Genomic DNA, 57,671 nt, shown 5'->3' with positions numbered 1-57,671 from the left:
CCGTGCACCTCGGGCAGGCCGGGGCCGCCGGTCATCTGCAGTTCGACGGTTCGATCCGGTGCGATCGCTCGGGCCGCCTGCACCGAATCCGCCGCAACTGCAAGCAGATCTACCGGCTTGTTCTCGAGCGGTCGCTGTTCGTCGAGTCTGGCCAGCATGAGTAGGTCCTCGACCAGAAGTCCCATCCTCGACGCCTCGCCCTCGATTCGGTTCATCAGCGTTGCCGTATCCGTCATCGCCCCTTGGCGATACAACTCGGCGAATCCACGGATAGTCGTCAAGGGTGTGCGCAACTCGTGGCTGGCGTCGCCGACAAATCTGCGCATCTTCTCCTCGGAACGCCGTGCTGATTCCTCCGAAGCCTCGGTCGCGGCAAATGCGTGTTGAATTTGCGCGAGCATTCCGTTGAGGGCCACGGACAATCGGCCGACTTCGGTGCGGTCGTCACGCTCCGGAACGCGTCGATGAAGGTCGCCGGCGGCAATGGCAGCGGCGGTTTCCTCCACCTCGACGAGAGGACGCAGGCTCCGACGAACGACGAAATACGCTCCGCCGCCGAGGATCAGCAGAACAACCAGACCGATGCCGAGTTGCAGCCCGACCAAGTCGTCGACGGTCTGCTCGTTATCCGTCAGTCGCACACCGATAGTCGTGGTCGTGCCTTCGCGAACCGTCGTGAGCACTCGCCAGTTCACGTCCGAACCATCGCTCGATCCGACGGTGATCGGACCGTTGGTGGAATCTTTGGACAGGTCGGGTTCGGTGGTCGTCGACTTGTCGTTCAGGACGATCACCCGACCGTCCGGGGTCACTGTCCGAACGAAGAAGGGGCTGGGTGGGCGGGTGCCCGGGCCGACGTCACTGGGCGGCTGCAGATCTCTTGTGTGCGGCTTTGCCCAACCGTCGACCGCCTCGTACAGCGTTTTGTCGGTTCGCTGGGTCAGCGAATTCTCGAGCGCCGAAGTGACCGCCACGCCCGACGCCAACAACCCCAACGCCGCCAACACCAGCAAGGCCGCAACCAGGGTGAAGCGCAGCGGCAGTGAATGGAGACGGAAACGACCCCGCTTCGGAAGCTGATCGTTTTCCGCGGCGGCGATCATTGCCGCGGTTCACGCATCACGTAGCCGACCCCACGCAACGTGTGGATCAGCGGCGTCTCCCCCGTATCCACCTTGCGACGCAGGTAGGACACGTAGGACTCGACAACTCCGACCTCCCCGCCGAAGTCGTAGTTCCAGACATGGTCGAGAATCCGAGGCTTGCTGAGAACCGTCCCGGCGTTGACCATGAAGTATCGGAGCAATGTGAACTCGGTGGGTGAGAGTGCAACCAGTTCGCCCTTCTTCCAGACCTCGCGGGTGTCGTCGTCGAGTTCGATGTCGGCGAACTTCACCCGCGGCGACTGCTCCGGCGCGACACCGCGGCCGGCGCGGCGCAGGATGACCCGCAACCTCGTCACGACCTCTTCGAGGCTGAACGGCTTGGTCACGTAGTCATCCGCGCCGAGGGTCAGGCCGCTGATCTTGTCGTCGAGCGAATCCTTCGCGGTCAGAAACAGGACGGGCGCGTCCACACCGTCGGCGCGGAGGCGTCGGAGCAGACCGAATCCGTCCATGCCGGGCATCATGACGTCGAGAACGATCGCGTCAGGACGGAAGGTCCGTGCGACGTCCAGGCCTTGGGCACCGCTCGATGCAGTTGCCACCTCGAAGCCCTGGAACCGGAGGCTCACGGAGAGCAACTCCACGATGGTGGGTTCGTCGTCGACGACGAGGATGCGGGCTTCAGGGGTCTTGTCGGTCACGAGAACTATCTTCTCCCCTGCCACTGGATTCTCGCTGTATGTTCCCTGGGAGCTTCCTGTGAACGGCTGGGTGCAGGTGAATGGCCGGGTGCAGGTGAAATGCTGGGGTGCAGGCCCACGAACCGGAAGGATGCGGCATGTCACGACCTCCACTGTGGAACATGGAATGCTTGACCTGGCGTATTCCTCTGTTCACCAACAACTCCGATCCCGGCGAGGATCCCGGCTTCGCGGCGCCGGAGTCTTGGGCACAAGCCCTCGCGGCTGTTGCCCAAGATCTGCGTTGCCTGCGATTCGGACCTGAAGTTGTTGTCGATCGTCTGATCTGGGAATTTTCGATCAACAGCGACTACAACGTCACGATCGGCTGGCAAGGCGCACGTGACATCAGCGGATTCAGCTACTTCAACGCACTGTCGATGGATACTGCATTCGCGGACGCTGCGGTGTGGGTCGCCGATATCGTTCAGACCAAATTGGCCGGATACGACTTCGTTCAGTGGCCGAGCCGAGGGCGCCATCTGCTTCTTCCTCGACTTCGAGACGGGGAACCGGTGTGGATGGATCCGCACGGCGATGTGACGATCAGTCGTATCGGCGAGTTGTGCGAAAATTCGACGAATTATGCAGCAACGTAGCCCAGTTCAAATCGCTCAGCTCTGCGGTTCGGTGGCGTCCGCGCTGGTCGGCGGTATGGTGGCCGCGTACGCAGTGGCCGAGTCCCGAGTCGACGACTTCACTTTTTCCGACGACGGCCTCACCTCGGTGGTGATCACGCCGCAGTGGGCGGGAGCAACTGCCGCTGTGGCTGCGGCCGTCGGAGTTGCACTACTACAGCGCTGGGCTCTACTGCGCTGGGCTCGCGGCGGTCTCGCGACCGTCTTCGCTGCAGCCGGCGCCCTCGCCATCGCGCTACCTGCATTCGTCCCCGTCTCCGCCCAGATTTCGGTGACTCTGAACGCAATCGGAGCCGGCGCTTTCCTCGCAGCAGCGGCATATCCGACGAAGAGTCACCGCGCAGCACAAATTGCTCTCGCACTCGGGGTGACCGCGACGACCCTGTACTTCGGCGCCGCAGACTTGTGGCGCGATCGCGTCGCCAGGTGGTCGCTCACACTTCCGGGCGACACCCACCCCGTGCCGTCCACGGTTCCCGTCTGGATACTGCTCGCTGCAACTCTTCTCGTCGGCGTAGTCGCCGCGGTCGCACGACCGAATCAGAAGCCGGGCGACATCGACACACGCCTGGTGACTTTGGGAGTTGTTCTGCCCCTGGCATTCACGGCTCTCTATGTGTCGTTGGGCTCGACGTCGACATCACCTGAGTCCTGGGTGACTGCAGTGGCGATCGCGGTCGCCGTAACGGTGGCGCTGGCTTGGCGCTTGTCGCCACACGACGGCCGTTTCATACTCGTCGGACTGGCAGTCAGCGCGGTTTCGGTCAGCACGACCCACTTTTCGTCCGACTGGACTTGGGCGATGCCCGCGGGCGCTGCTGCCCTGGCACTCGGCGTCGTCGTCGGCTGGAAAAGACCGATGCCCCAACTCGGGCTGGGACTCCTTGGCGTGACCGCACTCTCGGGATTGTCGGACAACCCCTTGACCACGGTTTCGTACGTCGTTGTCCTGCCGCTCGCATTGGGATTGGCCGTCACGTCTTGCCTGACTGTTGCCGTCGGGGCAGTCTCGAGCGGGGCGGTACTGCCCGTCACTCTTACGCTGTTCTCGGTTTCAGCGACCTTCTTGGAGGCGGCCGCGCAAGAATTCGGGTGGTCGAACGGTCCGCTCGTCGAACACGGCCCGGTCTCGGTGAACACGCCGATTCCTCTGGCTGTTCTCGCTGCAACGGCGACCATCGTGGTGGGCATGGTGACCATCCATATGAAGCGGGTTCGACCGGCGGTGGTGACCTAAATCGCCACCTGATCAGGTCGTAGCGCAGAATTCTGTTGCTATGGTTGGTTGGTCAACGACGACATCCGGACGAGCGCACCGTACCCGGCCAGCGAAAAGACGGTGCCTTGGGAGTTGTTCACCATGGCATGGATCGTGCTCGTCATTTCCGGACTATTCGAAGCTGTCTGGGCTACCGCACTCGGCAAGTCCGACGGATTCAGCAAAATGTCCCCCACCGTCGTCTTCATCCTCGGCCTGATCGTCAGTATGGCGGGCCTCGCGTATGCAATGCGCACCCTTCCCATCGGGACTGCGTACGCGGTCTGGGTCGGCATCGGCGCCGCCCTGACCGTCGGATATGCGATGGTCACCGGCGCGGAGTCCACGTCGATCGTCAAGATTCTGCTGATCCTGGGAATCGTCGGTTGTGTCGTCGGCCTGAAGGTCCTTCACTGACCGGCGATCCAGGTGAGTGTTTGTGTGTTACCGGTTACAGTTAACGCATGAAACTGCTGGAGATGCTCACGCTTCCCCTACGTGCGGGCATTGCAGCCGCAGAGATCAGTTTGGGGATCGCCGAGCTGACGGTGACGACAGTTCGCATCGCCGTCAGTAATACCGGTGCCGTGACGGCGGGCGCTGCCACCCTGGCAAGCCCCCGCGGACCCATGCAGATGATCCAGCAGTTGTCTTCGCTTACTGCAGACGATCGGCCCATCGGGCAGGCCTTGGCCCCCGGTGGGCCGCTCGACCGGCTGCTCTCACCTGGCGGTCCGGTCGACAAACTGACTGCACCCGACGGCACACTCGAACGACTACTCGCTCCCGGCGGACCACTCGAAAGACTTCTGGCCCCGGGCGGACCGTTGGATCGAGTGCTCGCCGAGAACGGCGCTTTGGAGCGGTTGCTCGCCCCGGACGGACTCCTCGACCGAATGATGGCCGAGGACGGCCCACTGGAACGCCTGACAGCACAGGACGGTGCCGTCGAACGCCTGACTGCCAAGGACGGCGTCATCGATCGCGCACTTGCCGAGAACGGCATCCTCGAAACACTCTTGGCGGAGAACGGTGCCTTCGAACGGCTCATCGCCGAAGGCGGCCCGCTTGACCAGATCGTTGCACTGTCCGACACCTTGACTTCGCTTGCTCCCAACCTCGAGCGTATGAGCGCGAGCATCGAGGTACTTCAGGAAACAGTCGGAATCCTCAGTGCTGCAGTCGGTCCACTCGGAGAACTGGCCGGCAAGCTTCCCAATCGATGGCTCAAGAGCCGAAGCGATCGCCCAGGGCCGGACCTTCCGATCGAATCGGCATAACAAACGGTTACTCGCCGATTACGCGGTCAGTTGTTGATCACGATATTGAGATTGATGATGATTCCACCGAAAGTCAGGATCGTGTTGGCCAAGCCGACCGTCATTCCACTGTTCAGAGCCGCGATCAGTCCGTTCATCGTCGTATCCCCTTCACTGTCTACGGGTTACGCGTACAAGATTGTGCGCTGGCGCTGACAATAGGCCAAGTTCGCGACCTGCGCGCCATTGCGGAGAAAACTTGTACTTCGGTCGCAGTTTTCACGTTAACTGTTGCAGGACAACATAATTCCGAAGTTGGCGCACTACCCGCTAATGGCCGAATCAAACATCACGATTGGGCATACGTGGCGCGCCCCGCATAACCGTCCGGCCCATCAGACACTTGTCCACCGAAACAGAGTGCACAACAGTTAGTCCGGTGCAACAATGAGACGAATCGGACATGCCTGCGACGTGATGGGGAAGGGTGGTTGAGACAATGACGGCGCCGCGCATTGCCAGGGAACACCGCACCCCTGCCGGGGGCCGAAATTCCGCTGCGCAGGACAGCTTGGACGCCGCCTCGGACGCCTTGCAATCGCTCTACGCACACCTCGATCCGCATGCCCAGGCAGAGCAATTCCTCGAACAGGTCTGCAAACATGCCGTCGACCTCATCGCCGACGCAGATATGGCCGGCATTGCCATCGGGGGTTCGGATTCGACGTTTCGAACCGTCGCTGCCACCCACCAACTTGTTCGTACCGTCGACTCGATCCAATTCCGACTGGATTACGGACCGAGTGTGACGTCGTCACGCACTGGCACGGTTGTACGCGCACATGCCAGCGAAGCCCACAGCCGGTGGCCTCAATTCGCAAGTGCGGCAAAGGCAGTCGGCGCGGTCAGCTTCTTGTCGATGCCACTACCTGGCCGGGAACGCCCGCTCGGAACCCTCAATCTCTACAGCCACGACATCCGAGGTTTCACCGGAGCCGACGCGGCATTGCTCCAACTCTTCGCGGTCACCTCGGCCTACGCGCTGCACAGCTCGCAGCGCCTCGACATCGCCAGAAAGCACGCGATGGACCTCGAGCGTGCACTCGAATCGAGAGGCGTCATCGAACAGGCCAAAGGCATCATCATGGGCACCCACCGCGTCGACGCCGACCGAGCATTCCGCATCCTCATCCAGGACTCGCAGCGAAGCAACGTCAAACTGCGAGTGATTGCCCAGCAGTACATCGACGGCGCGATCGACCCGCGCCAGGCTTCGAACAAGCCCGAGACCAACTGAACCTGGCAGGCAGCCGAGAGACCTGGCAAACACAGCGTCTCGGCAAACACAGCACCTGAGCAAACACAGAGGCACCCACCACATTCTCGGTGAGTGCCTCTGAGTTCGGAGCCTCCTGTCGGGATTGAACCGACGACCTTTCGCTTACAAGGCGAGTGCTCTACCACTGAGCTAAGGAGGCGAAGACCGACGCGTTGCCGCGACTGACTTTGCGGAGCCATCATATCCAAGCCGTCACGGTGGCCGCGCCCGGGTCACGTTAGATAGCGTGGGCCCCATGCGCAACTCCCACTCCGCCCCCTGATGGCGAAATTCACCGAAGTACTCACACGCCTGACGGGAAACCGGCAAGCCACCGTCGACACGGTCACGTCGGCTCCCGCGCCGCTTCAACCGATCGACCTGACAGACGACGCCGTCGTCGCGGAGGTCCTGGACCTCGCGGTTCGAGTCGGCGAAGTCCTCCTCGCATCCGGAACCGCGGCCATGGACACCGCTGAGCAGGTGCAGTTCATCGCCGCCACGTACGGCCTTGCCCAGTGTGACGTCGACGTCACTTACAACTCGATTGTGCTCTCCGCCTATCGCGGCCCGACGCGACCGCCGGCGAGCACGATGCGCATCGTCCACTACCGGTCGATGGACTTCACACGACTGGCGGCCGTCGATCGTCTGACGCGTCGTATCCGCCGTGAGGCGATCACCCCGGACCAAGCGCATGACGCTCTCACAGCCATCACGACGGCGCCGCACCCGTACAACCGGTGGACCGCGACCATGGCCTGGGCGGCGATGGCGGCTTCGGTCTCCGTCCTGCTCGGGGGCGGGTTCCTCGTTGCCACAGTCGCGTTCTTGACGACGATGGTGATCGACCGCGTCAACCGTGTGCTGAACCGGTTCGGGCTGCCGTTCTTCTTCCAGCAGGTTGTCGGTGGTCTCATCGCGGCTGCACCCGCCGCCACGCTCTATACATTTCAGGACCAGCTGGGGATCAGTATCCGGCCCTCACTGGTCATCGCGGCCGGAGTTGTCGTCCTACTGTCCGGGCTGTCGTTGGTGGGCTCGGTCCAGGACGCGATCATGGGTGCACCCATTACAGCTGTCGCGCGGTTCTTCGAAGTGGTGATGATGACGGGCGGCATCATCGCGGGTGTCGCAATCTCACTGCGGATGACCGGGATGCTGGGTTCGACGCTTCCACCGATCAACGTCGAAGTATCGACCATCACCCAGTTGCCGATCCTCATGCTCTCCGGCGCTTGTGCGTCGGTCTTCTATGCACTCGCCTGCTACGCCGAGCGTCGTGCACTCACCGCCGCGTTCCTGGGCGGTGCGGCAGGCAGTGGTGTGTCGATCTTCGTGCAGACACTCGACGTCGGCCCCGTGATCGCGGCCGCGATCGCAGCGACCGTCGTCGGCCTTGCCGGTGGTCTGATGGCTCGCCGCGCCCTGACGCCTCCGCTGGTTGTCGCGGTCGCAGGCATCACTCCGCTGCTCCCCGGTCTTTCGCTGTACCGAGGCCTGTACGCGCTGCTCAACGACCAGGTACTGATCGGGTTGACCGCCTTGCTGTCGGCCTTCGGTATCGGCTGCGCCCTGGCCGCGGGCGTGACGCTCGGCGAATGGGGAGCGCGGACGCTGCGTCGTCCACGAATCCTGATGCGCGTGGACTCGTTACGTCGACCGATGGTCCGCAAGCGAAGGCGTCGAGTTCCCGTCACCGAGAAGTAAGCGTCGTTCAAGCAGAAAGAGCTGGGCACCTGACGGTGCCCAGCTCTTTTCTGTTCACTCGGGGGTTTCCGAGCGGTGAGAGAATCAGCTCTCGACTGCGTGCTTTCCGCCGGCAGCCTGATCGGCTTCCATGGCTTCGCGCAGGCTCTTCGGACGCATGTCGGTCCAGTTCGCCTCGACGTATTCGAGGCACGCCTTGCGGCTGTCTTCACCGAACACCACGCGCCAGCCGGCGGGGACCTCGGAAAACGTGGGCCACAGCGAGTGCTGGTCCTCGTCATTCACCAGCACGTAGAAGCGGCCGTCTTCGTCATCGAAAGGGTTAGTGCTCATCTCGCCTCACTCGTTACGTACGTGTCTTGTGCGCCCAGACTAGCAAGCGCACCAGTTCGGTTCTGGTGGCTCAGTACCGACGCCAGAATCTCCCCCGCCCGCACTGCCACGTTCGACAGCAGCGACGACGTCAATCCGTGAGTCTGTTCTGTCCCACCCTGCAGATAGATACCGCCTGTCACGTCCTCCGTTACAGCCAGTCGATAATCCCGACTGACGTTACGCGGAACGGACGAATCCGGCACGAGTTCACCCAACAAATTGTCCAGCGGTGCCGGGGTGAAACCCGTGGCCAGAATGAGTGCGTCGCACGAGAGCGTGTCGGTCAAGCCGTCGAGATTGCTACGAACAGCCAGTTCGATGCCGGATTCGGTCTCCACGGCACTCGTGATCTCCGAGGCCCGACGCATGAACAGCCGCCGCGGCCCACGAACCATCTCCTGGTACTCGGTGGCATAGAGCTTGTTGATCAGTTCGATGTCGACGACCGAGTAATTGGTACTGCGGTGCAAATCGAGAAGTCGACGTCGTTCCGCGGCGTCGGCACCGTGCAGTTGATCGACGGCTTCGGGATCGAAGATGCGATTTGCGTAGGGGCTGTCGTCTGCCGGGCTGTAGCCGTAGCGGGCAAAAACACTGTGGACTTCGGCGTTCGGGTAGTTCGCGTGCAGGTAGTCGACGATCTCCGCGGCACTCTGACCGGCGCCGAGAACGACGAACCTGTTGTGCACGGGCTCGGGCATTGCTTCGAGGTGGAAGAGGAACTGGTGATTGTGGAAGCACCGGGACGACGGCGTTGCCCACTCCGGGATCCGCTCTTTCAGTCCGGCGCCGACGACGATGTTGCGCGCGATCACCGTTTCACCGTCGGCCGTGCGAACCGCAAAGCGATCGATCACGCCGTCGGAGTTCCTGATGCCCTCGACCCCGTCGACGGTCGTACCGAACTGCACGTCCGCGTCGACTCGTCGAGCTGCCCAGCACAGGTAGTCGTTGAACTCGTGGCGCGTGGGAAAGAAGGTCTGGTGGTTGACGAAGTCGACCAGACGCCCCTGCTCGAACAGATACGAGAAGAAGCTGTATCCACTCTGCGGGTTGCGGAACGTCACCAGGTCTTTCGGAAACGCGATCTGCATCGTGGCACCGTCGAGCAGCATCCCGGGATGCCACGCGAACTGAGACTGCTTTTCGAAGAACCGCGCGTTCACCCGATCAACGGCTGCACAATTTGCATTGTGTTCTTCGACAGCGATGGCCAGCGCAAGGTTGGCCGGACCGAACCCGACGCCGACGATGTCGACCACGGCGGGTTCGGCGCTGGAGTCTCTCGGTGATTCACTCATTACAGGTAGTCCATCCCCGACGGGACGACCTGGTACGGCCGCCAATCGATGTCCCGAAGTAAGTAGCAAAGGCTACCCTTAATGAGGTGAGGGTATCAACACTGCGAGCCCCCGTATAGCGGTCGACCCCGCGGAGCGATGCGACGTATGTCATAGTTTCGCCCCCTCGCTCACGTCATCGCCTTCGACGAGCGCCGCAGCCTCGATCACGTCGACCAGCTGACCTGCCCATTCACGGACCGCGCCCGCATCGACGAGGTCGGCACGGAACCCGAGAGTTGCAAAAACAGGCCCTTCGCCGACCGGCTCGTAAAAACTCAACGTCAGATCCGCATCGGGCACTCCCACCGGAATCGGTACGAGAGAACCGAAGTCGCCGAGCCCGTCCAAATCGGCCTGTTGGTGATGGATCACCATCACCTGAGGTCTCATGGACGCCGGATTACCCAGTGCCTGCTCGACATACACATATGAGACGTCCTGATTGCTCAGCGCTTCCAGATTGCTTTCCCGGATGCGAGCCAGCAATTCTGCAAACGTCGGACTACCGGACGTATCCGTGCGCAGGAGAACAACATTGAAGAACGATCCGATCATCGGTTCGAGACGGGGATCCGACCTGCCCGCAACCAATGAACCGATGGGAAGATCGGTACCCGCGCCGGCCTTCGTGAGAACGCTGGCCAGTGCGGCCTGCAGGACCATGAACATACTCGTGCCGGTGCGCGCAGCCAGGGCGTCGATTCCAGCGTGCAGATCCGCGTCGATGTCGACAGCGACCACGTCACCTCGCGGCTCCGAGTCACCTTCCGGCAACGGAAGATTCACACTGGTCGGTATTCCGTCGAGCGCATCCTGCCAGTACGCAAGTTGCTTCGACGCACGACTGGTGCCATCAGAGGGGTCACCCAACAGCTCGTCGGACCACACGGTGTAGTCGGCGTACGTCAACGCCAACTCGTCCCAGATCGGTTGATCTCCCTGCGACCTGGCCGCATAGGCCGAGACCAGATCTCCCAGCAAGGGCACAACGGACCACTCGTCGACGGCGATGTAGTGCATGACGAGAAGCAGTGTCCGAGAGCCGTCTTCGCCGAGCACCAGATGAACCCGCAACGGCGATTGCTCACGCAGATCCATCGGAAGTTGAGCCAGTTCGAACACCACTCGACCCACATCGCCGGCGCCGACATCGACCACATCGACAGTCGGTCGCACCGATTCTCTTGCCACGACGATGCCGTCGACCTCGACGAAGGTTGTCCGCAGTGGTTCGTGCCGCGACGTCACATCGTCCAAGGCGTGCCCGAGAATCTCCGGATCGATCTTCGATTTCAGGGTCAGCGCCAGAGCGTGGCTTGCTTGCGGGTGCTCGCCGGCCGAGCGGAACAACTCCCACTGACGACGTTGCGGCGCAGACAGACCCATCGTCTCCGGACGTTTCACCGCCGGCGCCAGGATCGGACGCCCACCTTCCGAACGCGCAACGACGGCGGCCAACTCCGCAACACTCGGCGCGTCGAATACGTCTCGAATACTGACGTCCACGCCGAACGCTTCGCGAATGCGACCGACCAGTTTCATCGATGCCATCGAATGCCCACCGAGTTCGAAGAAACTGTCGTGGACTCCGACGCTCGGGAGTTGCAGTATCTCCGCGAAGGCAGCCGCGACCGTGGACTCCACCGCCGTGCGAGGAGCAACATCACCCGCCAGCTCCGACCAGTCCGGGGCGGGCAGCGCCTTGCGGTCGAGCTTTCCGTTGGGTGTCAACGGCAGCGGACCGTCAAGGGCCACAACCAAGGTCGGAACCATGTAGTCAGGCAACGACACTGCCGCGAGGTTCCGCACTGCCGTCGTGTCGACGACAACACCGGGTTCGGGTGACACGTACCCGACCAGGCGCGTGATTTCGCCCTGTCGATCCGCGACGACCGTCGCCTGCTTCACCGACGGATGGGCACTGAGTGCGCCTATGATTTCACCCAATTCGATTCGGAAACCACGGATCTTGACCTGATCGTCCACGCGGCCGAGGAAGTCGATGTTCCCGTCCGAGCGCCACCGCGCGCGGTCCCCGGTGCGGTACATGCGATCGCCCGCGCCGACGGGATCTGCGATGAATCTCTGTGCCGTCAGATCGAATCGGCCCAAGTACCCTCTGGCCAGGCCGCGGCCTGCGATGTACAGCTCACCGGATACCCCCGGCGGAACCGGACGCAGTTGATCGTCGAGCACGTACGCCTGTTCGTTGGGATCGGGGATTCCGATGGGCACAGCGCCGTTCCAACCGGGCTCCGCCTGCCACAGTGTGTTGTTCACCGTGGCTTCGGTGAGTCCGTACGCGGCAAGCAAATTCAGCCGTTCCGCCCATCGACCGATCAGCTCCGGCGGCACCGTTTCGGTTCCGACCAACACCGTGCAACCCTGCGGTACTTCGCATCCTGCCGGCAGGGCGGCCAGCAACGAGGGAGGGATGATCGCGTGGGTCACGCGATTGCTCGTCATGAAATCCGTGAGCGCCGGACCGGCAACCCGGGCGTTCTGCGGCACGATCACCAGGGTGCTGCTCGTGCACAGAGCCATGGCCAACTCGAATACCGCAACGTCGAAGCCGACCGAAGCAAACTGCATCACCACCGAACCCGGTACCAGTCGCATCCGAACCTCGGCTGTGGCAACAAGGCTCGGGATACCGTCATGGGAGAGGACAGCTCCCTTCGGCTTGCCGGTCGATCCCGAGGTGTAGATGACGTACGCCGCGTGGCTGACGCCAACTGGTGGCCTGGGGGTCTCGACGATCACTGCCTCGTCCAGTTCCCTCCGGATCAACGGATCGTCCAGGAGGATTCGCTCGACACCGACCACATCGTCGATTCGAGAACTCTCCTCGGAGGTGGACAGCAGTATCGAGGCGCGGGAATCGGTGAGCATGTACGTGATGCGTTCGCTCGGGTGACTCAAGTCCAGGGGAAGATACGCTGCCCCCAGCTTGAGCACGGCGAGGACCGACGCGACCATCTCCACCGAGCGCGGGACGGCAAGTCCCACCACGTCTTCGACCGACACTCCGTGCCGATACAGCAGACCGGCTATCCGATCACACTGCTCGGAAAGCTCGCGGTAGGTGACTTGCCCCGCCTCGTCGCGCACGGCGATCGCCTCGGGTGTAGCAACGACCCCACGCGCAAAAGCGTCGTAGAACGTCTCTTCCGGCACGTCGACGGCGGTGTCGTTGAACGAGGTGACAACCTGTTCGAGTTCGCCTGGCAAGAAGATGTCGATGTCACCGATCTCGATGTCGGCCGATTCCACGACTGCCGCGATCACCGATTCCAATCGGTGCGAAATTCGCTGTGCGGTCTCGCGATCGAAGAGGTCGCTGCCGTATTCGAGCCGGACGTCGATGCAGCCTTCGTCGCCGAGATACTCGGTGAAGTTGAACACCAGATCGAACTTGGCCGTGTACTCCTCGAGTTCGAACGGATTCCCGCCCATCTCCTCGCGGCTGTGATAGCCGACCATGACCTGGAACAGCGGGTTGCGTGCCAAAGTACGCGACGGGTTGAGACGCTCCACCACAGTTTCGAACGGAACGTCGGCGTTGGCGAAGGCCTCGAGATCTCCCTCGCGAACGCGATCCACCAACTGCCGGAACGTCGGGTTACCCGACGTATCCGTGCGAAGCACAATGGTATTGACGAAGAAGCCGACGAGTTCGTCGAGCCCCTGTTCACTGCGCCCGGCCACGGGAGCCCCGAGCGGAAGGTCTTCACCCGCACCGAGCGCGGTCAGCAACGCCGCCGACGCCGCGTGCAGGACCATGAACATCGAACTCTGGCTCTCGCGCGCCAGATCTCGCAGTGCAGCGGTGGTGTCTACGTCTAACCGTGTCACCACTGCACCACCGGAGAAACTCGGTCTTGCCGGTCGGCTCCGGTCGGCGGGGAGCAGCAGTTCTTCCGGGGCTCCGTCCAAACTTTTCGCCCAGAAGGCCAACTGCGTACTCAGGACGCTCGCCGGATCGTCGGCGCTGCCCAGCAATTCCCGTTGCCACAGGGTGTAATCCGCGTACTGAACGGGAAGCGGTTCGAAAGCTGGTTCTTCGCCCTGAATTCGAGAGGAGTAGGCAGACATCAGATCCCGAAGGAAGGGGCGATCGGACCATTCGTCGGTAGTGATGTGATGCAGGACGATCACGACCACTACGGCGTCGTCTACCCGGATCAGGCGTGCGCGGATCGGAATCTCGTTCGACAGGTCGAACGGACGACCCACTGCCACTGCAACTTCGCCGGCGACGTCGGATTCCGCTGAAGGAACTGTCTCGATATGAACTGTCTCGACCGGAACCGTCGCCGATTGGAGAATGATCTGTTCCGGTGTTCCGTCCACCAACCGGAACACCGTGCGCAACGATTCGTGTCGTTCCACGACGTCATCCAGCGCCGCCGCGAACACATCCGCGTCCAGAGCACCGTCCAGGCGGAGCACGATCGGGAAGTTGTAGGCCGCGGAGTTCTCCTCCATCTGTCCGATCAGCCACAATCGCTGTTGAGCGGCAGAAAGAGGAAGGTGATCCGGTCGAGGCTTCGCCACCAGTACCGGTCGCGTCGATCCCTGCTCGGCCACAATACGTTCCGCGAGTTCCGCGACAGTCGGCGCTTCGAAGAGATCACGCATGGTCAGACTGTTGGGAATGGCGATCCGCGTGCGACTGATCAGTTTGGTGGCCAGAAGCGAGTGCCCACCGAGGTCGAAGAAGTTGTCGTCGACACCGATACCCTCCACGTCCAGCACGTCCGAGAAGAGTTCGCACAGGACCTCTTCCGTGTGGTTCCGGGGCGCGATCGCTGTCCCACTCCGCTCCCCCAGCACCGAATCGGCCGTGGGCAGCGCCTTGACGTCGAGCTTTCCGTTGACGGTCATCGGTAGTGCCTCCACTTCGATCACCACAGCCGGAACCATGTAGTCGGGTAGGAGAACTCGTGCTCGCGCACGGTAATCGTGCGCGACGCCCAGGCGCACCGGTGTCACGTAACCGACGAGCCTCTTGACTCCACCTGCCCCGACGTCGACCACCACCGCTGCTTGACGCACGTGTTCGTCGGATTCGAGAACGGAGACGATTTCGCTCGGCTCGATCCGATGACCTCGGATCTTCACCTGGTCGTCGGTGCGGCCGAGGAAGTCCAGGTTGCCGTCACCGCGTCGACGCACCAGATCGCCCGTGCGGTACATGCGTTCTCCGGTCCCGGCAGGATCGGCGACGAAGCGCTCGCACGTCAGCGCGAAGCGTCCGAGGTAGCCGCGAGCCAAACCGGCTCCGGCAATGTACAGTTCGCCGGCAACTCCGTCGGGAACCGGACGCAGCCAGCCGTCGAGAATGTGCGCAGTCGTGTTCCAGATCGGCTTGCCGACGGTCGGGGAGTCGCTGTCGGACGTTCCGCCGCCGAGGGTGTTGATCGTGTATTCCGTCGGTCCGTAGAGGTTGTAACCCACGGTTCCTTCGGTGTCGCGCAGCTTGTTCCACACCGAATCCGGAACGGCTTCACCCCCGAGCAGGACAAGCGGCGGGCGGTGTTGTCCCACACCGTCGTCGAGAAGTCCGCTCTCGATCAGGTGCGTCGCGTAGGTCGGCGTCACGTTGACGACGTCGATGTCCTGTGCGTCGCAGTACGCAACCAACGCCTCGGCGTCACGACGCAGATCCTCGTCGCAGATGTGCACCTCGTGGCCTTCCACGAGCCACAGCAGTTCCTCCCACGACATGTCGAAGGCGAAGGACACGGTGTGCGCGATCCGCAGGCGTCGGCCCGCCGCGGCGATCACCGGTTCGAAGATCGCCTCGCGGTGGTTGAACTGCATGTTCGTCAGGCCGCGGTAACCGGTGACCACGCCCTTGGGCTTGCCGGTCGAACCCGAGGTGTAGATGACGTACGCGGGGTGGTCGAGTCGATGCGGTGTCCCCGGGGCGAATGCTCCGAGTTCCGACACGGAGAGCGACCGCGCCGAGATCGTCAGTCTCCTTGCCGCTGTGTCCGGCTCGTCGATCACGATAGTGCGGACGTCCGCTCCTTCGAACTTCGATGCGGCGGCAACGGTCGTCAGCAACACGACAGGATGCGCGTCGTCGATCATCACGGCCAACCGCTCGGCGGGGTGGTCGAGTTCGAGGGGCAGGTAGGCGGCACCGGTCCGCAACACGGCGAAGAGGGCGACGACCATGTCCACCGACCGTGGTAGACCGAGAGCCACGATCTTTTCCGGGCCGGCACCGCAGTTGATCAGCAACCGCGCCATCCGGTTGATCTCGCCGTCGAGATCGGCGTAGGTCATCCGGCGCTTCCCGAACACGAGTGCAGTGTCGTTCGGTTGCGCCGACGCCACCTCTTCGAACAGGTCGGCAATGGTGCGCTCCGGCAACTCTCGGCTCTGCGTCTGTTGCGCCACTGCGGGAACCGGTGTCGCAACGACCGAACCTGTCATGTCCTGCGACCAACTCTGCAACAGTTCGACGAAGTGACCCAGTAGGTCCTCGGCTCGACGCGCGGTCACCAGATGCGGATGGAACTCGAACTTGACGTTGACGGTGGTGCCCGGTGTGACCACGACGGTCAGCGGATAGTGCGTGTGATCGATGCTGTCGCTGCCACTGACGTCGTGGGCGGCATTGAGGGCGTCTACTTGCTTCTCGTCCACGAAGTTCTGCAGGACTATCAGCACGTCGAACAACTGACGATGCTCGGAGACACGTTGGATCGATGCCAAGCCGAGGTAGTCGTACGGCATCAGCGAGAGACGATCCGCCTGCGTGCGGCGCAACAGTCCCTCGACGCTCTCGTTCGGATTCAATTGCAGCCGAACGGGAACCGTGTTGAGGAACATTCCCACCACGGTGTCGATTCCCGGCACCTCGGGAGGCCTTCCGGCAACGGTGGAGCCGAAGACGACGTCCTGTCGACCGGTGGCCGACGCCAGCACCAGGGCCAGCGCTGCGTTCAGTACCGTGTTGAACGTGACGCCGGACGCGGCAGCGCGCTCACGCAACGCACGCGAAAGCGATTCCGACAGAACCACATCACGGCGATCCGGAAGCTGACGTTCGGCGTCCGGCGCCGGCTCGGCAACCAGCGTCGGCTCTTCGAGTCCCGCCAGCGCTCCGCGCCACGCCTCGTCGGCGGCCGCTCCGTCGCGGCCGGCCAACCAGGCGAGGTAGGTCTCGAACGACCCCTCGGGCTCGCCGAAGGTGCTGTCGTCGCCGCCGGTATCGTAAAGCGCCAGAAGCTGGCTGACGACAAGGCCGTTGGACCAGCCGTCCCACAGCAGGAACTGCCTGTTGATCACCAGGCGATCGTGTCCGCCAGGCAAATGCAGCACGCTCATACGCCACAGCGGCGGCGCGGTCAGGTCGAATGGAGTCACTCTGTCTTGGGCAGCAATGCCGTCGGCGCGCTCACGCGCAGTCGAGTCGTCCAGTTCACGGAGATCGTGGACGGCAACCGGAACGTCGAGTCCCGCGCTGAAGAACTGCACCGGCTCGTTCAGGCCTTCGCTCACGAATCCCGCACGCAGGGTGGGATTTCGTCGTTGAAGTGTCCGGGCGGCCGCAGCCAACCTGTCTACGTCGAGCGTGTGCCCGAAGTCCATCGAGAACTGCGCCGTGTAGATGTCCCCGCCAGCGCTGTCACCGTTGTCTGAGTATCCGGCCTGGAAGTACAGGCCTTCCTGCAAGGGTGAGAGTGGGAGGATGCTGCTGACACCTGTCGGGCTCGCGTCGGCTATCGCGTCGATCTCGGCCTGACTCAGGTCGAGCAACCCCACATCGGACGGAGTCAGGATGGGAGGCCCGTCGTGCTCCGCAGCCGCGACCGACAGATCACCGAGCGCGGAAACCCAACCGTCGGACAGTGCCCGCGCGTCCTCCTCGGACAAATCTTCACTTGCCCAGGCGAAGTCGGCGCGAAGCTCCGAATCCACACTGACGACATTGACGATCAGGCGGTACGGCCCTCCCATGTCCGCGTCGGGATCGGTGGACATGGCTTCGGATTCGGCTGCCAGGGACCATGCGGTCGATCCAGCAGCCGCCGAACGTCCGAGGTAGTTGAACAGGATCTGAGATTCGGATCGCCCCGCCAATGTCGGTGCCGTGCGGGCGTTCACGTACCGCAACATTCCGTAGCCGATACCGCCGTCCGGTGCACTGCGCAGGCTCTCCTTCACCTCGCGCAGTGTGGCTACCGGGTCGGTCCCGGCGTGCAGTCGCGTGGGCGCGATGGTGGTGAACCAGCCGACTGTTCGCGACAGATCGGTTCCCGGTACCAATTCCTCGCGGCCGTGCCTCTCGAGATCGACCAGAAGTTCACACTCGCTACGACCGGTGGAACGACGCCAGCGATCGACGGACATCGTCAGTGCTGCCAGCAGAACGTCTGTTCCCTCCGCACCCACCAGTGCCGCAACCGATCCAAGTGCCGCCTCGGAGATTGCTCCGTCCACCGTGACCGTGCGTCTCGAGCCTCCGGATACAACGGCATAGCCCTCGACACCGGGAATCAGATGCGCGCCCGGAGCGGTCACCGTCAGCCAGTGATCGAGTTCGGCAAATCGATGAGCCGAGTGGGCGTGTTCGGCCACCGTGCGGGAGAAAGTGCGCAGCGAAGTTCCGACACCATCGAGTGCGGCGGGCTCTCCGGCCTCGACCGCCACCCAGGCCATCGCCAAGTCCTCGAGCAGGGTTCCCCAGGACACGCCGTCCACGACCAGGTGATGCGCAACTATGGCGAGCCGCCCGAGATTCTCGGCACCACAATCGAACCAGACCACCGAGATCATCCGCCCAGCAGACGGATCCAATCGACTGGTCGCTGTTTCGGAGTGCTCAGTGACGAGTGTTCGCAGCTCGGCGTCGCCCAGTCCCCGCGCGTCGACTCGTTCGACGATGTCCGCTGCCCGGACGCTGCCGGGTTCCTGCACCCGCGCCGACCACATTCCGCGGTCGTGTCGGATCAAGGTTTGCCGAAGTCCGTCGTGGTGATCGAGTACGGCCTGCAACGCGCCGGTGATCGATTCGAGAGATGTTGCCGGAGAATGGATCAGAACTGACTGATTGAAGCGATCGGTATTGCCCGTCCATTCGGACAAGCGGTGGACCACCGGCAGCGGAACCAGATCACCCACGCCGATGTCGGTCGTGACAGTAGTTGCCGAGGTGACAACATCACCCACGGCTGCGGCGATCGCAGCGGGAGTACGCAATTCGAAGATCTGACGCGGGGTCAGTACTACCGAATCCCGACGAGCCAGGTTGACCAGTCGGATCGCCAAAATACTGTCGCCGCCGAGAGTGAAGAAGTCGTCGCGCACCCCGACTCGGGGCAGTCCGAGAACCGTCGCGAAATGCCCGGCGAGGAGGTCTGCGACACCCGAAGAGACACCTCCCACCGTTTCGCCCACCTGTGCCGCGAAATCCGGGGCAGGCAAGGCCTTCCGGTCGAGCTTGCCGCTCGGACTCAGCGGCAGTGACTCCAACCGCACGAAGGCGCTGGGCACCATGAACTCCGGAAGCACCGACAACAACTGCCCTCGCACCGCAGCTTCGTCAACGTCTCCGACCAGGTAGGCAACCACCTGTGCGCGGTTACTCGGACCGTCGGAGCGGACGATCACGGCATTTGCCGCAACTCCGGGGCACAGCGCCAACTGAGCTTCGATTTCACCGAGTTCGATGCGGAATCCACGAACCTTCACCTGCTCGTCGACGCGGCCGAGGTACTCGAGAACTTCGTCGGCATTCCAACGCACGATGTCACCGGTCCGGTACATCCGCGAGCCTGCATGTCCGTACGGGTTCGCCACAAATCTCTCGGAGGTCAATCCCCCACGTCCGTGGTAGCCACGCGCCAGTTGTGGCCCTGCCAGATACAGCTCACCGGTGGCACCGGCCGGAACGTTCTGAAGATACGGATCGAGAACGAACAGTCCTGTGTTGGCGGCGGGTGCGCCGATCGGGACGCTGACGGCGTCGGCCGGAGTGTCCTGCACCGCCGGCTGCCAACTGACATCGACGGCAGCTTCGGTGGGGCCGTACAGGTTGTCCACCAGAGTATTCGGCAGGATGTCCGCGACCTTGCGTGCAACGTGAACGGGCAGTGCCTCACCGCTGCAGTTGACGATTTCGAGGGACGTGCACAGTGCCGCTTTCGGCTCCGTGAGAAACACTTCGAGCATCGACGGAACAAAGTGCACTCGGGTCACGGACTGTTCGACGATGACGTCGGCCAGATAGCCCGGGTCCTTGTGCCCGTCCGGCTCGGCCATCACCAGGGTTGCCCCCACCAGGAACGGCCAGAAGAATTCGGGGACGGAGACGTCGAAGCTCGACGGGGTCTTCTGCAGCATCCGGTCAGCGGTGTCCATCGGACGTATCTGCTGCGCCCAGAGCAATCGGTTGACCGCCCCCTCGTGGGTGACCACAACACCTTTGGGGCGACCGGTCGAACCCGAGGTGTAGATCATGTACGCGGCATCCGCGGGCGATCCCGGAACACTCAGCGGATCGGCGGGGAACTGCGCGGACTCCGATACCGTCACCCGCGGAACCGAACCCGAATCGAGTGAAGAATCCTCCGACACCACGACGCACACCGGATCGGCGTCACCCAGCATGTACGTCAGCCGCTCCGCCGGATAGCCGGTGTCGAGGGGCACGTATGCTCCCCCGGCCTTTCCGATGCCGAGTATCGCGACCATCAGTTCGATCGAGCGCGGCAAGGCTACGGCCACCAACGATTCGCGTCGGACGCCCCGTTCGCGCAGCAGGTGCGCAAAACGATCGGCGCGAGAGTGAAGTTCGGCGTAGGTCAACACCTCGTCGCGGAAGATCACAGCGGTGGCTTCGGGCGCGCGCTCAGCTTGATCCCGCAGCAGCTCGGTCAGCGTTGCACGCGGCTGGTCCAAGACCGTGCCGACGCTCCCCGGCTGGGCGGGTGCCAGCGCGATCCTGCCGATCACCTGTTCCAGATCGCGGGAAAGCTCTGTGAGCACCACTGCGAGAGCTTCGGCCAGCGCCTGCGCGGCGTTGCCGTCCACCTGAGCCGCGTCGTACTTCAGCTCCAACGCCAACCGGTCGCCTGGAACGACGATCAGCGTCAGTGGGTAGGCCGGTCGCTCGTCGAATCGAATTCCCGTCAGTCGCACCGAATCCGTCGGATCAGCGATTGCAATGTCACCGAGGGGATAGTTCTCGAACACGACCAGTGATTCGAAGTTCTGCTCCAGTCCGCCGGTCCGTCGCAGTTCGGGCAGCCCCACGTACTGATGGTCGAGGAGTTCCGATTGTTCTTCCTGCCAGCGAGAAAGCGCTTGCGAGGCAGGCTCCGCCGGGTCGAAGCGCAATCGAGCCGGCACTGTGTTGATGAACAGGCCCACCATGGTCTCGATACCGGGTAGGTCGCCGCCGCGCCCCGATACGGTCGAGCCGAACAGCACGTCCGTTCGGCCGGCCATTCGGCCGAGCACCAATCCCCAGGCGCCATGCACCAGTGTGCTCAGCGTGAGTCTGTGTGAGCGTCCGTTGGTCGTCAGTGCGCGAGTGTCACTGTCGGTCAGTTCGACCCGAGTTGCGCGGATTCCGCTGCTGCCGGCACTCGGGGCGGGCAGTTCGGCGGCGGGACCGGGAGAGTTCAGTGCCTTCTTCCACACTGCTGCCGAAGCCTCGTGATCGTGACCGGCCAGCCATTCGAGATAGCTGCGGTACGGCGCAGGCGTCGGGAGCACGACGCGGGAATCGCCGACGCTGTACGACGCCATCAGTTCCCGCAGCATCACCGGGACCGACCATCCATCTGCAACCGCGTGGTGGATCGACTGCAGCAGCAGATATTTCTCCGAAGTTGCACGGACAAGTGTGTAGCGGACGAGAGGCGGTTGCGCGAGGTCGAACCCACGCGCACGGTCGACGGAGAGCAGTTCATCGACATCGGCGCCGGCCACCTCGACTACCGCCATCTCCACGACAGCGCTCGGGTGCACCACCTGCACCACCCTGCCGTCACCCAGGACCGAGAATCCGGTGCGCAGCGCCTCATGCCGATCGACGACGGATTGCAGCGCACGGTGCAGCGCCGCACTGTCCACGGTGCCGGTCAGCTCCACAACCTGTTGCACGACATACTGATCCGCCCCCGGATCGGCAAACGCCGAATGGAAGTAGATCCCTTCCTGCAGCGGAGTGAGTGGGAGAATCTCTTCAGCCTTCGGCAACTCGTCCACATCTGCCTGAGTGAGCGCCACCAGAGGGTAGTCCGAGGGTGTGGCTCCGCCGAAGGCTGCGAGCCCGGACACGGCCTTGAGCGAGTCCAGCCACAGCCGCGCAAACCTGTCGATGTCGCTACGCAGGAAGATGTTCGACGCCCAGGTCAGAGTGGCTCGCAGGCGTGGTCCACCGGCGGCGTCCTCGGCTACGACGTCGACAGACAACGCGTGTCCCAGCGGCATGGACGGATCGGCAGCACCGTCCATCGACACCGGGAACCAGTCCCCCTCCGCTGCGGCAGTGCGTCCCAGATAGTTGAGCACCACCTCGGGCGCTGCGAAACTACGCAACTGATCCGAGCCGCCGAGGTATCGCAATGCTCCGTACCCGAAGCCGGCGTTCGGAACCCGTCGAAGTTGCTCCTTGACGCTCTTGAGAACCCCCGCCAGATCGTCGGTCGCGTCGAGATCCGGAGCGGCTGTGCCGATCTCGAGCGCAACCGGGAACACCGTGGTGAACCAACCGACAGTTCGTGTCAGGTCCACGTGCGCAGCGCCGTCGCCGCGAACGATGTCTTCGTCGCGTCCGTGCCCCTCCAGGTCGATCGTCACCGATCCGGCCCCGCTCCAACGGGTCAGCGCCACGGCAAGTGCGGTGACCAGCACTTCGCTCACATCGGCCCCGAACGCCCTTGGGACACTGCCCAACAGCTGATCTGCAAATTCTGGAGGTAGGGTGATCGACCGCGCCGAAGCGGTGCGCGCGATGTCGATCGCCGGGTCGAGTGCCCGACGCCCGAGACGCGACTGTTGTCCGGCCGTCACCGAGTCCCAGAATTCGATCTCGGTGTCCAGTCGCCCTGCTCCGACCGCCTCTGAAACGAGTTCGGCGTATCTCCTCACCGACGTGCCGACCGGAGCGAGTTCGGGTTCGTCGCCCTTCATCGCTGCGATGCCGACGCGCGCGAGGTCCTCGAGAATGATGCGCCAGGAGACGCCGTCGACCACTGTGTGGTGGATGACCAGCAACAGTCGTCCGGGACCGGTCACGGTGCGGAACAGAACAGCACTGACCATCGTGCCGGCGGCCGGATTCAGACGACCGACGGCTCGCTCGGTCTCGGCGAGGATCAACGGTCCGCATTCTTCGAGAGGTGCCGGCAGTGCACGGGTCTCGAAGACCACAGCCGCTTCGTTTGTCTCCGGAACAAGCAGCGTTCCTTCGGAAGTCAACGTCGCACGAAGTGCATCGTGGCGCGCCACCAGGGCGTCGAGTGCCGCCTGGACATGCTCGGACGTCAAGGCTGACGGGGTCTGAATCAGCGCACGCTGGTGGAAGGTTCGCACTGCATCCGACACTCCGAGAACCCTGGCGGCAATCGGCGTCGTGGCTACGTGGCCGATCGGTTGGTCCGCGTGGTCGACGATCTCAGCCGTTCGGCCGGACTGGGCACGCGCCATGGCCTCTGCGGTGCGCAGTTGGAACACCTCGCGTGGACTGATCGACAAACCGGCCGCACGAGCCGCGGTCACGAGTGAGATCGCGACGATGCTGTCGCCGCCCAGTGCAAAGAAGTCGTCGGTCACGCCGACCGAATCAAGTCCGACTGCCGACGCGATCAACGTGCAGAATTGTTGTTCTACTTCGTTTCTCGCGGCGACATGCGCACTCAGTTCGGCGAGATCGGGCTCGGGAAGTGCGCGGCGGTCGAGTTTGCCGTTGGCCGTGAGCGGAAACTCGTCGAGGACAGTGACGGTGGTCGGGACCATGTAGTCGGGCAGCTTGCTCGCCGCCCACTCGCGAATGTCCTGTGAGTCGATTGCGAGGTTAGTCCCCGACGCTGCGCTCACGTAGGCGGCGAGATACTTTGCGCCTGTGGGTGCTTGACGCACCAGAACTGCCACGTGACGCACTTGGGGGTGCGAGATCACGGCGGCTTCGACATCCTCGAGTTCGAGACGCATGCCACGGATCTTCACCTGATTGTCCGTGCGTCCGAGGAAGTCGAGGGTGCCGTCCGCGGTCCATCGGGCCAAGTCACCGGTGCGATACATCCGGGATCCGGCCAGATCACCGGAAACAAAGGGATCCGCGACAAAACGAGACGCGGTCAATGCCGACGCACCTACGTATCCGCGGCCCAGCAGGAAGCCCGCCGCATAGAGTTCGCCGCCGGTGCCGACCGGAACCGGTTGCAGGTCGCCGTCCAATACGTACAGGCGAGTGTTGGGGTTCGGGCGCCCGATGGATGTGGCGATTCGTTCCGCGTCCTCGCGGTAGATCACATGGGAGACACCGATGGTCGCTTCCGCCGGCCCGTAGCCGTGATACAGCGTCGTGGACAGTTGGGTGCGGAACCGATCGAAGAGTTCAGGCGTGAGAACCTCACCGCCGCACCACACGTGCTTCAACGAATCGAGATGATCGGTCCCGCTCGCCAGGTCCAGAAGGATGTCGAGCATCGACGAAACCAGGTAGACGAAGGTGACCGATTCTCCGGCGATCAGGTCGAGCAGGTATTGCGGGTCGCGCTCCCCCTCAGGCTTCGCGATCACCAATCGACCGCCGGATACGAGCGGGAGCAGGATCTCGTTGATCGAGATGTCGAACGAGAGTGGAGCTTTGAATAGCGAGGCATCGCCGGACCCGAACCCGAGAATCCGCTCCCGCTGCCACAGCAACCTTGCACAGATTGCCTCGTGGCGGATCATGGCACCCTTCGGACGACCGGTCGAACCGGACGTGAAGATGACGTACGCCAGTTGGGCACCGTGAATACGGACGTCGGGTGTCATGACCTCGGACAGGCGCGAAGGCCCGTCCTCGTACGCCCACGCGGAGAGATCGACCGGAACGGAGTCGTCAGCGCCGTCGGAGGTGAGCACCAGTGTGGCACCGGCATCGGCGAGCACTGATTCGCGGCGCTCTGCGGGCCACGACGGATCCAGCGGCACGAAAGCGCCACCGGCGCACATGGCGGCCAACAACCCCACCACCATCTCGGCGGATCTCGGAAGCCCGATTGCCACAACGGTTTCGGATGCAGCACCGCGAGAGATCAAGTGTGCGGTGAGCTGCGATACCCGAGATTCGAGTTCACCGTACGTCAGCCGGACGTCGCCGTCGACCACGGCGACAGCGCCCCGATCGGCGGAGAAGCTGCTGCGCAACAAATCCGGCACCGTCGTGACGGGCTGCGGCTCTGCAGTGTCGTTCCACCCGTGGAGCACGAGTTCTCGCTCGGCCGGCGCCATGGGGTCGAGTGCCGAGATCGGAAGCTGCGGCTCAGCTACGAACCGATCGAGGAACTGTTCGATTCTGGCGGTGTGATCAGCCAGTTCGCGGTCGAATCCGAACGGTGCGCGGACGTCGATTTCGATCGGTTCCCCGTCCTGTCCGCCGCGCACACTCAGATCAAGGTCGCCGACCCGCCCGGTTACCGAATTACGCACGCGCACCGGGCAACCGCCGAAGGTGAGAGTGTGCTCGAACATCATCGAGTTTATGCCGGGGCCGAAGACCTGACGGTCGGGATCGATCGCCCGAATGTCGCGAGCGAGATCCTCGCCCCGGTACCGCCCGTGTTTGAGAATCGAGATCAGGGCGGTGTCGAGACGAGTTGCCAACTGGCCGATGGTTTCCGAGCGCTCGACTCGAATACTCAGCGGCAGAATCGTCGACGCCATCGAGGGGGTGCGACGCATGTCGCGGCCCACCCGAGCGGCCATCGGCACCGAGACGACAACGTCGTGCTGTCCGGTGGTGCGTGCAAGGTACGCGATCAGCGCGGCCATAGGCAGGCGAGTTCGTCGAATCCCGGCGTCGGCCGCATAGCGATAGAGCTGCGCTGCGCGATCGGCATCGAGCGTGAGCATCGCCGAGATCGGCGGCAGCGAATCATCCACCTGCCCATGCAGAATCCGCGTCGCTTCCGGTCCTGTTTCAACTCGCTCCACCCAGTACTGACGGTCGAGCAGGAACCGTGGAGAGTTTCGGTATTCCAGATCGGCTGCAACCACCGCATCGAGTGCCCACAGCGGGGCAGAAGTCTCGAGATTCGGATCGTCGTATCGTTCGGCGACGTCGGCGACGATGAGCGAGATTCCATACCCGTCGACCACGCTGTGGTGATAGCGCTGGTGCCAGATGACTCGGTCGTCGGCGGTCAGCAGAAGTACCTGGCGGAAAAGCAGATCGTCCGGACCGAAGACCCGAGCCATGTCGGTGTCCATCCACAATTGCGCAGCCGAATCGGGATCCGGCTCGCCCCGAACGTCGAGTACTTCCACGTCCCAGTGCGCCTCCGGTATCGGCACCTGAATCAGCCGGTTGTCGGTATCCACCTGGAAGTGCACGAACAGCGCTTCGACGCGGCCGACGGTGGCCTTGATCGCCGCTGCCGCACGCTCGACGTCGATCGTCCCGTCGACCTCGACGACCAGTCCGATGTTGTAGACCGGGCTGCTCGGATCGACGTTCTGAGCAACCCACACCTCACGCTGAGCGGCCGTCGCCGGGAGCGCTGCGTCCAGATGGCCACCGCCCGATACAGCCGGGTGAGCTACCTGAGAGTGGTCAGACATCGAGAATCCGATCATCGTCGTTCATGCTCATCGAACGACGAACACCCTCGCCAGTTTAGGGTAGGCTACCCAGGAACGTGAAGGTGCACTCCCGCCCTGGTCAGACCTGGTCCCACGGACCGAATTCGAGCAGAACGTCGATTGCCGTCTTACCGTCCTGTGGCCGAACCACGTGTTCGAGTGCGTAGACCCTCGATCCCTCCGCTGCCCTGGCTAGATCGGAAATACCGGGCAGAATGGTCGGTTCGGGTGGGCCGCCCACCCCACGGCGGAAGTTCTCGATGGAATGCCCCAGATAGAGGACGCGTCCGCCGGGAGCAACCCACTGCCCGACGCGCTTCAGCGTTTCGGCCAACTCGTCGACCTCGAGGTGCAGAAAGCTGACCAACACCAGGTCGACCGAACCTTCCGGTTGCCACGTGGTCGCATCGCCGACCCGCCAGTCGACGGCCTTGTCCCGGTCACTCGCCCGTGCCAGATCGATCGCCACCGACGAATAGTCGACCGCGGTCACCGACCAACCCTGCCCGGCCATCCACCGCGCGTGACGGCCGTCGCCGCAGGCCAGATCGATCGCGGTGCCCGGCCTCAGGTCGGCAATTCTTGTTGCGACGGTTCCCGCCGGGTCCACTCCCCACGGCTCCGTCACCGCTCGGTATCGCTCGTCCCAGTCCTGTGCGTCCACGATCGCTCTCCCCATATCCGTATCACCGAAGTTCGTTCCGCCGTCACTGATCAGACGGCGCCCCCAGCAGCATAGAGAACCTTCGGAAGTGACAATCAGATACCCCTAGGGGTATACAAGGAACAGTCAGGAATACCCCCACCCGTATCAGGAGTGAAGATGTCAGCGACCAGAACTGTCACCGCGGACCCACCCGACCAAGCCGACGGCATACTCGCGCGACTCGGTCGATCGATGGCGGCGCACACCCGCCTGGTCGTCGGCGTCTGGTTGATCGCGCTGGTTGCACTCGGCGCCGCAGCGCCCAGTGTCTTCACCTCCCTGGCCGGCGCGGGTTGGCAGGCAAACGGATCCGAGTCGGTGCAGGTTCGCGAGTTGGCCGAGCAGCATTTCGGCGGAAACTCCTCCGCCGCAGTGCAAGTGGTCGTTCACTCGAATTCTCTACCCATCACCGATCCGTCGATGCAGCAGACTCTGGCCGCGGCAACCGAACTGTTTACCGCGGACCCTCGTTTCGGCGAAGTGATCGCCCCACAGCCCGGCATGACCATCAGCCCGGACGGACATACCGGAATCATGATCGCGGGTGCCAATGCGAATACCGACGACATGGTGCGCGCGGTAGACGAACTCGGCAAGAAACTCACGGCACTGTCCACGGACACGATCGAGGTGTACCCCACCGGCGCGTCGGCGTTGTGGAGCGATTTCAACAAGGCCAATCACGAAGCGATGATCAAGGCCGAAATGATGTCCTGGCCCGTCACTCTCGCGATCATGGTGTTGGCCTTCGGATCCCTGGTTGCCGCGGGACTCCCGCTACTGCTGACCCTTGCGGGCCTGGTCGCTTCGGCGGGCGGACTCGTGATCCTCAACGAGATCACGCCGATTTCCGTGTGGGCCATGAACTTCGCGATGATGTTCGCCCTCGCACTCGGCATCGACTACGCACTCTTCCTCGTCGCCAGGTTCCGAGAAGCACTGCGAACCGATCCGGATCCGCGGGCCGCCGTGGCCCAGACGATGGACACCGCCGGCAAAGCAATTGTCCTCTCCGGCCTCACAGTTCTGGTCAGTTTGTCTGCGGTTCTTCTCGTTCCGGCTCCCGCCGTACGCACGATGGCTGTCGGCATCATGCTCGCCGTGATCTTCGTTCTCGCCGCAACCCTCACCCTGCTACCCGCCGTGCTCGGCAGGATCGGCGCCAAGGTCAACGGCGGTTCGCTACCGTACGCAAAGCGCCAGCAGCACCGCTCCCCGATGTTCGCAGCCTGGGCGTCGCTGCTGCACAAGCACCCGTGGCCCTTCGGCGTCGGCGCCCTGCTCATCCTGATCGCACTCGTCGTGCCGGTCTTCGGACTGAAGGTGGCAATGCCCTCCATCGCCGTGGTTCCCGAGGACGCCCCGGTTCGGCAGGGTTACGAACTGGTGCAGCAGCAATTCGGTGACGGCGCTCCCGGAATGTTGCAGATCGTCACGTCCGCAGACGATGCAGCAGACACCTCGCGTGTTGCCGTCAACATTGACGGCGTGGCCATGGTCACGCCGGCGCAGCAAGCAGCCGACGGATCCGATCTGGTTATGCTGCAAGCAGTTCCCACCGTCGACCCGTCGGATCCTGAGATGGAAACCATCCTTGCGGACCTTCGGTCGCAGCTGCCGGAATCAGCGCTCGTCGGCGGCGCTCCGGCCGAAAATCTCGACCTTCAGCAGGCGTTGAACGACTACCTGCCCATCGTCGTGGTCGTGATTCTGACGCTCGGATTCCTGTTGCTGCTGATCGCTCTTCAGGCACCTCTGATCGCCTTGATCGGCACGCTGGTCAGCCTATTGTCCACTGGGGCCGCGTTCGGAGTCGCGAAGCTGATCTTCCAGGACGGTCACGGATCCGGCCTGCTCGGTTTCGATCCCCAGGGATTTCTGAACGGGTGGGGTCCGGTCTTCTTCTTCGCCATGATCTTTGCCATCGCGATGGACTACACCGTGTTCCTGCTCTCGAGCGCCAAGGAGCACTACGAACGGACAGGCGACCCCGAGATCGCACACATCGACGGCCTCGCGCATTCGGGTCGGGTCATCGCGGCGGCGGCAGCGGTGATGGTTGCGGTCTTCTTCACTTTCGCGCTCGCAGATCCGCTGCCGCCCAAGGAGATGGGGATCATCCTCGGTGTGGCTGTGCTCCTGGACGCGGTGCTCGTCCGCTTGGTGCTCTTGCCCGTGCTCCTGCGTCTCACCGGCCGGGCAGCCTGGTGGGCACCGGCATGGCTACGACGCATCCTGCCGAACATCAGCTTCTCGCATGGCTGACCGTGTACCCGACATCACTGTCGAATTGATACCCCCAGGGGTATCATGGAGACAACGGAAATCGAAGCCGAAGACATCGAAACCAACGAACAGGAGCGGGCAATGACAACCCCCACGGAACCGATAGCGATCGCAACCAAGGTCACCGGAACTTTCGACGAGGTCGTCACCCGCACGCGTGCCGCGCTCGCCGAGCAGGGCTTCGGCATCCTGACCGAGATCGACATGCAGGCCACCCTCAAGGAAAAGTTGGACGAGGACATGGAGAAGTACCTGATCCTGGGTGCCTGCAATCCGCCGCTGGCCCATCGGGCAGTGTCGGTGGATCGTCAGATCGGCCTCCTACTGCCGTGCAATGTCGTCGTCCGCGAAGATACGACTACCGAGAACTCGTTCTTCGTCGAAGCGATGAATCCCGCTCTCATGGTTCAGGTTTCCGGCGAACCAGGCCTGGAATCCGTGGCGGCCGACGCCGCCGTCAAGTTGCGCGCGGCAGTCACCTCGATCATCTGACACCACAGTCGGATCGAGCACTGGATCAAACGCTGACATGCCCCCAGGGGTACCCTCGGTCGCAGCACGAACACTCGAGAAGGGGCCACCATGACCGGCGACGAAGAGAGCATTTCGCTCGTATTGAACAGACTGCGGCGTGCTCACGGCCAACTTGCCGGGGTCATCTCGATGATCGAGAACGGCCGCGACTGCAAGGACGTCGTCACGCAGCTCGCAGCCGTGTCCAAAGCGCTGGACCGAGCAGGGTTCAAGATCGTCGCTTCGGGGCTGCGTGAATGCCTCACCGGCGAAAGCGCCGAAGGTCAGGAACCGATGACCGAGGCCGAACTCGAGAAGCTGTTCCTGGCACTGGCATGAAACAAGAGGAAGGGCCTGACCCGCAGGTAGCGGATCAGGCCCTTTCTCGCGCGCGAAAGAACTGCGAAAGAACTGCGAAAGAACTACTTCGCCAGGAAGTCGATCAGCACCTTGTTCACGGCCTCTGGACGCTCGAGGTATCCGTAGTGCCCGGCGTCGGGAATCTCTTCGTACGACGCCGTCGCGATGCAGTCCGCCACCTCGCGGGAAAGGTAAGGCGGGATCATGCGGTCGTCGGCGAAAGCGACGGACAGGCACGGGCGCATGATCGACTTGTACTCGTTACGTCGATCGAAAGCACGGTCCATGCCGAGCTGCGCGCGAACACCCGGTGACGTTGCGCCGCCGGTGAACTCGAAGATGTCCATCCAGTCACGCGCGGAGTGATCGTCGGCCAGCGTGGCCGGCGAGAGGTTCATCACCGCCGTCACCGCGGCGCGGTACTTGGCCGGCAGGGCGACGCCGCTGTCGAACAACTGGCGCTCACCCTCGGTCAGAACCTGCTGGAAATGATCCATCCGAGCGTGGCCGGCGAGGAACACTGCTTTGCGAACCAGATCCGGCCTGGCGAGCGTCAGTTCCTGCGCAACCCGGGCGCCCATCGAGGTGCCGATGACATGGGCCGGGCCGCCGCCGAGATGCTCGATCAGTCCGACGGTGTCCGCAACCATGTCGGGCATCGTGATGCCGCCGAGGCTCTCGCCGGACGGTGCGATTCCGCGGTTGTCGAAGGTGGCGACGCGATAGCCGGCGGCCACCAATGCCGGAGTCTGGTGCAGATCCCAGACGCGGCCGGGGCTACCGGTCCCCATGATGAGCACCACCAGATCTCCATCACCCTTGACCTGGTAATTGATGGGGATTCCGTTGATTGTGGCGACCGTCATGTCAGCCTTCCTCCTCGTACGTGTGATCAACAATTTTGGTTGGATAGCCTAAGCTGATGGGCGGTCGTGTGACCGCCAACCCCAGCCCATGCTCGTCCAGGAGGACCCCCGTTGAGAGTCGCTACGCTCGGATACCAAACCTGGGGCCACCGTACCCTGCAGGCCTTGATCGACTCCGATCACGAGGTCGTGCTGGCAATCACACACCCGAAGAGTGATCACGTCTACGAACAGATGTGGGCGGACTCGGTTGCAGATCTGGCGGCCGAGAACGGTGTACCCGTTCACGTGGCGAACAAGCCTGACGACGCCTTCAAAGCCGCGCTGGCCGAAGCTGCTCCCGACATCATCGTCGCCAACAACTGGCGCACCTGGCTGCCCGCGGAAGTCTTCGACGCGCCCAAGTACGGCACCCTCAACATCCACGATTCGCTGCTGCCCAAGTACACGGGGTTCTCCCCGCTCATCTGGGCCTTGATCAACGGTGAAGAAGAAGTCGGCCTCACGGCGCACCTGATGGACGAGGAACTCGACGCGGGCGACATCGTCCTGCAGCGTTCGACGACGGTCGGCCCCGCGGACACCGTCACCGATCTGTTCCACCGCACGATCGACATGATCGGCCCCATCACACTCGACGCCCTGGATCTGATCGCGTCCGGGCGGACCGACTGGACGCCGCAAGACCGCTCGCAGGCCACCTTCTTCCACAAGCGTGCACCGCAGGACAGCCACGTCGACTGGTCCTGGCCGGCCGAGGTCATCGAGCGTTTCGTCCGGGCACAGTCCGATCCGTACCCCAATGCTTTCGCGGAGTTCAAAGGCCAGCGCATCCGCATCCTGAAGGCGTCCGTCTCACGCGGGCACTACGGCGGAACCCCCGGCCGAGTCTTCATCCAGGAAGACGACGGCATGGTGATCGTCGCGGGCCCCGACGCGTGGTCGGGCAAGAACAAGGGACTGCGAATCGAGCGCATCCGACTCGACGACGGCAGTGAGTACACCGCCGCCGAGTTCTTCCCCCACGGCGGCGGGTACCTCACCTGATCGTCTGAACGCCCTCAGTCGCGACCCTCCCAGGCCGCCCACAGTTGCGCGTAACGCCCGCCCGCGGACACCAGTTCGCGGTGCGGGCCTTCTTCTACGATCTGCCCGTGCTCGAGCACGATCACTCGGTCGGCGCCCGCGGCTTGGGTAAGCCGATGTGCGACAACCAGAGTGGTGCGCCCCTCCGTAGCGGCTTCGGCAGTCGCTTCCAGTTCCCGTGCTCCGGCGCTACCGGCCTCCGCTGTCGCTTCGTCCAGTACAGCGACGGCAGGGTCGGCCAATACCAGTCTCGCCAAGGCCAACTGCTGCGCCTGCGCTGCCGTCATCTCGTGCCCGCCCTCGCCCACGACGGTCAGCATTCCCTCGTCGAGAGCCTCAACCCACTCGTACGCGCCGACGGTCCGCAGCGCAGCGGCTACGTCCTCGTCCGAGGATTCGGGAGCGGCCAATCTCAGATCCTCGATCAGGGGTCCGGCAAAGACGTGGACCTCCTGACTCACGATCGCGATGTGGCGTCGTAGGTCATCGAGGTCGGCAAGCGGGGCACCGCCGATCGACACGCGCCCCGATGTCGGAGTGATCGAACCGGCAGCGATCGCAGCAAGCGTCGTCTTTCCGGCTCCGGTCGAACCGACGAGCGCCACCCGCTCGCCCGCTCGCAGGCTGAGCGTCACTCCGTGGAGTACCTCGTGACCGCCGTCGTAGCTGTGTCGGATGTCGTCCAGACGAAGGGAGCCGTCGGTCGGAACGGAACCCGTATCCGTCGAACGTTCCGTTTCGGGGATCTCGACAACGCCGACCAGTCTCGCGAGGCTGGCGCCGGCGGACTGCACTTCGTCGAAGGTGTAGAGCAGTGAGCCGATCGGGTTGAACAGGCGATGGAACAGCAGTGCAGCCGTCGTCGTCTGACCGACTGTCACGATGTCCTCACGAACCAGCAGGAATCCGACGACGAGGATCATGGACAGACCCACGAATTCGGCACGGTTACCGCGACCGGCGAATCTCGTGAACAGGCCGAACACTCCGACGGCCAGATCACGCGCTTTTGCCGACGCTGCATCGATCTGACCGAGATGTTCCTTCTCGAGGCTGTACGCGCGTACCGTCTTGGCACCCTGGAGGCTACTGATCAGCGCCTGTGAACGAGCGCCCATCGCAACTCGCTCGGCAGCGTAAATGGGAGCCGATCGCGGCAGGTACCACTTGAGTGCCAGCGCGTACATCGGCAGCGCGACCATTCCGGCGAGGCCGAGTCGCCAGTCGAGGCCCAGCATGGTCACCATGCTCAGAGCCACGAGCAGAACTGCCGCGATCATGCCGGGAACCACGTCGGACACAGCCTTGGCGATCACCGACACGTCGTCGCCGACTCGTGAGAGCAGATCGCCCTTTCCCACCTTCTCGACGGTCTGGATCGGCAGGCGCAACGCCCGGTCCACGGTTCGCTCGCGCAGATCCGCCAGGATCGTCTCGCCGAGTCGCTTGATCAGATAGGCAGCCACACCTGTGAACACACCGCCCACGATTGCGGCGGCGGCGATGATCACGACCACCCCGACGATCGTCGATGTGGGCGCGTTGTCCCGGACCCGGTCGACCAGGACACCGAAGACGTAAATCGGCACCAAGGCCATCGCCGACGCCGAAGCCGCGACGATCAGGACCAGCAGGCTCTGCATCCGGTGTTCGGCCAGCGCTGCCCGCAACCACTTCCAGGTCTGGCGACCACTCGCGATCGGCAGCAACTCGCGCTCTGTCACCTTCTCCGCGGTCGGCATATCGGTTGTCATGTCCGTGGCCGTCACCGCAGCACCGCTCCTCGGTAGTTCGCGTCGCCGCGAGAGAGTTCGGAATGTGTGCCGATCGAGGCAATCACTCCGTCGTTCAACACGATCACTCGATCCGTCACGGCCAGAAGAGCTGGGCTGCTGGTGATCAATACCGTCGTGTGGATGCCACCGGCACCCTCGTGCCGCAGTTCCGCGATTCCTTCGGCGATCGACGCCTCGGTCACCGCGTCGACCGCCGTAGTCGGATCGTGCAGGACCATCACGGGTGCCTTTGCCACCAATGCGCGTGCAAGGGCGACGCGTTGACGCTGGCCTCCCGACAAACTCGCGCCTCGATCGGTCACCTCGAGGTCGAGGCCGTCCGGATGTGCGTCGACGACATCAGCCGCCGCAGAGGCGGTCAATGCGCTCTGGATTTCGAGAGCAGCGGCATCACCGGCGCCCGCGGTGACATTCGATCCGAGGGATCCGGAGAACAGATCGGTGATGTGCGGCTCCACCAGCACTGTGCGACGCGCCAATCGCAAGTCCATGTCGGACAGGCTGATTCCGCCCACTCGGACCACGCCGCGGTACGCATCCTGCGGCAGCTGCCCGGACAGGACGGCGACAAGAGCGTCGGCGTCCTGCGGTTGATAAGCCACGACACCCAGCAGTTCTCCGGCAGGCAGGTGCAGATCGATGCCCTTGAGAGACTTGTACTCGACGGCGTCGAGGGTCAGGTCGGTACCTTCGAGCTCGGTCTGCGAACCCGCTCCCCGCAGCGGCTCCGCGTCCAAGACCAGTGCCAGACGATCCGACGACGCCCTCGCCACCGCGAAGTATCCGGGAATCGACGCGAGCAATCCGAGCGGTTCGATGATGAACTGCGCGAGCCCCACCACGGTGATCAGTTCACCGACCGTGATCCGGCCCTGCAGCGCGAAGTAACCCGCGAAGCCGGCAACACCGACTGCGAGCAACGCACTGATGGTCGCGGCAACACCGGTGTAGATACCGGTGGCCTTCGCCGTGCCGATCGTCGACGCGAGCGCCTGCCTGCTGACCGTGCGGTAGCGCGTCGACGCGGTCTTCTCACCGCCGATACCGCGCAGCGGACGCAGTCCACTGACCAGATCCGTAGCCATCGCCGACGCCCGAGCGATCGACGCCTGCTGACCGGTGGCCCGCGACGTGATGAGCGGCGCCGCCAGTTGCAGCAGACCGAGAATGACCGGAGTACCGATCAGAACGGCCAGTCCCAGCCACAGATCGATCCACACCAACGCCACCGCCGACGCCACCGCAGCGGTCAGGGCCGCAGCGGCACGCGGGACGATGTCCGCAATCCACGAAGTCTGTTCGGCGTCCGAGGTCGAAACCGTCAGCAATTCGCCCGATCGCAGATCAGTACGCACCCCGCGTGGATCGAGGACGCGGTGCGCCACCTCGAGCCGGAGACGATGAGCCTCCTGCTGCATCGCGGTGACGATGAACCGGGCGCCGAAACGCCACGCGGCCGTCAGAACGAGAAACAGAGCCGCGAGACCGAGGATCGAGACGATCAAGGCCGTGGTGTCCGAAGTCTCCACTGCACGGTCGATGATCACACCGATGGAGATCGGCACCGCCGTCTCGGTGAGTTGGTGCAGACAGACCAGGGCCGTGCCGATAGTGAGTGGGCCACGGTTGCGGACCAGGACGCGTCGCAAAATCGCAGCACCGCTGTGTTTGCCACTCTCCGGCTCGTCCGAGTCGACGGTCACACTCGAGGGGGTCGAACTCATGGAACTCCAAGCATCGATGGAAGCGATAAAGTTGAGTACAGAGATAAGTAAGTCGACCCTAATACATGAGCAACTAGCGTCGACACGCCCAGTTCTCATAGAGTCGCGAGTAAGAATCATTGCTTGCGCCGTGCAGGCAAGCACGAGAGGAACATGATGGCTGAGAACACGACCGTCGAAACCGAGATCGCGGACGAGGAAATCGAGACCGTCGCCGAGGAAACAGCGCGCATGGCGCAGCGCGTTGTCGCTGCCTACGCGGAAGATGCCGACGAGTGCAGGATGCTGCTCTCGATGCTCGGTATCTCCCCCGCCGCCAAGCTCGACTGAATCTTTCCCTCACCGACCGAGAAGGAACCACGTGCCTGTCAGTCCGGATTCGACCAGTTCAACCCTTTCTGACAGCGCACTTGCTTCTTCGACCGGTGACACCGTGTCCGGGCAGGCCGAGTTCGTCGTCGTAGCGAACCGCCTGCCCGTCGACTTGGAACGACTTCCCGACGGCACCACCCGCTGGAAGCGGAGCCCCGGTGGATTGGTCACAGCCCTCGAGCCGATCCTGCGCAGCAATCAGGGCGCCTGGGTGGGCTGGGCCGGCGTCCCGGACGCAGACCTGGACCCGATCGTCGAAGACGGACTCGAGCTCTACCCCGTGCCGCTGAGCGCCGAGGAGATCAACGAATACTACGAGGGATTCTCCAACGCCACCCTCTGGCCGCTCTATCACGACGTCATCGTCAAACCCGAGTATCACCGTGAATGGTGGAACGCCTACGTCGAGGTGAACCGGCGGTTCGCCGAAGCAACGTCCAAGGCAGCGGCCCAGGGCGCGACCGTCTGGATCCAGGACTACCAGCTGCAGTTGGTACCGAAGATGCTGCGGATGCTTCGTCCCGACCTCACCATCGGTTTCTTCCTGCACATTCCGTTTCCCCCGGTCGAGCTGTTCATGCAGATGCCGTGGCGCACCGAGATCGTCGAAGGCCTGCTCGGCGCCGACCTCATCGGCTTCCATCTTCCCGGCGGCGCACAGAACTTCCTTTTCCTGGCGAGACGCCTTGCCGGGCAGCAGACTTCACGCGGAACCGTCGGCGTCCGCTCCAAACTCGGTGTGGTGCAAGTAGGTTTCCGCAGCGTCCGCGTCGGCGCCTTCCCCATCTCCATCGACTCCGGCAAGCTCGACGAACTCTCGCGCACCAAGGCAATTCGGGACCGCGCCAAGCAGATTCGCAAAGAACTCGGAAACCCCAAGCACATCATGCTGGGTGTCGACCGCCTCGACTACACCAAGGGCATCGACGTCAGGCTCGCCGCACTCCACGAACTTCTCATGGAGAAGCGCATCGATCCCGCCGACACCGTCATGGTGCAGTTGGCGACCCCGAGCCGCGAACGCGTCGAAAGCTACGTACAGATGCGCGGAGACATCGAGCAGAAGGTCTCCCGAATCAACGGCGAGTTCAGCGAAGTCGGCCGCCCCGTCGTCCATTACATCCATCGGCCGATCCCACGCGACGAACTGGTCGCGTTCTTCGTCGCTGCCGATCTCATGCTCGTCACGCCGCTGCGTGACGGTATGAACCTGGTCGCGAAGGAATACGTCGCCTGCCGCAGTGATCTGGGTGGCGCTTTGCTGCTCAGCGAATTCACCGGTGCTGCAGCAGAACTCCGCCAGGCATTCCTGTGCAATCCCCACGACCTCGACGACGTCAAGGATTCGATGGAGAAGGCCCTCAATCAACCGCGAGAGGACGGCCGACGCCACATGCGCGCATTGCGTCGTCAGGTCCTGACACACGACGTCGACCGCTGGGCACGTTCGTTCCTCGACGCGCTCGCGCACGGCGGCGCGGCAGGCCCGGCGCTGATCGCCCCGGCCGAAACTGGAGAGCACTGAGGCCTCCGGCCGAAGCACGGACGCACTGAGGTCAAGCATGTGAAAGGCTGGAGCCGAGGAGATCAAATCTCCTCGGCTCCAGCCTGTTTCATGTCCGGATCCAGCCTTCGTGTGTCTGATCAGAAGGGTTGGACGTTGTTCACGAGCCAACGCCCGTCCTGCTTCTCCAGACTCATCTTGACGCGACTGCCACTGGCGACGGCTTCGGGCGACTCCGAAGACGTGGTGATCTGATTGAGGAACAGCATCGTCGTCGCACTGTCGGCCTCGGCGTCGAGAACCGCGGCGCCCTGCACGACCACCTGAACGGTCAGTGACTTTTCCTTGGCGCCCGGAATGATCACCGATTCGATCAGATTGGTGAACGTGCCCTGGAAATCACCCGTCAAACCATCTGTGGCCGCATGCAACTGCTGGTCGACGTTGTTGTAGTCGTACTGGAACATCGCTACCGCCTGATCGGAAGAAGCCTGCGCCACTTCGTCTCTGGTCTGATCGATCGCTGCGGTGTCACGCGTTCCGTCCGGGCCGAAGTAGAGATACGCCGACACTGCCGCCAACGCGATGGCCACTGCACTGATCACACACAGAACGATGGCGAGCAGTGAGACTCGCTTGGCCGTCTCTGGGACTACTTCTGGGGTCATGGCACAAACTCCACATTCGAGGCAAGCAACTGCCCGTCGACGTCGCACATGGTGATTCGGAGTCGGTAGTTGCGTTCGGCGGGCGCTTCGTCACCGTTCTTCTGCATTGCTCGCACCGCGACAAGGGAAGTCCCGCAATCGCCGTCCGACTTCTCGAACCCGGCCTCGAGCACCTCACCGTCGGTCTGAACTCCGGCCTGCCCGAGGACGTTGACAAACGAATCCTTACGACCGTCGAACTGCGACTTGAACTCGTCGGTGGTGCCGGCGAGGAACTTGTCGAGGTCGGCGGCCGCTGTATCCGCATGCAGCGTCGTCAGATTCAGTGCGGTGGTCCGGGCTCCGGCCACGTAGCGCGCTCGGTCCTCGTCGGCATTGGACGCCTTGTTTCGATCGACGAGGAGAAACACCGTCAGAGCAGCAAGAGCAATGGCGATCACCGAAGCTACGGCGATCCCGACTACCAGCCCGGCCTTGGGCTTGGGCTTGTGCTCGGAACGAGCAGGAGTGGTGAAACTTTCGCCGGCCGTGGCGGTTTCCGAGCCACTGCTGACGACCTTCTCAGGCGGAGTATCGGTCTTGCCCAGAGAAACTGGGACCGCCGACTTCTGTTCAGCCGGCTTCTGTTCGGCTGTCTTCTGTTCGGTCGGCTTCTGTTCGGCTGGTTTCTTTTCGGTGGGCACTACTACCGCGGCAGCGTCTGCATCCGCACCCGTGGGTCCGGCGCTGCGAGACGCGCGACGGCGCACCCGCTGCCCGGCCTGTGGATCTTCGTCTGTCATCAACCCTGCTGACCCTTCATGAACTGTTCGAGACTGACGTCGCCGCCACCGAGGTTCGGTTGCGAGTACGTCCTTCCGTCCGGCCCGATGTACTTGCCTGTAATCGGATCGTACCGACGCGCCGAGACCGAAGGCGTCGACGTGTACGAGCTCGGGGTCGCGGTTATCGGTTCCGGCGGCCCGGATTGCGGGTTGGTGCCCATCGGTACGTAGCCGGAACGGCACTGCTCGACCGTCGGCGCACGACGTCCCGGATACTCCTCGCAGGGAAGGTTTCTCGCACCGCGCACCGCGATCGGCGAATCCTGGGCAACCTGGCAGAACAGATCCGACGGCGTCTCGATCGGTGATTCGTCCTTCGGACTGCGCCACTGGTCTCCGGGCAGAAATCCCGTTGTGCACGGCGGCGGGTCGTTGACCTCCATGTGGAAGTCCACCAGCGCGCCGTCCGCAGCCGGACCGGAGCCGGCCACCGTGACCAGCGCTGCGGCCAGCGGCGGGTAGATGACCAGAATCTGCTCGATCGCGTTGTTGTAGATCACCCCGACCTGTCCGACGGACACCAGGTTCGCCAGCAGGATCGGCAATGTCGGCTGCAAGTCTTGCAGAAGAGTATTCGCTTCCGCTGCAGCTGCCGGGCCCTTCTGGATGACGGCACGCAGGTCTGGGTCGCTGGCTCGGAGCTGGTCGGTGAACGTCACCAGATTGCTTGTCCAGGAACGGATGGCGTCGCTGCTGACCACCTGAGTGTCCAGGAGTGGACCGGCTTGCTCGATCAGCGTCTTGGTCGCGTCGGAGTTGTTGTTCGCCTCCTCGACGAACAGCCGAGCCGAGTCGATCAGCTTCTGCAGATCCGGGCCGGCACCGTTGAACGCCTTGAAGGATTCGTCGATGACGGTCTTGAGTTTGGTGTCGGAAATGCTCTGCAGCAACATATCTGCCTGGTCGAGCATCGCGCCGACATCCTGCGGGATGCTGGTTCGGTCTTCGGGAATCACCGATCCGTTCTCGAGATGACCGTCCACCACGATCGCACCGGAACTGTCGGTGTGCGGAATCAGATCGACAAACTGCTCGCCGATCGCCGACACACTCTTGACTGCTGCGTCGACGTCCGAGGGCACCTTGACGCCGCTCTCGAGGGACAGACGCGCATTCACTCCCGTCTCCGAGAGTTCGACCGCGTTCACGACGCCGATGGTCTGACCGCGGTAGGTGACGTTCGAGTTCTTGTACAGTCCACCGGTGGCGGGCAATTCGACGGTGACGTCGTATCGGCCGATACCGACCATCGCAGGAACACGCACGTACTGAGTGGCCATCACGATCAATCCGACGACCGTCAAGACGGCGAAGATGGTGAGCTGGATGCGGACGAACTTTGTGAGCATCATGGTGCCGGTGCCCCCTGAGGAAGTCCTGGAATGTTGATCGGCGGAAGTCCCGGAATCTGAATGGTATTCGGGTCCGCAGCCGGAGCCTGTCCTGCGGGAGCCTGTCCGGCAGGGGCCTGTGCGGGCGGTGCGGCAGGCTTGAGCGGATCGCTCAACGGGTTGCCTGTCTGTCCGGCCAGCCCAGCCTGCTTACCCAACACGCCTTCCGGTCCGGAGAGCGTTCCGGCCAAAGGAGTTCCGGTGAGGAAGTTCGCGTCCAGTCGGGGCAGCGAGATGTCGATGGTCATGGCCAGGTTGGCGTAGTCACCGCGAATGACGTTGTCGATTCCGTTCTGTGGGAACGGGAACGTCAGGAGGACTCCGAGAACCTGGGTGAGGGCGTTACCCGAATCCGCCAACGCTTTCAGAGTCGGCGACAGCGCGCGAACATTGGTCGCGAAATCGTCACCGCTCTCCTGGATGACGCGACTCGCCACCTCGCTGAGACCACCGAGGGAGGTCAAGGCGTTGGTGATGTCCTGACGCTGAGCGACAAGAACCTCGAGTGCCGGCGGAATACCTTCGAGTGCTTTGTTCAGGGTGTCGTGCTGGGCCTGGACCGTCGATGACAGTCGATCGAGTCCCTCCATCGCCGAGACGATGTCGCCTCGTTGCTTGTCCAGGCTGCCGACCAGCTGATCGAGCTGAGGCAGGAGGTCGCGAACGGAATCTTCGCGCCCACCGAGAGCGGCATTGAGTTCCTTCGTGATGTCCTGCACCTGAGCGAGACCGCCGCCGTTGAGCACCACCGACAGCGACGACAGCGTCTGTTCCGTCGTCGGGTAAGCGCCTGCCCGCTCGATCGGAATCAGGTCACCGGCTTCGAGTCGACCCTCGGGCTCCTCCCCTACCGGCGGCGCCAACTCGATGTGCTGAGAGCCGAGCAAGCTGGTCTGACCGATTTTTGCCGTCGCATTGGCCGGCAACTGAACCTCGGGGTTCAGCGACACCGTCACCAGAGCGTGCCAGCCTTGAACCTCGATGTTCGAGACGCTTCCCACTGCGACGTCATCCACCCGGACGGGCGAATTCTGCGACAGCGTAGTCACGTTCGGCATCTCGATCTGAACCTCGTACGCACCTTCGCCCCGGCCCTGAGTGCCTGGCATCGGCACCGAGTTGAGGCCGTTCCATTCACAACCGCTGGCGCCGAGAGCCACTGCTGTGGCCAACACGGCAACCGTGGTCTTGCGAGCTACCCGCATCAGTTCCCTCCGCCCATGTTGAAGAGTTCGGCGAGATCCTTGGGAACACTCGTCATGGGAGCACCTGACATCGGTCCTGCGACGGTTTCCGGCTGATTCTGACTTGCCGCTTGCAATCCCGGTTCGGTGTAGACGATCTGATCCGGGAAAGCCTGCACGCCCGCGACCGGGTTGAACAGGAATCCGGGGTAGTTGCCGATCATCGTGCTGAGCACCGGGCCGAGGTACTGCTTGCACAGATCGGCACTGTTCTGGGAGTTACCACTGTCGATGCCTTCGATGGAACCACAGATCCACTGGATCGGATTCTTGAAGTTACTCAGTGCAATTGCGCCGGTCATGCTGCCCTGCGCCGGCTTGTAGATCTGGTAGAAGTTGGCCAGCGAGGTCGGTCCGGAGTGCAGAACCTGCTCGATCTCGGGGCGCTTGTCCGTCAGTACCTGAGTGGCATCGGCCAGACGCGCGACCGATTCGCTCAGTCCCTCGCTGTTGTCCTTGACGAACCGCTGAACGTCGCCCACCGCCAGGTCGAGATCGCTCAGTGCGGTGCCCAACTCGTCGGAGCTGCTCGCGAGAACGCTTGTCACCGAAGCGAGATGACCACTGAACTGCACGATCTGCTCGTTGCTCGAGGACAATGCAGTGACGAACGCCTGCAGGTTCCGAATGGTGGAGAACAAGTCGGTCCGGCCTTCGGACAGCGTGTGCATCGTGGCGGAAAGTTCGCGCAGCGTCGACCGAATGGACTCGCCGTTGCCGTCGAGATTCGTTCCCACGGTGTCGATGAATCGTCCGAGGGAGCCCTGATCGTCAAGACCTTCCGGTCCGAGTGCGTCGGACAGTTTGGTGAGCTCGGTCTTGATCTCGTCCCACTCCACCGGTACGGCGGTGCGCTCGATCGGAATCTCGCCGCCGTTGGGCATCTGCTCACCGCCGGAATACACCGGGGTCAATTGCACGAAGCGTGCGGACACCAGGCTTTGAGCAACGATGAGCGCCTTGGCATCTGCCGGAACGTCCACGCCCGAGTCGATCTTCATCTCGACGTAGGTGTCCCGATCACGCGGTTCGATCTTGGTCACCTTGCCGACGTTGACACCGAGCACCCGCACGACGTCACCCTCGTAGAGACCGGTGGTCGAGACGAAGTGCGCGGAGATCTTGGTCTTGCCCAGGCCTGGGATGAAGAGGTATGCCGCTCCGGCCACGAGCAGAGCGACCAGCACACCCGCGCCGATCAGCACCCACTTCTTGCGTGAGTTGGTGGAGCCTTGTGAGTCCCGTGAATCCAATGTCTCGGTCATTCTCCCGGCCCCCTGATCGTCGGTGGAAGACCGGGGAAGAAGTCTTCCAGGTCGCCCGGGACCTGCTCGGGCGCGACGCTGGTGTCCACCAGGGTCTTCCACCAGTTACTCGGCAGAATGTTGATGATGAAGGCGTCGAAGAACGGGCCGCTGGCCACGGTCTCACCGAGCGCGGTGATGTACGGTCCGAGGCCGTCGAGCGCCCCGGCGATGTTGTCCTTGTTCTGTTGAAGAACCTCGGCGACGGAATTCAGCTTCTCGAGAGTCGGCCCCATCTGGGCTTCGTTCTCCTGCACCAGCGCTGAGAGTTGACGTGAGACTGCACCGGTGTTGACGATCAGTTCGCTGATCGCGTCACGCCGCAGGCTCAGTTCGGCAAAAAGCTTGTTGCCGTCGACCAGCAACGAATCGATCTGACCGCTTCTGTCGGAGAGGATCTTGGTGACATCTTCGGCCCGCGAGAGCAATTGGAGCAGGCTTTCGTCGCGCGAGTTGATGCTCTGCGAGAGCCTCGTCATTCCGTCCAATGCGGTGCGAAGTTCCGGCGGGGTATCGGCCAGCGTGTCCGAGATCGCGTTGAGCGAATCGTTGATCTGTTCCGTGTCGAGTTCGGACACCGTGGTCCCGAGGTCGCCGAGCGCGTCGTTGAGCGAGTACGGGGAGTTGGTGCGTTCGATCGGAATCGGTGTATCCGTACGCAACAGTCCGGATCCTTCCGGCCGTACCGCCAACGACTTCCGGCCGAGCACCGTGTTGGTCTTGATGTCGGCAGCCGTCTGCTCGCCCAGGGCGACACCGTCCTGAACGGTGAACGTGACCAGTACCTTCTGGTCGTCGAGTTCGACGTCGCTGACCTTGCCGACGTTCACGCCGGCCATGGTCACGTTGTCGCCGGCGACCAGGCCGCCGGCATCTTGGAAGTACGCCGAGTAGCGAATTCCGCCGTTGATGAACTGGAGTTGATCGTATTGAAGCGTGGCACCGACGGTTGCCACCGCCAGGACGAGGCCGATGACACCGATCTGTACAGGATTACGTTCACGGGTAGGGGTCATGAGACTTTTGCACACCTTCCCGTGTCCTGGACTGCCGTGGGCAAGATGATCGTCGTTCCGTCAGGTCCGGAGAACTTGAAAGTGTTGGCGCACAGATAGAACTGGAAGAAGGCCCCGTACGTGCCCACTCGGATCAGCTTCCGGTAGTCGGACGGCAGACGACCGAGAGCGGTGTTGATGTCGTCCTTGCCGAGGTCCAGCTGCGTCATCGTTCGGTTTGTCTCTCCGATCAGGGTCTGGATGTCCGGACGTGTCGCCTGCAGCAACGACGCGAGATCTCCGGTGGCACCGGCGATCTCGGTGATCGAGTTACCGATCGGGCCACTGTCCTTCGCCAATCCGCTGACCAATTGCTGGAGCTGATCGATCGTGGTGGAGAACTGATCACCCTTGTCGTTGATCGTGCCGAGTACGTCGTTGAGATTGGTGATGACGTCCCCGATCAGCTGATCGCGGTCCGCCAGCGTATTGGTGAACGAACTGGTGTTTCCCAGGAGCGAAACCAACGTCCCGCCCTGGCCTTGGAGTACCTGGAGCAAGGCCCCGGAGAGGTCGTTGACCTGCTGGGGATCGAGTGAGCGCAGCAGGGGCTTGAACCCCCCGAGCAGCAGGTCCAGATCGAGAGCGGGTGAGGTCTGGTCGACCGGAATGGATCCACCCGACGGCAGCGTCTCGGTGGAACCGGCGCCCTCGAGCAGTTCCATGTAGCGATCGCCCACCAGGTTCTCGTAGCGCACAGTCGCTTTGGTGCTCTTCATCAGCGAGTACTGGGTGTCGACGTCGAACTCGACCTCGGCCTGGTTGGAGTCACCGATGGACACTCCGGTCACCGACCCGACCGGAACACCGGCGATACGTACCTTGTCGCCGGACTTGAGTCCCGAGACATCCGAGAAGGTGGCGTGAAATCCGTTGCTGCTGCTGAAACGCACCTGGCTGAAAACGATCGCCAGTCCGGCGAAGATGACCGCCATGACGACGGTGAAAATCAGCAGCTTGACCGTGGTCGGTCTCATCACTTCCCGTCTTCCTGCTCGTAGGAGTCACCGAAGAGGTACTGGAAAATGGTCGGCACGGTGACGCGCAGTTCGGTGTTGGGAACGAAGGGCACGTTGCCGGTGTTGGTGACTGCGAACGGGGCATGCCCGTCGACCTTCGGATCGAATTCGGGCAGACCGTAACAATTGGGTCCGCCGGAGGCCGCGACCTTGGGGAGAGATTGCGGGTTCTGGTACGCCTCGGCGCCGTACATGAAGCTCGCGCTGAGCATGAGCGCCGCTTTGTCGCCGGTGCCGGCCAGTGGCTCGAACTTGATCCGGCCGTCGTTCAAGCCGACGATGAAGCACGTCAGACCCGACGAGTACTTGTCGAGGAGGGTCGTCGTCGCGGTCAGAGTGTCGAGGGCGGTGGTCAGGTTCTGCTCGTTGTCGGTCAACAAGGCGTTGCCGGTGTTCGCGAGGCCGGTGACGTTGAGCAGCAGCAGGTCGAGGTTCGCCTGTTCCGCCACGATCGATCCGCTTGTCGCGGTGGCGTTGTCGAGGATGCGCATCAGATCGGGCGCCACGTCGGCGTACAGGTTGGTGACATCGGCGGCTCCGACCAAGTCTTCCTGTAGCTGCGGCAGAACCGGATTCATCTTCTTCAGGTAGGTGTCACCGAGCTCGAGAACCTCGCCCAGCGACTCGCCGCGCCCGTTGAGTGCGGTGGAGATCGCGCCGAGTGTGGCGTTGAGCTTCTCCGGTTCGATCTTCGCGAGTACGTCCGAAAGATGTTCGAAGACACTGTTGAACTCGACGGTGACGCTGTCCGAAGCGATGACGGCACCCTCTTGGATCGGCTGGGTCGAGGGATCGTCGGGGATCACGATGTTGACGTACTTCGCACCGAACACCGTGGTGGTTTTGATTTCCACCCGGGCATTCGACGGAATCTTCGACATCTGCCCCGGATCCATCGCCAACTTCAGGTTTGCCTGGTCGCCGACGAGTGAGATCGATTCGACGCGGCCGACCTGCACTCCGCGCAGCTTCACCTTGGCATTCGGTTCCATGACCAGGCCGGCGCGCGAGGACGTCACGGTGATGGGTGTGCTCTTGGTGAACCCACCCGAGAACATGGTCAGGGCAACGGCAACGATCGCCACGAGTCCGAGGACCAGGCCGGCTGCGGCCAACTTCTTGTGCCATCTGGGTACGGTCATCGCTTGCCCGCCTATCCCGACAGGTTGAAGTTGCCGGACCCGCCGTAGATGGCGAGTGAGATGAGCAGGGTGACCGTGACGACCGCGATCAACGAGGCGCGCACTGCGTTACCCACCGCGACGCCGACGCCCACCGGGCCACCGGTTGCGTTGAAGCCGTAGTAGGTGTGGATGAGCATGACGGCCAGCGCCATGACTATCGCCTGGGCGAACGACCAGAGTATGTCCGTGGGTATCAGGAAGGTCGTGAAGTAGTGGTCGTACACACCGCCGGACTGGTTGTAGAGGAACACCGTCGCAAAGCGGCTGGCGACGAACGACGCGATCACCGCCAGTGAGTACAGCGGGATGATCGCGATCATGCCGGCCATGACGCGGGTGCTGACCAGATACGGAATCGACGGGATCGCCATCGTCTCCAGGGCGTCGATCTCTTCCGATACGCGCATTGCACCGAGCTGCGCGGTGGAACCGGCGCCGATGGTCGCGGCCAGGCCGATTCCGGCGATGACCGGCGCCGCGATGCGAACGTTGATGAAGGCGGCGAAGAAGCCCGTCAGTGCTTCCACACCGATGTTGCCCAGCGAGCTGTAGCCCTGAACGGCGATGGTTCCACCGGTGAACAGTGTCAGGAAGCCGACGATCACGACGGTGCCACCGATGACGGCGAGCGCGCCCGTACCCATGCTGATCTCGGCGATCAGTCGCAGAGTTTCACGCGGATAGCGCATCAGCGCTTTGGGAGCGTGCCCGAGAGCCTTCGCGAAGAACAGCGCTTGATCACCGATGCTGTCGATACCGCGAGAGATCGATCCGATCTGTCGACGTGTGCGCGGGAAGCGTCCCGCTGCGGCCAACGCCATCAGATCTCCTCCCGTCCGTCGTTTGTCGTTCTGTCCACTTCGGTCTCTCCGACTGCCGTGTGCCTCATCCGGCCGTCAACTTGATACCGATGGTCGTGATGAGCACGTTGACGACGAAGAGCGCCATGAACGCGAACACGACGGTCTGGTTGACCGCGTCACCGACGCTCTTGGCGCCGCCCTTGACGTTGAGTCCGAGGTAGGCCGCAACCAGGCCGGCGATCATGCCGAACAGTCCGGCTTTGACCATGGAGAGCATGAGCTCACCGAATCCGGTGAGCAGCGTGATGCCGTTGACGAAGGCGCCGGGGTTCACGTCCTGGATGAACACGGAGAAGACGAAACCGCCGAGGATGCCGATGGTGCAGACAAGTCCGTTGAGGAGCAGCGCCACTCCCGTCGACGCGAGCACCCGGGGAACGACCAACCGGTGGATCGGATTGATACCGAGCACCTTCATGGCGTCGATCTCTTCGCGAATGGTTCGGGCCGAGAGGTCCGCGCAGATGGCGGTCGCGCCGGCGCCGGCGACGATCAGCACGGTGACGATGGGTCCGACCTGCGTGACGGTACCGAGCGCGGCTCCGGCACCACTGAGGTCGGCTGCACCGATCTCACGCAAGAGAATGTTGATGGTGAAGCTGACCAGCACCGTGAACGGGATTGCGACCAGCACCGTCGGCACCATCGAGACTCGGGCCACGAACCAGGCCTGATCGATGAACTCTTGACGTTGGAAGGGGCGGGAGAAGACTGCCCGCAAGGTTTGGGCGGACATCTGAAAAAAGCCACCGACCGCTCGCAATGGCACCTCGACGAGGTCTACCATTCGCCCTCCTCGTCCTTGGTTGCCGCAGTACTGTCTGTTCTCATAGTCCAGCCCCCGACAGCTTGTGACTCAGGTCATATTAACTAGAACGTGTTCACCTGTCAAAAACAAGTGTCCAACTCTAAGAAGTAGCCTCGCGGCGCCGAACCGAAACCCGAAGATCCGGAACGGGGAAAGCATCCCTTTTTGGTGGGATTTTCGCCGAAATATCCTGGAAATTAATACTTTTGACTGATCCGCACTTCTCGGTTCCGTGGCCGAAATTCGGCTCTCGATACTTGCCCGGCCGCCGGATCGATGCGATATCGCACCGCTCACGGGAATGCAAAATTGGAACACAGTCCAGTTTTTTCGAGACTGTTGGTCTCATTGCAGAACGCAGGCAGAGCACCGCGCCCACCGACTCGTGAACACGCTATTTCTACCAAGAACTGGACACGTAGAGCCGTTTATGTGCGAACAGCGGCTCTACGTGTCGCGGGCGCTGATCAGCCCAGCGCCCTGCGCACCGATCAGCCCAGCACCCTGCGCACTAATCAGCCCAGCGCCCGCAGGGCCGCTGACGCCGAGAACATCTTTGCCGGGTCACGGTCGGCGAAGTAGTCACCCATCACCGCGGACAGCGCTTCCGGAGACCAGGAATCTCCGTCTGCGTCGAACCTCTGCTCGACGACGGGCGCCGCCATCAGCGCAACCATCGGGCCGTACACCACGAATACCTGGCCGTTGACGGCGTCGGCCGCCGGTGATGCCAGGTACGAAACGAGCGACGCCACGTGCTCGGGCGAGAGCGGATCGATACCGTCGGTCGGTGCGTCACCGAACACGCCTTCGGTCATCGACGTCCTAGCCCGCGGGCAGATCGCGTTGGCACGAACGCCGTAGCGCGAGAGTCCACGTGCGGCCGACAACGTCAGCGCCGTGATTCCGGCTTTTGCAGCGCCGTAGTTGGGCTGCCCTTCCGGTCCGAGGAGGCCCGCCTCCGAAGAGGTGTTGACGATGCGCCCGTACACCGGCGCACCGGCTTCCTTGGATTTCGCCCGCCAGTAGGCAGCGGCGTTGCGGCACAAGAGGAAATGGCCTCGAAGGTGAACCTCGAGTACCAGATCCCAGTCTTCGTCGGACATGTTGAACAGCATCCGGTCACGCACGACGCCGGCATTGTTGACGACGATGTCGACACTGCCGAACTGCCCCTGCGCTGCTTCCATCAGTGCATCCGCCGTAGAACGCTCACCGACGTTGCCTGCCACGAATTCGACCTTGGCGCCGAGGCCGCGGATCTCCTCGAGCGTTGCTTCGACGGCCTCGTTCGGTGCCAGATCGTTGACGACCAACGACGCACCGGCCTTCGCCAGACCGATGGCCTCGAACTTTCCGAGCCCCGATCCGGCACCGGTCACGATGGCGACCTTGCCTTCGAGACTGGTTTCTGGGCTGTTCACAGCATTCATCGAAGCGCTCTCCCGGTTCTCTGCGGTCGTGTGTCGAGTTACCCGGCTCGATTGCCGCGACCCACGAGTTCGCAACTTTAGAACGTGTTCTTGTTTTGGGCAACCATCGTCACGGATGTTCGGTCAGCGCCGCACGCGGGCACTGAGCGATCGCGGAACGGACGTCTTCCCAACGATCCTCCGGCGGACGTACGGAACTGATCACGAGCTCCTCGTTGTCGTCGAGGTCGAAAATATCGGGGGCGATCCCGACGCACACACCGTTTGCCTCGCAACGGTCCAGATCAACCCTGACCTCCATGGCGATTCCTCTTCTCTACTCACAACTACTGGCACGAACACGGATACGAAACGAGTGCCGCAGGGCTGTGCCGCACACCGTTCCTGGCGATAACACTAGAACCTGTTTCAGTCGTGTGCAATGATTCGAAAAAGTACCGAGAACGGACGTCGAACGATCCGCTGGACACAGCGAAGGCGCCCCTTGTCGCCGATGTACGCATCGATAGAACCTGTGTCAATCGAATGGTTGACGCTCTGATTCGTATCTCTATGGAGAGGTAACCATGCACATCACCTACACCCCTGAGCAGCAACAGCTCCAGGAGGAGTTGCGTGCCTACTTCGCACAACTGATGACTCCCGAACGGCGTGAAGCACTCGCCGCCACGACGGGTGAGTACGGCGAAGGCAATGTGTACCGCGAAGTCGTCGCGCAGATGGGCCAGGACGGCTGGCTCACCCTGGGTTGGCCGAAAGAGTACGGCGGACAGGAACGCTCCGCGATGGACCAGCTGATCTTCACCGACGAAGCTGCCATCGCCGGGGCGCCCGTGCCGTTCCTGACAATCAACTCCGTAGCACCCACAATCATGCATTTCGGTACGGACGAGCAGAAGGCCTTCTTCCTGCCCAAGATCTCCCGCGGTGAGCTGCACTTCGCGATCGGGTACTCCGAGCCCGAGGCCGGGACCGACCTGGCGTCGCTGCGCACGTCGGCCGTCCGCGACGGTGACGATTACGTCATCAACGGGCAGAAGATGTGGACCAGCCTGATCCAGTACGCCGACTACGTGTGGTTGGCGTGCCGAACCGATCCGGAAGCCAAGAAGCACAAGGGAATCAGCATGCTGATCGTCCCCACCACGGCAGAAGGCTTCTCCTACACCCCGGTGCACACCATGGCCGGTCCCGACACCAGCGCCACCTACTACCAGGACGTACGCGTCCCGGCGTCGTCGATAGTCGGTCAAGAACACGGCGGCTGGGCACTGATCACCAATCAGCTCAACCACGAACGCGTTGCCCTCACCTCGGCCGGACCGATTCTCACCGCGCAGCGCGAGGTCCGCGAGTGGGCACAGAACACCAAACTGCCCGACGGCCGACGCATGATCGACCAGGAATGGGTGCAGATCAATCTGGCTCGCGTGCATGCCAAGGCCGAGTATCTGAAGTTGATGAACTGGGAAATTGCCTCCGCAACCGATCACGCTCCCGGTCCAGAGGCGGCGTCGGCCAACAAGGTGTTCGGTACCGAATTCGCCACCGAGGCTTACCGCTTGCTGATGGAGATCCTCGGATCCTCCGCCACGATCAGGCAGAACTCCCCCGGCGCTCTTCTGCGCGGCCGCATCGAACGTATGCATCGTTCTTCGCTGATCCTGACGTTCGGCGGCGGTACCAACGAAGTGCAACGCGACATCATCGGAATGACAGCTCTGCGGCTTCCCGCATCGAAGCGATAAGGACCCACGATCATGGAATTCACCCTTACCGAGGCCCAGCAGGACCTGTCCGGCCTGACACGATCCGTCGTCACCGAACTGGTGACCAACGACCGCCTTCGTGAACTCGACGCCGCCGAAGACCGTTTCGACGCCATCTTGTGGAACGCTCTGGCCTCGGCCGGCGTTCTCGGCGCGGCGCTGCCGGAGTCGGTCGGCGGAGACGGATTCGGTGTCCTCGAGCAGTGCAGCATCCTCGCCGAACTCGGACGCGGCGTCGCAGCCGTTCCGTTCCTGACGTCCATCGTCGGATCCGCCGCAGCGATAGCGGAATTCGGCTCGGACAAGCAGCGAGACGAATGGGCAAGCGCTGCCGCCGCCGGCGAGAAGATACTCACCGCGGCCCTCGCCGAGGAATACAACGACGACCCGGCCCACCCGATCACGCGCGCGGAGAAGACGGCTGACGGTTGGCGGATCGACGGTGCCAAGATCACCGTCGACAGTGCCCCGCTCGCAGATCTTTTCCTGGTTCCCGCGATCACCGAGGACGGTGTCGCGGTCTTCCTCGTCGAACCGTCGGACGCAGGCGTGAGCGTCACCAGGCAGTCGACCACCGATTTCTCGAGTGCGGGTCTCGTCGAATTCGATTCGGTGCAGATCCCGGCCGATCGTGTTCTCGGCTCGGTTGCCCAGGGATCCGACATCGCAGCATGGATCGTCGAACGAATCCAGCTCGGTTCGAGCGCCTACCAGTACGGGGTGCTCGATCAAGCGCTGAAGCTGACCGCCGAATACGCCACCGAGCGTGTGCAGTTCGGTCGTCCGATCGGTAGTTTCCAGGCTGTCGCCCAGCGCCTCGCCGACGGGTACATCGACGTCAAGGGCGTTCGTCTGACGCTGTGGGCTGCCGCGTGGCGACTGAGCGAAGGACTTCCGTCCGACGGCGCTGTACAGACGGCCAAGTTCTGGGCTGCAGATGCGGGACACCGCGTCGGGCACACTGCGGTTCACGTTCACGGCGGTGTAGGTCTGGACGAGGACCACCCGGTTCACCGCTACTTCCTCGCTGCCAAGCATCACGAGTTCCTACTCGGCAGCGCCACCGATCAGCTACGGGCACTGGGCAGGGAACTCGCCGCAGTCCCTGCCTGAGCGAGTCCCACCGAGTGGAAATCCATGACCTGGTCCGAGACGAATCGACGATGATGCAGCTATGAGTCAGAGCCCCACTGTTTCCGATCTACTCCTCGGAGTCAGCGAGATCGACGACCGCGGCATCCGTTTCGAGGACCAGGTCATCTCCTGGCGCGAGCACATTCAACGCTCGTTCGATCGAGCAGCGCTGCTGGACACGCTGCTCGATCGAACGCGCCCCAGGCATTTCGGTCTTCTGATGGAGAACGTCCCCGAGTTCTCACTACTGCTCGGCGCGGCATCGTTCTCGGGTTCGGTTGCGGCCGGACTGAACACGACCAGGCGCGGACCGGCATTGGCGCGGGACATTGCGCTCTCCGACTGCCAGGTGATCTTCACCGAGAACAACCAGGCACACCTTCTCGACGACGTCGATCTCGGTGACGTCCGGGTGATCAACGTGGATTCTCCGGTCTGGACGGAGTTGTTGGCACCCTTCGCCGATACGCCGGCCTACGCGTCGACGGCGCAGCCCGACGATCTGTTGATGCTCATCTTCACCTCCGGAACCAGCGGTGATCCCAAAGCGGTTCGCTGCACGCACCACAAGTTGGCCTCGCCTGGGGTCATGCTTGCCGATCGCTTCGGCCTCGGCGCCGACGACGTCGTCTACATGGCGATGCCCATGTTCCATTCCAACGCCATGATGGCGGCGTGGACGGTCGCGCTGCACGCTCGTGCGGGAATTGCCATGCGACGCAAGTTCTCCGCTTCGGGTTTTCTGCCCGACGTTCACAAGTTCGGGATCACGTACTCCAACTACGTCGGAAAGCCGTTGTCCTTCATCGCGTCCACCCCCGAGGTGCCGAACGAGCGGGACAACACCTTGAAGATCATGTACGGCAACGAGGGTTCGGCTCCCGCCGTCGCCACCTTCGTCCGACGTTTCGACGCCCGCGTCATCGACGGATTCGGTTCCACCGAGGGCGGCATTTCGATCTCCGCCGCACCGGTTCCGCGGACCGGCGCCCTCGGACTGCTCCCGGACGGGGTCAAGATTCTTGATCCCGAGACCGGCGCACCCTGCCCGCCTGCAGTCTTCGACGCCGACGGCCGGATCACCAACGCCGACGAGGCAACCGGTGAATTGGTCAACGTCACCGGTCCAGGGACGTTCGCCGGGTACTACAAGAACCCGGAAGCCGACGCCGAGCGAATGCGCAACGGCCAGTACTGGAGTGGCGATCTGGCGTACACGGATGTCGACGGCTACGTCTACTTCGCGGGGCGCAGTTCCGGTTGGCTACGAGTGGACGGCGAGAACATCGGCGCCGCACCCATCGAACGCTCCCTGGTCGGTTACCCGGGCTTCGCGCAGGTTTCCGTGTACGCGGTCCCCGACAGCGACGTCGGCGACCGCGTCATGGCGTCGGTGATTCCGGTCGGCGACGTCGACAATTTCGACCCGGCCGCCGTGGCCGAATACATCGATTCCCGGCCGGAACTCGGGCCGAAGCAGAAGCCGACCTTGATCCGCGTCTGCAGTGAGTTCCCGCGGACGGCAACGTTCAAGGTGGTCACCCGAACGCAGAGCGCCGAACGCTGGAACACCTCCGATCCGGTGTGGATCCGCCGGCGCGGTGAAGCCGACTTCCAATTGCTCACTCCCGAACTGGCACTCGGCCTCGAGAAGACGCGAGAGTCGGTCTAGCCCGATCCGTCAGTAGTGCTGAGCAAGCGGTTTGTGCGCCGACACCGTTTTGTAGAACTCGGTGAGCCGAAGCTGTGATGCCGCTGCCTCGTCGATTACCACCGTCGCGTGTGGATGCAGTTGGAGGACCGATGCCGGGCACACCGCGGCCAGAGGCCCCTCGACGGCAGCGGCAATCGCAGCGGCCTTGTGCTCGCCGGTCGCGATCATCACCAGATGATTTGCTTCGCAGATAGTTCCGAGGCCCTGGGTGATCACGTGCCGTGGTACGTCGCCCGGACTCTCGAAGAATCGGGCGTTGTCGGTTCGAGTCTGTTCGGTCAGCGTCTTGACCCTGGTCCTCGAATTCAGCGAGGACGTCGGTTCGTTGAAACCGATGTGACCGTTGCCGCCGATACCGAGAAGTTGAACGTCCACCGGACCATTCGACGCAATCGCCCGGTCGTAAGCTGCCGCGGCGGCAAATGGATCCGGTGCGGTTCCGTCGGGGCTGAATACTCTTGCCGCGTCCAGGTCCAGGTGATTCACCAGCTCGGTGCGGATCACCTGGGCATACGACTCAGGGTGGTCTTCGGGTAGGCCGACGTACTCGTCCAAGAGGAATGCCTGCAGGCCGGCGAAACTCAAACCGTCGTCGCGGTGTCGACGCGCAAGTTCGCGGTACACCGAGAGCGGTGACGATCCTGTCGCCAGGCCCAAAGTCCTTGCGCCTGAATGCACCGCGTGCTCGAAGATGTCGGCAACAACAGTGCCGGCCGCCTCTGCACTGTCGACAATGACAATTTCCATCGGTTGATTCCTCAGCTTTCGGTGTAGTTCATGAGCCAGGTTCCAGCGGCCATGACGGCGCGGGTTTCGAGTTCGGGACCGGTGACGATCAGATCGGCGCGGCAACCCGGCACGAGATCGCCGACGATTCCGGTCAGCCCCAACAGTGAAGCGGGTGTTGCCGTTGCAGCAGTGACGGCCGAAAGCAGATCGACGCCTGCGTGATTGACGGCTCTGCGGACTATGTCCATCAACCGACTCGTCCCGCCGGCGATGGCCGTGTCCCCCTGGCCGGCCAATCGCGCCACACCACCGACCACGTCGACGTCGAGTGGTCCGAGTGGGTAGCGGCCGTCGGGCATTCCGGCGGCAGCCATCGCGTCGGAGACCAACGCGATCTGATGCGGACCGACCAGGTCGAACACCGTCGCCACCGTCTCGTCGGCCAGATGTACTCCATCCCCGACCAACTCGACCACCATCTGTCCTTTCGCGGCCGCGGCAAGACATGCCGCCACGGCGCCGGGAGCGCGATGATGCATCGGCGCCATTCCGTTGAACAGGTGAGTGGCACTGAGCGGTGCATGCGCCGAGTGTGCGATCGAACGTGTCGCGATCGGGTTGGACGCATCCGTGTGTCCGATACTCACGACGGCGCCGTGACGCTCCAGCAACGAGGCAAGTTCGCCGAAGTGCGCTGTCTCGGGAGCGATCGTCATCGAGCGGACGCGCCCGCGGCCGGCTTCGAGCAGCGACTCCAGCAGAGCCGGGTCGCCATCGAGGATGCTGTCGGGATCCTGGGCGCCGCAGCGCAGTACCGAGAGGAACGGGCCTTCCAGGTGAATTCCGGCCAACGTGCCCTTGTCCACCAGTGTCGCCAGGAGTTCGATGCGACTGCGCAGGATCTGCGGCGGCGCGGAGACGAGAGAGCCGATCACCGAGGTTGTGCCGTTCGTCCGATGATGATCGGCGGCCACGGTTGATCCGACCTCGTCTGCCTCGGGGAAACCGAAACCACCGGCGCCGTGGCAGTGAACGTCCACGAGTCCCGGGATGATCGTTGTTCCCGGCGCTGCTCGCTCGGGTATCGGGTCGGTTCGCTGTGAAGCTGGTCCGGCCCACACCACACGATCACCGGAGATCTCGACGACTCCGTCCGAAAGAAGTCGACCACCGGTCACCAACTGTCCACGAAGAATCACGACATCACCTGCGGTACCACGGGAACCTCGGTATCTGCGATCGACAGCTCGCGAAGCACCGCGTCCGCGAGCACGTAGTGCCCGTGCTCGTTCGGATGGAACGCGTCGGCCAGGAGTGCCGGCGGTGGGCCTTCGGGAGAATGGGCCGTCCACTGTGCGTAGTGGTCGACGAACACCACGCGCGTCGAGACTGCTACTTGCCGCGCGACCTCGACGTACCGAACCAACCCCGCTCGGGTGGGAGCGTTCTCGACGTCGATCGGTGGCGGCGTCTGCAGAATCGGCACCGCACCGATCGCTCGCGTCCGGAAGATCGTGTCCGAGAGATCGTCTCGAAACCGATCCAGTCCTTCTTCGCCGTCCAAGGCGTCATTCGTTCCGAGCATGATCAACACCACCGAGGGTTCGAACACTTCGATGCGGTGCGCGAAACCCGCACGCACATCGGAGGATCGGTTGCCGCTGACTCCGGTGTTGACCAGGATGTGGTTGAACAAGGAGAGTTCACCGCGGATGCGCTCGGCGCAGTGTTCGACGTAGCTTCGGTGGCCGTCGGTGTGCGTCAATCCCTGAGTGATGCTGTCGCCGGTGAAGACCCATCGGATCGGCGTCGAGGAGTCGCCGAGCAAAGCCTCGAGTCGAATCCGTTCAGCAGTCGTGGACTTCAGAGCCTTCGACACCGGGGTCATCCCCTCTGCCTTTCAGCGCCCGATACTGCCGCTGCGAACTTCGACGTGATGAACGCCGGATCCGTGATTGCAGTTCCGACAACCACCGAGTCTGCACCCAGGGCGATGGCGCGTGCCGCATCCTCCGGGCTGTGGTAGCGCCCTTCGGCGATGAGGATCGCATCTGGAAGTGACTGCCGCAGTTCGGAGATCAGCTCCAGGTCCGGACCTGCCAGCCGTCTGCTGTTCTCGGTATATCCCGCGAGTGTGCTGGAGATGATGTCGGCGCCCGCTGCGGCGGCAGCGATGCCGTCTTCGACGGTTCCGCAGTCTGCCATGACGAGACCGCCGCGATCATGGACCGCGGCGACGGTATCGGCAAAGGTCAGCCCGTCCGGGCGAGGTCGCAGTGTGGCATCGGCAGCCACGATCTGCGCACCGGTATCGACGACTTCGAGAGCTGATTCCCTTGTCGGCGTGATGAACACACCTTCCGTGCCGATTTTCGTCAAACCGATCACCGGCACCTTCACGGCAGACACGACTGCGGCTACATCCGGGGTTCCACCCACACCGCCGCAGCGGATCGCCACTGCTCCGCCGTCGACCGCGGCGCGGGCCATCCTCTCGATGGTCCCGGTGTCACGTAAGGCATGGCCGTGTCCGGCCTGACAGGACACGATCAGCTTTCCGCTGATGATCGTGAGCAACTCTTCGACAGTCACGGTGTTACCTCGATTCGTGTTGCGGCGGCCAGGAGTGCAGCACCGACGAGCGGCGCATCGGTCCCCAAACGTGCAGGAAGAATGGCAGTTTCGGTTATGGGACCCATCGCTTCCACCCGGAAAGCGGACGTCAGAGGCGACAGGAGGTCCGCTCCGATC

The 57,671-nt window shown here is 63.1% G+C and carries 41 protein-coding genes, 1 tRNA gene and 1 riboswitch (2 of these 43 only partly in view); of the genes, 15 read left to right on the top strand and 27 right to left on the bottom strand.

Translation table 11 applies throughout. From position 1 onward, the window contains the following. On the bottom strand, positions 1-1,103 hold the 5' portion of the coding sequence (locus tag ACFT1A_RS23540) for a sensor histidine kinase (RefSeq protein WP_378448985.1). 349 nt of this gene lie to the left of the window's left edge; 1,103 of the gene's 1,452 nt are visible here — the first part of the coding sequence; the start codon lies at positions 1,101-1,103; its stop codon lies beyond the left edge, outside the window. Beyond that, entirely contained in the window at positions 1,100-1,807 is a 708-nt protein-coding gene (locus ACFT1A_RS23535; RefSeq protein WP_003945656.1) for a response regulator transcription factor, read from the bottom strand. The genes ACFT1A_RS23540 and ACFT1A_RS23535 overlap by 4 nt, the downstream gene beginning before the upstream one ends. 137 nt (positions 1,808-1,944) lie before the next feature. Between ACFT1A_RS23535 and ACFT1A_RS23530 the strand changes: the two genes are divergently transcribed. From ACFT1A_RS23530 to ACFT1A_RS23510, 5 genes are all read left to right on the top strand, one after another. Continuing rightward, entirely contained in the window at positions 1,945-2,445 is a 501-nt protein-coding gene (locus ACFT1A_RS23530) for a hypothetical protein (protein WP_378448984.1), read from the top strand. Then, positions 2,432-3,721 (top strand): hypothetical protein, encoded by a 1,290-nt coding sequence (locus ACFT1A_RS23525; RefSeq protein WP_378448983.1) that lies wholly within the window; start codon positions 2,432-2,434, stop codon positions 3,719-3,721. Before ACFT1A_RS23530 ends, ACFT1A_RS23525 begins: the two co-directional genes overlap by 14 nt. Before the next feature lie 46 nt (positions 3,722-3,767). After that, a riboswitch (guanidine-III (ykkC-III) riboswitch) is annotated at positions 3,768-3,830 on the top strand. A 14-nt stretch (positions 3,831-3,844) separates the two neighbouring features. Continuing rightward, a complete protein-coding gene (locus ACFT1A_RS23520) occupies positions 3,845-4,159 on the top strand; it encodes a multidrug efflux SMR transporter (protein ID WP_230815099.1) in 315 nt (104 codons plus the stop codon). Between the two features lie 47 nt (positions 4,160-4,206). Further along, a complete protein-coding gene (locus tag ACFT1A_RS23515; protein ID WP_230814902.1) occupies positions 4,207-5,022 on the top strand; it encodes an ABC transporter in 816 nt (271 codons plus the stop codon). Between the two features lie 478 nt (positions 5,023-5,500). Beyond that, positions 5,501-6,298 carry an ANTAR domain-containing protein gene (locus ACFT1A_RS23510; protein ID WP_378448982.1) on the top strand — a complete coding sequence of 266 codons (798 nt, stop codon included), beginning with the start codon at positions 5,501-5,503 and terminating at the stop codon, positions 6,296-6,298. A gap of 109 nt (positions 6,299-6,407) precedes the next feature. Here ACFT1A_RS23510 and ACFT1A_RS23505 read toward each other — a convergent pair. Then, positions 6,408-6,479 (bottom strand) — tRNA-Thr (locus ACFT1A_RS23505). 122 nt (positions 6,480-6,601) lie between these two features. On the opposite strand from ACFT1A_RS23505, the gene ACFT1A_RS23500 reads away from it, so the two are divergent. Then, positions 6,602-8,029 carry a threonine/serine exporter ThrE family protein gene (locus ACFT1A_RS23500; protein WP_007734361.1) on the top strand — a complete coding sequence of 476 codons (1,428 nt, stop codon included), beginning with the start codon at positions 6,602-6,604 and terminating at the stop codon, positions 8,027-8,029. An 84-nt stretch (positions 8,030-8,113) separates the two neighbouring features. Here ACFT1A_RS23500 and ACFT1A_RS23495 read toward each other — a convergent pair whose 3' ends face one another. The 4 genes from ACFT1A_RS23495 to ACFT1A_RS23480 all read right to left on the bottom strand — a co-directional run bounded on the left by ACFT1A_RS23495 (position 8,114) and on the right by ACFT1A_RS23480 (position 27,232). Continuing rightward, positions 8,114-8,362 carry an MbtH family protein gene (locus ACFT1A_RS23495; protein WP_003945538.1) on the bottom strand — a complete coding sequence of 83 codons (249 nt, stop codon included), beginning with the start codon at positions 8,360-8,362 and terminating at the stop codon, positions 8,114-8,116. Further along, positions 8,359-9,705: a lysine N(6)-hydroxylase/L-ornithine N(5)-oxygenase family protein gene (locus ACFT1A_RS23490; RefSeq protein WP_378448981.1), complete on the bottom strand. Its 1,347-nt coding sequence runs from the start codon at positions 9,703-9,705 to the stop codon at positions 8,359-8,361. The genes ACFT1A_RS23495 and ACFT1A_RS23490 overlap by 4 nt, the downstream gene beginning before the upstream one ends. Positions 9,706-9,855: 150 nt before the next feature. Next, positions 9,856-26,547, bottom strand: a complete 16,692-nt coding sequence (locus ACFT1A_RS23485) for an amino acid adenylation domain-containing protein (RefSeq protein ID WP_378448980.1) — start codon at positions 26,545-26,547, stop codon at positions 9,856-9,858. A gap of 100 nt (positions 26,548-26,647) precedes the next feature. Further along, positions 26,648-27,232 carry a class I SAM-dependent methyltransferase gene (locus tag ACFT1A_RS23480; RefSeq protein WP_378448979.1) on the bottom strand — a complete coding sequence of 195 codons (585 nt, stop codon included), beginning with the start codon at positions 27,230-27,232 and terminating at the stop codon, positions 26,648-26,650. A gap of 159 nt (positions 27,233-27,391) precedes the next feature. Between ACFT1A_RS23480 and ACFT1A_RS23475 the strand changes: the two genes are divergently transcribed. The 3 genes from ACFT1A_RS23475 (at position 27,392) to ACFT1A_RS23465 (ending at position 30,412) form a co-directional block, all read left to right on the top strand. Continuing rightward, the gene (locus ACFT1A_RS23475; protein ID WP_378448978.1) at positions 27,392-29,539 is read left to right on the top strand and encodes an MMPL family transporter; all 2,148 of its coding nucleotides are present in this window, start codon (positions 27,392-27,394) and stop codon (positions 29,537-29,539) included. Positions 29,540-29,641: 102 nt separating this feature from the next. Beyond that, positions 29,642-30,052 (top strand): DUF302 domain-containing protein, encoded by a 411-nt coding sequence (locus ACFT1A_RS23470; RefSeq protein ID WP_378448999.1) that lies wholly within the window; start codon positions 29,642-29,644, stop codon positions 30,050-30,052. A gap of 90 nt (positions 30,053-30,142) precedes the next feature. Beyond that, positions 30,143-30,412 carry a metal-sensitive transcriptional regulator gene (locus tag ACFT1A_RS23465; protein ID WP_230814895.1) on the top strand — a complete coding sequence of 90 codons (270 nt, stop codon included), beginning with the start codon at positions 30,143-30,145 and terminating at the stop codon, positions 30,410-30,412. A gap of 83 nt (positions 30,413-30,495) precedes the next feature. Here the strand turns inward: ACFT1A_RS23465 and ACFT1A_RS23460 are convergent, their stop codons facing one another. Continuing rightward, positions 30,496-31,299 (bottom strand): alpha/beta fold hydrolase, encoded by an 804-nt coding sequence (locus ACFT1A_RS23460; RefSeq protein ID WP_378448977.1) that lies wholly within the window; start codon positions 31,297-31,299, stop codon positions 30,496-30,498. A gap of 111 nt (positions 31,300-31,410) precedes the next feature. On the opposite strand from ACFT1A_RS23460, the gene ACFT1A_RS23455 reads away from it, so the two are divergent. Beyond that, complete coding sequence (locus ACFT1A_RS23455; protein ID WP_378448976.1) at positions 31,411-32,346, top strand: methionyl-tRNA formyltransferase; 936 nt, start codon at positions 31,411-31,413, stop codon at positions 32,344-32,346. A 14-nt stretch (positions 32,347-32,360) separates the two neighbouring features. On the opposite strand, the gene ACFT1A_RS23450 is transcribed toward ACFT1A_RS23455, so the two are convergent. Then, positions 32,361-34,127 (bottom strand): ABC transporter ATP-binding protein, encoded by a 1,767-nt coding sequence (locus ACFT1A_RS23450; protein WP_378448998.1) that lies wholly within the window; start codon positions 34,125-34,127, stop codon positions 32,361-32,363. Between the two features lie 23 nt (positions 34,128-34,150). After that, complete coding sequence (locus tag ACFT1A_RS23445; protein ID WP_378448975.1) at positions 34,151-35,905, bottom strand: ABC transporter ATP-binding protein; 1,755 nt, start codon at positions 35,903-35,905, stop codon at positions 34,151-34,153. A gap of 156 nt (positions 35,906-36,061) precedes the next feature. On the opposite strand from ACFT1A_RS23445, the gene ACFT1A_RS23440 reads away from it, so the two are divergent. Together ACFT1A_RS23440 and ACFT1A_RS23435 are read left to right on the top strand one after the other, a co-directional pair. Beyond that, a complete protein-coding gene (locus tag ACFT1A_RS23440; protein ID WP_214886961.1) occupies positions 36,062-36,235 on the top strand; it encodes a hypothetical protein in 174 nt (57 codons plus the stop codon). A 103-nt stretch (positions 36,236-36,338) separates the two neighbouring features. Further along, a complete protein-coding gene (locus ACFT1A_RS23435) occupies positions 36,339-37,802 on the top strand; it encodes a trehalose-6-phosphate synthase (protein ID WP_378448997.1) in 1,464 nt (487 codons plus the stop codon). A gap of 119 nt (positions 37,803-37,921) precedes the next feature. Here ACFT1A_RS23435 and ACFT1A_RS23430 read toward each other — a convergent pair whose 3' ends face one another. The 12 genes from ACFT1A_RS23430 to ACFT1A_RS23375 form a co-directional block, all read right to left on the bottom strand. Next, positions 37,922-38,449 (bottom strand): twin-arginine translocation pathway signal, encoded by a 528-nt coding sequence (locus tag ACFT1A_RS23430; protein WP_378448974.1) that lies wholly within the window; start codon positions 38,447-38,449, stop codon positions 37,922-37,924. Continuing rightward, positions 38,446-39,231 carry a hypothetical protein gene (locus ACFT1A_RS23425; RefSeq protein WP_378448973.1) on the bottom strand — a complete coding sequence of 262 codons (786 nt, stop codon included), beginning with the start codon at positions 39,229-39,231 and terminating at the stop codon, positions 38,446-38,448. Before ACFT1A_RS23425 ends, ACFT1A_RS23430 begins: the two co-directional genes overlap by 4 nt. After that, positions 39,231-40,625, bottom strand: a complete 1,395-nt coding sequence (locus tag ACFT1A_RS23420) for an MCE family protein (RefSeq protein WP_378448972.1) — start codon at positions 40,623-40,625, stop codon at positions 39,231-39,233. Before ACFT1A_RS23420 ends, ACFT1A_RS23425 begins: the two co-directional genes overlap by 1 nt. Beyond that, positions 40,622-41,869: an MCE family protein gene (locus ACFT1A_RS23415; RefSeq protein ID WP_042920418.1), complete on the bottom strand. Its 1,248-nt coding sequence runs from the start codon at positions 41,867-41,869 to the stop codon at positions 40,622-40,624. Before ACFT1A_RS23415 ends, ACFT1A_RS23420 begins: the two co-directional genes overlap by 4 nt. Beyond that, on the bottom strand, positions 41,869-43,173 hold the full coding sequence (locus tag ACFT1A_RS23410; protein WP_378448971.1) for an MCE family protein: 1,305 nt from the start codon (positions 43,171-43,173) through the stop codon (positions 41,869-41,871). The genes ACFT1A_RS23415 and ACFT1A_RS23410 overlap by 1 nt, the downstream gene beginning before the upstream one ends. After that, complete coding sequence (locus ACFT1A_RS23405; RefSeq protein ID WP_283307003.1) at positions 43,170-44,228, bottom strand: MCE family protein; 1,059 nt, start codon at positions 44,226-44,228, stop codon at positions 43,170-43,172. Before ACFT1A_RS23405 ends, ACFT1A_RS23410 begins: the two co-directional genes overlap by 4 nt. Next, a complete protein-coding gene (locus ACFT1A_RS23400; RefSeq protein WP_283307096.1) occupies positions 44,225-45,244 on the bottom strand; it encodes an MCE family protein in 1,020 nt (339 codons plus the stop codon). The genes ACFT1A_RS23405 and ACFT1A_RS23400 overlap by 4 nt, the downstream gene beginning before the upstream one ends. After that, positions 45,244-46,428, bottom strand: coding sequence for an MCE family protein (locus ACFT1A_RS23395; RefSeq protein ID WP_378448970.1), 1,185 nt, complete (start codon positions 46,426-46,428; stop codon positions 45,244-45,246). Before ACFT1A_RS23395 ends, ACFT1A_RS23400 begins: the two co-directional genes overlap by 1 nt. A gap of 11 nt (positions 46,429-46,439) precedes the next feature. After that, positions 46,440-47,291, bottom strand: coding sequence for an ABC transporter permease (locus tag ACFT1A_RS23390; protein WP_283307006.1), 852 nt, complete (start codon positions 47,289-47,291; stop codon positions 46,440-46,442). A gap of 64 nt (positions 47,292-47,355) precedes the next feature. Then, positions 47,356-48,120 carry an ABC transporter permease gene (locus ACFT1A_RS23385; protein WP_003945687.1) on the bottom strand — a complete coding sequence of 255 codons (765 nt, stop codon included), beginning with the start codon at positions 48,118-48,120 and terminating at the stop codon, positions 47,356-47,358. A 536-nt stretch (positions 48,121-48,656) separates the two neighbouring features. Beyond that, positions 48,657-49,574 carry a 3-oxoacyl-ACP reductase gene (locus ACFT1A_RS23380; protein ID WP_317551499.1) on the bottom strand — a complete coding sequence of 306 codons (918 nt, stop codon included), beginning with the start codon at positions 49,572-49,574 and terminating at the stop codon, positions 48,657-48,659. A 109-nt stretch (positions 49,575-49,683) separates the two neighbouring features. Beyond that, the gene (locus ACFT1A_RS23375) at positions 49,684-49,875 is read right to left on the bottom strand and encodes a ferredoxin (protein WP_007734330.1); all 192 of its coding nucleotides are present in this window, start codon (positions 49,873-49,875) and stop codon (positions 49,684-49,686) included. Between the two features lie 265 nt (positions 49,876-50,140). Between ACFT1A_RS23375 and ACFT1A_RS23370 the strand changes: the two genes are divergently transcribed. The 3 genes from ACFT1A_RS23370 (at position 50,141) to ACFT1A_RS23360 (ending at position 54,149) form a co-directional block, all read left to right on the top strand. Next, on the top strand, positions 50,141-51,322 hold the full coding sequence (locus ACFT1A_RS23370; RefSeq protein ID WP_003945878.1) for an acyl-CoA dehydrogenase family protein: 1,182 nt from the start codon (positions 50,141-50,143) through the stop codon (positions 51,320-51,322). Positions 51,323-51,334: 12 nt separating this feature from the next. Beyond that, entirely contained in the window at positions 51,335-52,456 is a 1,122-nt protein-coding gene (locus ACFT1A_RS23365) for an acyl-CoA dehydrogenase family protein (protein WP_378448969.1), read from the top strand. Between the two features lie 61 nt (positions 52,457-52,517). Further along, positions 52,518-54,149: a long-chain-fatty-acid--CoA ligase gene (locus ACFT1A_RS23360; protein ID WP_378448968.1), complete on the top strand. Its 1,632-nt coding sequence runs from the start codon at positions 52,518-52,520 to the stop codon at positions 54,147-54,149. 9 nt (positions 54,150-54,158) lie between these two features. On the opposite strand, the gene nagB is transcribed toward ACFT1A_RS23360, so the two are convergent. The 5 genes in view from nagB to ACFT1A_RS23335 are tightly spaced (at most 11 nt apart) and all read right to left on the bottom strand, a layout consistent with a single transcriptional unit that may run on beyond the window. After that, positions 54,159-54,938: a glucosamine-6-phosphate deaminase gene (gene nagB / locus ACFT1A_RS23355; RefSeq protein WP_378448967.1), complete on the bottom strand. Its 780-nt coding sequence runs from the start codon at positions 54,936-54,938 to the stop codon at positions 54,159-54,161. 11 nt (positions 54,939-54,949) lie between these two features. After that, positions 54,950-56,119, bottom strand: a complete 1,170-nt coding sequence (locus tag ACFT1A_RS23350) for an N-acetylglucosamine-6-phosphate deacetylase (RefSeq protein ID WP_378448966.1) — start codon at positions 56,117-56,119, stop codon at positions 54,950-54,952. Then, on the bottom strand, positions 56,116-56,808 hold the full coding sequence (locus tag ACFT1A_RS23345; protein ID WP_378448965.1) for an SGNH/GDSL hydrolase family protein: 693 nt from the start codon (positions 56,806-56,808) through the stop codon (positions 56,116-56,118). Before ACFT1A_RS23345 ends, ACFT1A_RS23350 begins: the two co-directional genes overlap by 4 nt. Continuing rightward, complete coding sequence (locus ACFT1A_RS23340; RefSeq protein ID WP_378448964.1) at positions 56,805-57,512, bottom strand: N-acetylmannosamine-6-phosphate 2-epimerase; 708 nt, start codon at positions 57,510-57,512, stop codon at positions 56,805-56,807. The genes ACFT1A_RS23345 and ACFT1A_RS23340 overlap by 4 nt, the downstream gene beginning before the upstream one ends. Next, positions 57,509-57,671: the 3' portion of an ROK family protein gene (locus ACFT1A_RS23335; RefSeq protein WP_378448963.1), read on the bottom strand. It continues 767 nt past the right edge of the window; the window shows 163 of its 930 coding nt (coding positions 768-930); its start codon lies beyond the right edge, outside the window — the gene reads right to left on this strand; it ends in the stop codon at positions 57,509-57,511. Before ACFT1A_RS23335 ends, ACFT1A_RS23340 begins: the two co-directional genes overlap by 4 nt.

It is taken from the genome of Rhodococcus sp. NPDC057135, from assembly GCF_042670865.1.
Taxonomy (GTDB): domain Bacteria; phylum Actinomycetota; class Actinomycetes; order Mycobacteriales; family Mycobacteriaceae; genus Rhodococcus_F.
The sequence above is the reverse complement of the archived record's forward strand: the minus strand, read 5'-3'. Positions and strand labels throughout refer to the sequence as shown.

What these genes read in the sequence shown, in the direction of transcription:
- ACFT1A_RS23490 (WP_378448981.1), bottom strand. Translation starts at nt 9,705, where the DNA reads ATGAGTGAATCACCGAGAGACTCCAGCGCCGAACCCGCCGTGGTCGAC.
- ACFT1A_RS23525 (WP_378448983.1), top strand. Translation starts at nt 2,432, where the DNA reads ATGCAGCAACGTAGCCCAGTTCAAATCGCTCAGCTCTGCGGTTCGGTG.
- ACFT1A_RS23360 (WP_378448968.1), top strand. Translation starts at nt 52,518, where the DNA reads ATGAGTCAGAGCCCCACTGTTTCCGATCTACTCCTCGGAGTCAGCGAG.
- ACFT1A_RS23390 (WP_283307006.1), bottom strand. Translation starts at nt 47,291, where the DNA reads ATGGCGTTGGCCGCAGCGGGACGCTTCCCGCGCACACGTCGACAGATC.
- ACFT1A_RS23395 (WP_378448970.1), bottom strand. Translation starts at nt 46,428, where the DNA reads ATGACCGTACCCAGATGGCACAAGAAGTTGGCCGCAGCCGGCCTGGTC.
- ACFT1A_RS23465 (WP_230814895.1), top strand. Translation starts at nt 30,143, where the DNA reads ATGACCGGCGACGAAGAGAGCATTTCGCTCGTATTGAACAGACTGCGG.
- ACFT1A_RS23530 (WP_378448984.1), top strand. Translation starts at nt 1,945, where the DNA reads ATGTCACGACCTCCACTGTGGAACATGGAATGCTTGACCTGGCGTATT.
- ACFT1A_RS23420 (WP_378448972.1), bottom strand. Translation starts at nt 40,625, where the DNA reads ATGATGCTCACAAAGTTCGTCCGCATCCAGCTCACCATCTTCGCCGTC.
- ACFT1A_RS23405 (WP_283307003.1), bottom strand. Translation starts at nt 44,228, where the DNA reads ATGACCCCTACCCGTGAACGTAATCCTGTACAGATCGGTGTCATCGGC.
- ACFT1A_RS23440 (WP_214886961.1), top strand. Translation starts at nt 36,062, where the DNA reads ATGGCTGAGAACACGACCGTCGAAACCGAGATCGCGGACGAGGAAATC.
- ACFT1A_RS23345 (WP_378448965.1), bottom strand. Translation starts at nt 56,808, where the DNA reads ATGACCCCGGTGTCGAAGGCTCTGAAGTCCACGACTGCTGAACGGATT.
- ACFT1A_RS23385 (WP_003945687.1), bottom strand. Translation starts at nt 48,120, where the DNA reads ATGGTAGACCTCGTCGAGGTGCCATTGCGAGCGGTCGGTGGCTTTTTT.
- ACFT1A_RS23380 (WP_317551499.1), bottom strand. Translation starts at nt 49,574, where the DNA reads ATGAATGCTGTGAACAGCCCAGAAACCAGTCTCGAAGGCAAGGTCGCC.
- ACFT1A_RS23400 (WP_283307096.1), bottom strand. Translation starts at nt 45,244, where the DNA reads ATGAGACCGACCACGGTCAAGCTGCTGATTTTCACCGTCGTCATGGCG.
- nagB (WP_378448967.1), bottom strand. Translation starts at nt 54,938, where the DNA reads ATGGAAATTGTCATTGTCGACAGTGCAGAGGCGGCCGGCACTGTTGTT.
- ACFT1A_RS23470 (WP_378448999.1), top strand. Translation starts at nt 29,642, where the DNA reads ATGACAACCCCCACGGAACCGATAGCGATCGCAACCAAGGTCACCGGA.
- ACFT1A_RS23430 (WP_378448974.1), bottom strand. Translation starts at nt 38,449, where the DNA reads ATGACCCCAGAAGTAGTCCCAGAGACGGCCAAGCGAGTCTCACTGCTC.
- ACFT1A_RS23485 (WP_378448980.1), bottom strand. Translation starts at nt 26,547, where the DNA reads ATGTCTGACCACTCTCAGGTAGCTCACCCGGCTGTATCGGGCGGTGGC.
- ACFT1A_RS23410 (WP_378448971.1), bottom strand. Translation starts at nt 43,173, where the DNA reads ATGACCGAGACATTGGATTCACGGGACTCACAAGGCTCCACCAACTCA.
- ACFT1A_RS23415 (WP_042920418.1), bottom strand. Translation starts at nt 41,869, where the DNA reads ATGCGGGTAGCTCGCAAGACCACGGTTGCCGTGTTGGCCACAGCAGTG.
- ACFT1A_RS23495 (WP_003945538.1), bottom strand. Translation starts at nt 8,362, where the DNA reads ATGAGCACTAACCCTTTCGATGACGAAGACGGCCGCTTCTACGTGCTG.
- ACFT1A_RS23375 (WP_007734330.1), bottom strand. Translation starts at nt 49,875, where the DNA reads ATGGAGGTCAGGGTTGATCTGGACCGTTGCGAGGCAAACGGTGTGTGC.
- ACFT1A_RS23500 (WP_007734361.1), top strand. Translation starts at nt 6,602, where the DNA reads ATGGCGAAATTCACCGAAGTACTCACACGCCTGACGGGAAACCGGCAA.
- ACFT1A_RS23520 (WP_230815099.1), top strand. Translation starts at nt 3,845, where the DNA reads ATGGCATGGATCGTGCTCGTCATTTCCGGACTATTCGAAGCTGTCTGG.
- ACFT1A_RS23365 (WP_378448969.1), top strand. Translation starts at nt 51,335, where the DNA reads ATGGAATTCACCCTTACCGAGGCCCAGCAGGACCTGTCCGGCCTGACA.
- ACFT1A_RS23450 (WP_378448998.1), bottom strand. Translation starts at nt 34,127, where the DNA reads ATGCCGACCGCGGAGAAGGTGACAGAGCGCGAGTTGCTGCCGATCGCG.
- ACFT1A_RS23370 (WP_003945878.1), top strand. Translation starts at nt 50,141, where the DNA reads ATGCACATCACCTACACCCCTGAGCAGCAACAGCTCCAGGAGGAGTTG.
- ACFT1A_RS23475 (WP_378448978.1), top strand. Translation starts at nt 27,392, where the DNA reads ATGTCAGCGACCAGAACTGTCACCGCGGACCCACCCGACCAAGCCGAC.
- ACFT1A_RS23460 (WP_378448977.1), bottom strand. Translation starts at nt 31,299, where the DNA reads ATGACGGTCGCCACAATCAACGGAATCCCCATCAATTACCAGGTCAAG.
- ACFT1A_RS23425 (WP_378448973.1), bottom strand. Translation starts at nt 39,231, where the DNA reads ATGACAGACGAAGATCCACAGGCCGGGCAGCGGGTGCGCCGTCGCGCG.
- ACFT1A_RS23515 (WP_230814902.1), top strand. Translation starts at nt 4,207, where the DNA reads ATGAAACTGCTGGAGATGCTCACGCTTCCCCTACGTGCGGGCATTGCA.
- ACFT1A_RS23510 (WP_378448982.1), top strand. Translation starts at nt 5,501, where the DNA reads ATGACGGCGCCGCGCATTGCCAGGGAACACCGCACCCCTGCCGGGGGC.
- ACFT1A_RS23445 (WP_378448975.1), bottom strand. Translation starts at nt 35,905, where the DNA reads ATGAGTTCGACCCCCTCGAGTGTGACCGTCGACTCGGACGAGCCGGAG.